Raw genomic sequence first — 53,420 nt, forward strand, 5'->3', positions numbered from 1 at the left:
CGCCGCCGAACTGCTCGCCCTTCGTCGCTTCGGCGATGGTGAGATCGTCACGCTCGCCAAGCTGGTCATCGAAACGGCCTTCCAGCCGATCGTCGAGGCCGCCACCGGTGCCGTATTCGGCTACGAGTCGCTGATGCGCGGTTTCGACCGGCTCGGCTTTCGCTCGCCGCTCGATCTTCTCGACCGGGCGCATGAGGCCGGCCAGCTTCTGGCGCTCGAGCATATGGTCAACAGCCGGGCGATCGCGGCCTTCGCTGCGCTGCCGGATTTCCGCTCGCGCACGCTGTTCGTCAATCTCGATTCCCGGCTGGTGGCCGAGGGTTCCGACCTCGTCGAGCGCCTTGCCGGCCATCTCAGCCGCGCCGGCATTCCGGCGTCGTCGATCTGCTTCGAGATTTCCGAGCGCTTCAACAACGATCAGCTGCCGGATTTCGCCATGCTGGTCCGAAAACTGCGGCTCGCCGGTTTCAAGCTTGCCATCGACGATTTCGGCGTCGGGCACAATGGCCTGAAACTGCTCTGCGATCACCCGGTCGATTATCTCAAGATCGACCGCCACTTCATTTCCGGCATGGAGGCGGACGCGCGAAAGCGCCATCTCGTGCGCAACACCGTCAACGCCGCCCATGTGCTCGGCATCCGCGTCATCGCCGAGGGTGTGGAGAGCGAGGCGGAGTTCATCGCCTGCCGCGAAGCGGGTTGCGATCTCGTGCAGGGCTGGTTCGTCTCGCGCCCCGTCACGGATTTTTCGGCGCTGAGCCCCGTCTATGCGCAGGTGGCGCGGGCGGGCGGCACGCGCCGCTCGTCGCGCACGCTGGATAGCATCCTAATCCGCCGCGAGATCGAGCAGGTCGCGGTGCTCCGGGAAAACGAGAGCCTGGAATCGGTCTTCGAATTCTTCCGCCGCGATCCCAAGCGCACCTTCTTCCCGGTGCTGAACGCAAATGACGAGCCGCGCGGCATCCTGCACGAATATCATGTGAAGGAGCTGAGCTATCACCCGTTCGGCCGCGACCTCCTGAAGAACAAGCTCTACCAGAAGAGCCTGTCGCATTTCGTCACCATGGCGCCGATTGCCGATCTCGATACGCCGGCCGAACAGCTGCTCGACGTCTTCACCGGCATGGGCGGCAATGAATGCGTAATCCTCACCGAGAACCTGCGCTATGCCGGCATCCTCTCGGCCTCGTCGCTCTTGAAGATCATCAACGAGAAGCGGCTCAAGACGGCGGAGGACCAGAACCCGCTGACCGGCCTGCCGGGCAACCGCTCGATCCGCGATTACCTGCAGGACAAGGCGCTCGACGGCGACCAGCTGCGCTGCCTGTGCTATTTCGATTTCGACAATTTCAAGCCGTTCAACGATCACTACGGCTTCCACAAGGGCGATCTCGCACTGTCGCTCTTCGCCTCGCTCATGCGTCGCGAATTCGTCGGTGAGGATGTCTTCGTCGGCCATGTCGGCGGGGATGATTTTTTCGCTGGCGTTTCCGGCCGTCCGGTGGACGCGGTGCAGGATATCCTGGAACGGCTGCTTTCCGATTTCGCCCGCGAGGTGCGTGCGCTCTATTCGCCGGAGGATCGGCTGGCCGGCGAAATCCGCGGCCGCGACCGGGCCGGGCATCAGACGAAATTTCCGCTGATGCGCTGTTCGGCCGTCGTGCTGGTGGTGCCGGAAGGCGAGGTGATCGGCGAGGCGGGGCAGATCAGCAGCCGCATCGCCGCCCTGAAGGCGGATGCCAAGGAGAGCGACGGGGGGCTCGTGCTCTCCTCGGCCTCAGGTGAAATGCAGCGTGCGGCGGCTGCACGTCGTCAATCATAGAGTTTCCGGGTACCGGAAACTCTTGGGGGCGGGCCCTTGCGGACCCGCCCCGTGCCACGTCAGCGGAGAATCTTCACCGTCTTCGCTTCGTGGTTCTTGCCGGACATGTCGAAGGAGATGGCCACCTTCTCGCCAGCCTTCAGTCCGGGATCGTGAAACCCCTTGGGAAGGTGGTAGACGGTGCCATCGGCAAGCGTCAGAGACATCGACGCCTTGTTGTAGTCCTTGACCGTACCGGTCGCCGACTTGGCGGCGAGTGCAAGACCTGGGGTGGCAAGAATGGAAACGATGGCGAGATTGGAAAGAAGAACACGCATCTGTGTCGTCCTGAAAAGCCCCGGGCGGGGGCTGAGAAGCCGTCCGGGAGGCGTCGCGTCGCAGCCTTAAGGGAAGGGCTGCCGGCGCTCCCCGGCTTCGGAAGGAAAGCTAGGCCCGGAAAAATCCGTTTTCAAATTAACAAGATTTAATTTTCGTTGCCGTGAAACAGCCGGAATTTCAGCGCTTCGCGGCCGAATGTTGACGATGTTCAAGCGCCACGTGATGTCGCAGCAAAAGCGCCCAAGCGATTCAAAAGATTCGCACTTTGGGCTAGAATCACCAAAGACGATGCGGTCGCAACACGCGGGGAGGCTTTATCCATGCCGGTTCCATCATCCATGTCCTATATCGGGCTCAGCGAACACGGCGGCCCGGACGTGCTGTCGGTGATGGAGGGCCGCACGCCGCAGCCGCGCACCGGCGAGCTTCTCGTGCGCGTCGAGGCGGCCGGCATCAACCGGCCGGACGTGCTCCAGCGCAAGGGCGATTATCCGCCGCCGCCGGATGCCAGCCCCATCCTCGGCCTGGAGATTGCAGGCGAGGTGGTGGCGATCGGCGAGGACGTCACCGGCTACCATATCGGCGACAAGGTCTGCGCGCTGGCCAATGGCGGCGGCTATGCGCAATATTGCGTCGTGCCGGCCACCCAGGCGCTGCCGTTCCCGAAAGACTATGATGCGGTGAAGGCGGCGGCGCTGCCGGAGACCTTTTTCACCGTCTGGGCGAACCTCTTCATGATGGCCGAGCTGAAGCCCGGCGAGAGCGTGCTCATCCATGGCGGATCGAGCGGTATCGGCACGACGGCGATCCAGCTTGCCGCAGCGCTGGGTTCGCGCGTCTTCACGACGGCCGGCACGGCGGACAAATGCGAGGCCTGCCTTGATCTCGGCGCCAGCCGCGCCATCAACTACCGCAGCGAGGATTTCTGCACCGTCATCGCCGAAGAGACAGGCAAGGCTGGCGTCGATGTCATCCTCGACATGATCGGTGCCGCCTATTTCGAGCGGAACCTGAAGTCGCTCGCCCGCGACGGGCGTCTGTCGATCATCGCCTTCCTCGGCGGCACCTTCGCCGAAAAGGTCAGCCTCGCGCCCATCCTGCAAAAGCGCCTGCGCCTGATGGGCTCGGCCATGCGTCCGCGCACCGCGGCGGAAAAGCAGGAAATCCGCGATGCCCTGCTGGAGAAGGTGTGGCCGCTCCTGGAGGAGGGGCGCATCGCCCCGGTCATTCACGCCGTCCTGCCTTACAAGGAGGCCGCCGCCGGCCATCGCATGATGGAGCATGGCGACCACATCGGAAAGATCGTGCTGACCTTCGATTAAGATCTATTCGGCACAGGTGATGCGGTCGCGGCCGAGATGTTTTGCCTGGTAGAGCGCCCGGTCGGCGCGCTCGAAGAGGTCCTCCGCCGCCGTGCCGCAGAATTCCGCGATGCCGGCCGACATGGTGTAGGCGCAGCAGATATCGACGCGGTTTTCCGCCCGCGCCATGTGGCTGCGCAGCCGCTCGATGGCGTCTGTCGCCTGGCGCAGGCCGGTGCCCGGCATCAGCACCAGAAATTCTTCCCCGCCGATGCGCGCGAAAAAGTCGCCGCCGCGCAGCTCCTGCCGGCCGGCGGCGGCGAAGTGTTTCAGCACCCGGTCGCCATTGGCATGGCCGTAGCGGTCGTTGATGCTCTTGAAGTTGTCGAGGTCGATCAGCACCAGCGAGAGCGGCGTGCCGTCGCGTAACGCCGCCTGCATGTCCGCCTCCAGCCGCTCCATGGCCGCGCGGCGGTTGAAGAGGCTGGTCAACGGGTCCGTATCCGCGGCGAGCCGGGCGGCGTCGTGGGCAAGCTGCAATACACGCTCGTTGGATTTGAGCATGGTGATGTCGGTGAAGACGTGCCACAGCCAGCCGCCCGGCAGCAGCGTTTCATTGGCGAGGAACCACCTGTCATCGCTGATGTCGATCTCGAAGGTGCGCTGCGGGCTGCTGCGCCGCTTCTTGCTGGCCATGTCGAGAAAGTCCTCGACCGGCGTGCTGATCTTCGGGCCGACGCACTTGCCGTGACAGTTGCGCATGATGTCGGCAAAGGTGCTGGCACCTGGCTGCACGTCGAAGAGCTGGCGGAAGGCTCCCGAGCCGTAGGCAAGCTCATCGTCGGGCGAAAACAGCGCGAAGGCAACGCCGGACGCATCGAGGCCGGAGAGGATGAGGTCTGTCGTGGCGCGGTCACGGAGAAGGGCGAGAGGCAGGATCGTGTCGATCCTCGCCATGCCGCTTTCCTCCAGCCAGCCATGTCCATCGCTCAGCCGCAACCGCTCGTCCTTTCCGGGGCAGAATCATCGGCCAGACCGACGATAGGTGCCCTTTGTGGCAGAAGGCGGCAGTGTCGCAATCGCGACCACCTGATGGCGTTAACAAATCCTCAATCGCCGTGCCCGGTCGCTTTGTGCGGAAGGCCGATGGCAAGTAGGATAGCGAGGGCCGCCGGCAGCGCGAGCAGCGCATAGAGCCAGCGCGCCGCCGTTACCGCACCCTCGATGCCGCCCGGCTGCAACAGGCCGGTGGAGTTGACGATGATGCCGGCGAGCGCCGCCCCGAAGGCAGCACCCAGCGCCTGCATGGTGGTGATGGCGGCCGACGCTTTGTCCGTTTCGCCTGCGGGGGCAAGCCACATGACATGGGTCACGAGATGCGCCCAGCCCATGCCGATGCCGAACCCCATCAGGTAGGTGAAAACAGTCGAGAGCACGAGCAGGAGCAGGCCGCTGTCGGGATTGTGCCGGGCGAGCGTGAAGACGAGCAGCGCGGTCGCGACCGTCTCGATTGCCCCGCCGACGAGGATGACGCGGTTGGCCAGCCTTCCCTTGAGGCTTGCGGTCATGAAGGCCGCCGTCGTCCAGCCGAGCGCCAGCAGCGCCACGAGATAGCCCGAGACCAGCGGCGTCACGCCATGCAGCACCTGCAGGAAATAGGGGATGTAGACATCCGAGCAGATTGTCACCAGCAACAGCAGCATGATGAGATAGACGCGGGCGAGCGGCGAGCCGAGGCGGATCGTGCCGGCCGGCAGGAGCCGCGCCTCGGCATGGCGCTCGATGGTGATGGCGGCGATGACGCCGATGACGGCGGCAGCCGACAGAACACCGCGCAGCGCCGGCGCCTCCACCGAGCTTGCAAAGGAGAGCAGCACGACGGCCGTCACCAAAAGCACGATCTGCACGAAGGGCGTCTTGGTCGTCACCCGTTCGCCTTCGCCCGAGGGCAACAGCCGGGGCGCGACGAAGGCCATGATGGCGGAGAGCGGAACGAGCAGCGCGAAGGCCTCGCGCCAGGCGCTGCCGGCGGCGAAGATGCCGCCGATGGTCGGCCCGAGGAAGGTCGCGATGCCCCAGACGGCGGCATAGAGCGTGGACGCCGTGCTCCACAGCGCCTCGGAATAGACATGGCGGATGAAGGCATAGCCGAGCGCCACGAGGAAGCCGGCGCCGAGCCCCTGGACCGCCCGGCCGGCCAGCACGATCTCCATCGTGGGGGCGATGGCGCAGACCAGGCTGCCGATGCCGAACAGCACCGCGCCGAAGACGTAGCAGCGGTTGAGCGTCACGCTTTCCGGCCGCACGGCCACGAAGGTCGAGCCCAGCACGGAGGCCGCGACATAGATCGTGGTTGCCCAGGCAAACAGCTCGAGGCCGCCGATATCGCGCACGATCGAGGGCATCAGTGTGGCGGTGATATAGGTCTCCACCGCATGCAGCATGATCCCGCCGCCGAGCATCAGCGTGCCGAACAGGGTGCCGCGATGAAACAGGCTGGACAGCCGCGGCGCGACTTCCTTCGGGGTGACAACACTATCGGACATGGGAACGGACCTTGGCATGCAACATTGCGGACTGAGACGTCGCACGGCCCTACCGGGAGTTCAAGCCGTGACTTTTGGTTGAAAAGGCGAGAAACGAGCGCGAGTGAGAGCGAGCGACCGCTGTGCCCGATATGCGGCAGCGGGATCGTGTGGCGCATGACCGTTGCCACAAGCCCTCTTCCGTTCGCCCAGTACGAAGCATCAGCCCGAATATGATGCCGCACCAAGCATCCGGTAATGGATATCTGACACCCAAAGCCGACGCTCGGAATATGGCTTGGCGCCATGGCATTGGTTGCTTGAACACGGCGCTCTCCTCCTCTCCGTCATCCTCGGGCTTGACCCGAGGATCCACACATCCGCACCGTCTCGTCTGTGGTTTGGATCCTCGGGTCAAGGCCGAGGATGACGGAGGAGAGGTGGGAGGCTGGAAAATGACGGAAGATGGGAGGTGAGGGGCAGCGAGAGGCGAAGGCGACATAGGAGGCGAGGGTGTAGGCCTGCACCGGCAAGCCGCCGACCTCGAACCTCTGGCCAGCCCGGCCTTACGGGTTCCACTCGCCGGCAACCTGCCGCGTCGCCACGTTGAAGCGGTTCCAGACGTTGATCGCGGCGATCTCCACGACGAGGGCGGCAAGCGTCTTCTCGTCATAGTGGCGGGCGGCCTCGTTCCAGATCGTGTCCGGAACCGGCTCCTCGCGGTCGGCGATGCGCGTCAGCGCCTCGGTCAGCGCCAGCGCCGCGCGCTCGGCATCCGTATAGAACGGCGCCTCGCGCCAGGCGGCGACGGAGAGGATGCGCCGGTCGCTCTCGCCGGCCTTCTTCATCATGCGCGGATGCAGATCGACGCAGAAGCCGCAGCCATTGATCTGGCTGGCGCGCAGATGCACGAGATGGGCGGTCTTTTCCGGCAGGTCCGTCTTCTGGGCCGCACCCTGCAGCGCCTGCATGGCCTTCATGACTTCGGGGAGGACGGCGACGATATTGGTCATACGGGATTGCATTTTGGTGCTCCTTGCACTGTTTTCGCTTCGACGGCTGCGAGCCCTGTCACACCGGTGCGGCTTCGTTCGTCATGGCCATGACGCCGCGAACCGAGGGAGTGTGACCGATGAGCGAAAAAAAGTTTTGGACCGAGCGTTTCGAGGCCGAGCGCGGCCGTCTGCGCAGCGTGGCCTTCCGCATGCTGGGCTCGCATGCCGAGGCGGAAGACGCCGTGCAGGAGGCCTGGCTCAGGCTGGAGCGGGCCGGCGACGGTATCGAAAACCCGGCAGGATGGTTGACCACCGTCGTCGGCCGCATCTGCCTCGACATGCTGCGCGCCCGCACGAAGCGCCGCGAAGATCCGATCGATGGCGACGAGGGGGAGGTGCAGCACGCCGATCCCTCAGCCGGCGCCGATGAACAGGCCGCCCTTGCCGACTCCGTTGGCCTGGCGCTGCTCGTCGTGCTGGAGCGCCTCGCACCCGTCGAACGCCTCGCCTTCGTGCTGCATGACATGTTCGACGTGCCCTTCGAGGAGATCGGCCGCATCGTCGATCGCTCCCCGGTCGCCGCCCGCCAGCTGGCGAGCCGCGCCCGCCGCCGCGTGCAGGGCCTGCCGGAAACGCCGTCCGCCGATTACGACCGCCGCAAGAATGTCGTCGCCGCCTTCCTCGCCGCCTCGCGCGACGGCGATTTCTCCGGCCTGCTCGCCGTGCTCGATCCCGACGTCGTCTTCCATGCGGATGCCGATGCCGTCAGGCTCGGTTCGCTCGCGGAAATGCACGGCGCCCAGGCGGTGGCGACCAATTTCAAGGGCAAGGCGACTGCGGCAAGGCTCGCACTCATCGACGGCCAGCTCGGCCTCGCCGTTATTCTCGGTGGCCAGCTCAAGGTGGTCGTGCTCATGGAGGTCGAGGGCGATCAGATCATCGCGATCGACTCCATCGCCGATCCCGCGCGTATTGCGGCCTGCGAGGTGGAGTATCTGTAAGGTAGGCGACTAGACAGCGTTTGAGACGTCTTCTCTCTATCCTCATCCACTGACGTCATCCTCGGGCTTGACCCGAGGATCCACCGCCCCGCCCGGAGCGTGGATGGTCGGGTCAAGCCCGACCATGACGGAGGGGAGGCGACGGGGGAGAGAACGGCCGGTGGACGGCTGTGGGCGCTAAATCCCGATCCGCCCGATCGCCGGGATCTTGATCGCCGGCCGCATCACGTCGATGCCGGCGACGAGGCCCATGATGTGCAGCTCCAGCCCGCTGCGCATGCCGGCGGAGACGCCTATGAGGCCGTAGAGCGTGGCATGCACGTCCCTGCCATCCGCATCCACGGCAAAGAGCTTGCCCTCCGGCAGGTAGTCGCGCCCCACGGCATCCGGCGGCAGCACGACGCCGAGTTCCGGCACGCTGCGCAGCACATGGGCGACGAAGGTGTTGGAGTTCGGTCCCGGCCAGAGGCGGTAGGCGCCGGGCTTCGAATAGGGATAGGCGGCAATCGCCTTCTCGATCTTCGGGATCAGCCGCGCCGCCTCTTCGCCGCTGACGGAGGCGACGAGGCGCGGCGTGTTGGAATACCAGAAGGCATCGGGCGCATAGGCGTTCTTGCGCACCGGCGTGCCCCAGCCGACCTTGTCGTACCGATTGTAGCTTGCGGCATTCGCCGCCTTTGTGACGATCCAAGCATGGCTCGCCACCGCGCCCTTCATGCCGCCCGTCGCGGCGGAGAAGATATGGATCGTCGCCTCCGGCGTCTTCTTCGCCTCCGGCAGGATACCGGCGGAGGTCCAGTTCGCCTCGCGCCAGTTGGCCGGACGATCCTTGATGTACCAGTAGCCGGCAGCACCCAGGGCGGGCATCAGGTAGATCACGAGAAAGAGGACAAGAACGTTCCTCAGCAATTTCATGCAGGCGCTCCGAAACCGAGTGGGCAGCTTGATCGATTTCGGATAATACCGCAGCGGAAATCGGAAATTTGAGGGCACGATCATGGCAAATCCGGTACTTGTCGAAGTCACCCGCGGCAATCTCGTCGAAAGCCGCCATCGCGGCATGGTCGTGGTGGTCGATGGCGATGGCGCGGTGGTGTTTTCGCAGGGCGATATCGACGGCGGCGTCTTCCCCCGCTCGGCCTGCAAGGCCATGCAGGCATTGCCGTTGATCGAAAGCGGTGCCGCCGATGCGCACGCCTTCGGCAACCAGGAACTGGCGCTCGCCTGCTCCTCGCACAGCGGCGAAGCGGCCCACGCGCGGTTTGCCGGCTCCATGCTCGCCGCCGCCGGCGTCGATGAAAGCGTGCTGGAATGCGGCGCGCACTGGTCCTTCGAGCAGCCCGTCCTGATCGGCCAGGCCCGCCTGCTCGACCGCCCGACGGCGCTGCACAACAATTGCTCCGGCAAACATGCCGGCTTCGTCTGCGCCGCCTGCCACACCGGCAAGGATTTGAAGGGCTATGTGCGCTACGAGCACCCCGTGCAGGCCGAAATCCGCGGCATCATGGAAAGTCTGACGGGCGCGGCGCTTGCCGTCGACAATTGCGGCGTCGACGGCTGCTCGATCCCGACCTATGCCGTGCCGATGAAGGGCCTCGCCCACGGTTTCGCCAAGATGGCGACCGGCGTCGGCCTCGCCCCCGAGCGCGCAAAGGCCTCGCGCCGCCTGATGGAGGCCTGCATGGCCGAACCCTTCTTCGTCGCCGGCACGGGACGCGCCTGCACCCGCCTGATGGAAACCGCCCCCGGCCGCATCTTTGCCAAGACCGGCGCCGAAGGCGTCTTCTGCGCCGCCATTCCGGAAAAGGGCCTCGCCATTGCGCTGAAATGCGAGGACGGCACGACCCGCGCCGCCGAAAGCATGGTCGCCGCCACGCTTGCCCGTTTCTTCACGGAAGAGCCCGACATCCACGCCGCCCTGATGGCCCAGGCCAACCGCTCCATGAAGAACTGGAACGGCATCCATGTCGGCGACATCAGGGTGACCGAGGCGTTCGCCGCCTGATCAGGCCTCGACGACTTCCAAACCTAGCTCCCGGTAAGGCGCCAGCACCTCCGGCGCCAGGCTATCAGGCACGATGAGGCCGGTGGCGGAGGCTGTCGGCATGATCGTCCAGGGGGAGGCGCGGCCGAGTTTTTCGGCGGTCAGCAGCACCCAGGTCGCGGCGGCGTTTTCGGCGATGATGCGTTTGGTGGCGGCTTCCTCCATGTCGCCGGTCGTCAGGCCGTGCGTGGGATGGGCGGCCGTCACACCCATGAAATAGAGGTCGGCCCTCAGGCCGCGGATCGCCTCCAGCGCGAGCGCCCCCGTCGTCACCATCGAATGTTTGTAGAGCCGTCCGCCGAATCAGGCCTCGACGACTTCCAAACCTAGCTCCCGGTAAGGCGCCAGCACCTCCGGCGCCAGGCTATCAGGCACGATGAGGCCGGTGGCGGAGGCTGTCGGCATGATCGTCCAGGGGGAGGCGCGGCCGAGTTTTTCGGCGGTCAGCAGCACCCAGGTCGCGGCGGCGTTTTCGGCGATGATGCGTTTGGTGGCGGCTTCCTCCATGTCGCCGGTCGTCAGGCCGTGCGTGGGATGGGCGGCCGTCACACCCATGAAATAGAGGTCGGCCCTCAGGCCGCGGATCGCCTCCAGCGCGAGCGCCCCCGTCGTCACCATCGAATGTTTGTAGAGCCGTCCGCCGATCAGCACGACCTCGGCGGTCGGGTGGCGTTCGAGTTCGCAGGCGATGGTGGGGCTGTGGGTCACCACCGTGAAGGCGAAGCTGCGCGGCAGCGCGCGGGCAAGCGCCGCCGTCGTCGTGCCGCCGTCGAGGAAGATCACCTGTCCGGGCGCGATCATCGCCGCCGCGCGCGCGCCGAGCGCGGCCTTCTCGTCGGTTGCCAGCGTCTGGCGTGCGGCGAAATCCGGCAAGGCGGGGGCAAGCGGCAAGGCCCCGCCATGCACGCGCTTCAACAGCCCTTCCGCCGCCATTTCCCGAAGATCCCGGCGGATCGTGTCCTCTGACAGATCCAGCTCCGCCGCGAGCGTCTTGGCGACGATTTCCCCGTCGCGGATCAGGCGCTGGGCGATGAGCGCCTTTCTCTGGCTGGTCAGCATATCCGAACTCCGTCTTGACTCTGCACGAAACTGGACGAATATTCGTGGAATATCCAGAATAATCCGGATATTTCGTGCAAATTGTAAGGAGTAAGACATGTTGATCCTGATTGCGGGCCCCTATCGTTCGGGCACCGGGGACGACCCGCAGAAGATGGCGGAGAACCTGAAGCGGCTGGAGGCGCCGTCCTATGCGCTGTTCAAGGCCGGTCATGTGCCCATGATCGGTGAGTGGGTGGCGCTGCCCGTCTGGCATGCGGCCGGTGGCCAGGAGATCGGGGATGCCCTGCACGAGGAGATCTTTTATCCGACGGCGCATCGCCTGCTCGAACTCTGCGAGGGCGTGCTGCGCCTGCCCGGCGACAGCAAGGGCGCCGACAACGACGTGCGCATCGCCCGCGAACGCGGCATTCCGGTCTGGCATCGGCTGGAGGATGTGCCGGGCTGCGCGGCGGCGGCGTAATTTTTTCGAAAACCTTGTCGGGAAGGGGCTTCGTGTTACGTCCTTGTGGCATGATGGGGGAAAACGCCCCGCATCGCCAACAATCAAGGAGGATTTCCATGCGCATGATTTTCGTCAACCTGCCCGTCAAGGACCTGCCGGCGACCCGCCGCTTCTTCGCGGCGCTGGGCTTTACCTTCAACGAGCAGTTCTCCGACGATACCGCCGCCTGCATGGTGGTGGACGAGAACATCTTCGTCATGCACCTGACCGAGGAGAAATTCGCCCAGTTCGTCAACGGCAAGGTCGGCGATCCCGAACAGCAGACGCAGGCGCTGACCTGCTTCTCCGCGGTCAGCCGCCAGGAAGTCGACGACTTCAAGGCCAAGGCGCTGGCCGCCGGCGGGCGCGAATGGAAGCCGAACATCGAATTCGGCCCGATGTACGGCTGCTCCTTCCAGGACATCAACGGCAATGTCTGGGAGTTCATGCATATGGATCAGTCGGGCGGCCAGGGCTGATCAATATCCCTTTAAAATGAGGCCTGCGCCTGATGGCGCAGGCCTTTTTGTTTAGTCGTCGTGGCTATGCGCTTCCGCGACGAAGCTGACTGTCGCGGTATAGCCGATCTGGTCCGCCTTCGGGTCGTTTTTCAGCGGCATGCTGTGATCGACCGCCAGCACGTTCAGTCCGTCATTGCGGATCGCTACCACGACCTCGCCGTCGGCATCCGTTGGGTCGCTCTTGAGAGAGGCCTGGTTGACGTAATCGAGCGTCACCACCGCGCCGGCAAGCGGTTTGCCGTCATGCAGTACGCGTAGCCGGATCGGATCGCCGGCCTTGCGGCCGATCGGGTTGTCGAGCGGCACGATCTGCAGGTCCTGCTTCGGGAAGGCGGGCAGGGCGCCGTGGGCGTGGAGGAGCGACAGGCTGTTCTTGATGTAGTGGCCGGCGGCTTTGGCGTCCGCCACCTCGTCCTTCGCCGCGTTCACCCATTTGCCATCTGTCTTCTCCGTCCAGTAACCGTTGTCGAAGGTGAGAAGAATGGCGGCGGGCTCGCCCTCCGGCTTCAGGATCGCGTGCTTCTCGCGTTTGTCGATCTCCACCGGCGTTGCGGCTCCCTCTTCGGAGATCGCCAGCGCCTGCGTGATGCGTGCGGGATCATAGGGGTCGTCACCCGCGCCATGGCCATAGACGACGCCGAGATTGCCCCAGCGCTCCGCCACCCAGGCGCCATGCGCCCCGGCGGTGAGGGGCAGCGAGAGAACGAGCGCGAGCGCGCCCGAAACAGCGAGAATCTGCTTCAGCATTCTGGTCTCCAGATAGGTAATGTTATTACGTTACTTAGGTGGTGTAGCGTTCAGTGCTCCGGCCTGTCAAGCGGGCAACGCGAAAGATCAATCAAGCAACCTGCGCAGCTTCGCCGGCGCCTTGAGGCGCCAGGATTCGGCTAGGCGGTGCCGAAGCTCCGCGTCGTCAATGACGGCGGCGCGCACCAGAAGGGCCGGCCAGCCCTTGTAATGGTCGGTTTCGTAATAGAGCTCGGGCGCCATCTCGATGAGGCGTTCCTTGTCGTCGAGCGGCACCATCAGCACCAGCGTTTCGGCATCCTTGATGCGCACAAGAGCTTTCCGGCCACCTTTAGCGCCGGGGTGCCGTAGGACGTGCCGGTTTCGACACCGGGCAGGTCCTCGGCGAGGCGCTGGAGCCGCGCCAGAAGCGGATCGGCGGACATGCGAAATCCTCCCCGCCCAGACTATACCATGGCGGGGAGGACGACGAGGGGGAGGATCAGGGGCGGCAGGCCGCTTCGCCCGGCTGACTTTGCGCGCGGAAGAGGCCGAAGGGCAGGTCGCCCAGCGCGCGGGAATCCATCGTCTCGATTTCGGGATGCGCCAGCGGGTCACGCATCCAGATGGGCGTCTCCGCAGGCTCGGCCTCGGCCTTCAAGGCTGCTGCGATTATGGAGAAAATCTTGAACATTGTCTTCTCCTTTCGGTTCGTTATCATTGTTGATGATTGATAATCGCGCCGAAAGAGCGCTTCATCAATCGAGCACTTCGTGACGGGGATATAGAAAAACTATATGCGAAATCTCAGCCTCGTGCATCTGAACGGCCTTCGCGCGCTGGAGGCAGTGGGGCGGCTCGGCTCCTTGCAGGCGGCGGCGGAGGAGCTTGGCGTCACCGTCGGCGCCGTCAGCCAGCAGGTCATCCGCGCTGAAGAGCAGTTGGGGCGGGCGATCTTCGACCGCACCAGTCGCGGCCTGCAACGGACGACCTTCGGCGCGCCCTTTCTCGCGCGCCTCTCGGCAGGCTTCGGGCAGATTTCCGAGGCGGTGGCCACCACCCAGCGCCGCGACGATGCGATCCTGACGATCTCGGTCGCGCCGATCTTCGCCTCGCGCTGGCTCATCCACCGCATCGATCGTTTCGCCGCCGCCCATCCCGAGATCAGCCTGCGCATCGAGGCGACGACGACACTGGTCGATCTCGCGCGCTCGGATGTCGATCTCGGCATTCGCGTCGGGCCGGGCACATGGCCGGATGTGCGCGCGGAGTTTCTGATCCCGCAGGTGATGTTTCCGGTCTGCGCGCCGGCGCTGGCGGAAAAAATCAGGACGCCCGCGGATCTCGCCACGCAGCCGGCCGTCGTTGATGGCAATGACGAATTCACCTGGGAGCGCTGGCTGAAGGCGGCGGGGCTCGATAGTCCTGCCCCCAAGGCGCGGCATGTCTTTTCCGATGCCTCGCTCTGCCTCGATGCGGCGCTGGCCGGGCAGGGGGTGCTGCTTGCCTGGCCGGTGCTCGCCTCCTGGGCGCTGAAGGAGGGGCGGCTCGTCGCGCCGTTCCCGATCCGGGTCGAGACCGGCAACGGCTATTATTTCGTGACGGCCCCCGGCGTGCCGGAGCCTCGAAAGGTCTCGATCTTCAAGCGATGGCTGCGGGCCGCCATCGCCGAGGACGAGGACGGCTTTGCCGGTGCCGTCATTCCAGCTCTTTCGCCCGCGTCTCCATCATCGCCCTGAAGGCCGGGCGCGCCTGGCAGCGCTCCAGCCAGGCCTTGACGTTCGGCGCAGCGTCGAAGAGCTGCGGCTGGCTCATCGCATAGCGGAAGACCTCCGCGACATTGAGATCGGCCACGGTGAAGCGGTCGCCGACGACATGGCCGGTGGCGGCGAGATGCTGGTCGAGCCGCTGGAAACATTTTTTCAGCGCCTTGGCCGCGCCGCGAATGGTCAGGCGCCCCGCTTCGCTTTCTGCCGCATTGGTGTCGAGCGCCAGAATGATCTTCACGGCATGCGGCTCCACCTCGGTTGCCGCCCACATCGTCCATTGCAGCATTTCGGCCTCCTCCGTCACCGTCTGGCCGGAAAGCGGACCGCCATGCTTGCGGGCGAGATAAAGGTTGATCGCCAGCGACTCGGTCATCACGAAGCCGCCATCATCGATGCAGGGGATGAGGCCGGTCGGGTTGACCGCGAGGAATTCCGGCGATTGCGTGTTGAGGGGGGCATCGGCCGCATGGGGATCGTTCACCCGGCGGGCCTGCACGACCGGCACGGAAACGAAGGGCAGGCCGAGTTCGCCCGCCAGCCAGTAGTTGCGCGAGGCGCGGGAGCGGTAGACGCCGTAAATGCTGAGCATGGATCCTCCTGATGCAAGCCATTTGGCGATGGGCTTGCAATAGAACAAAGTGGCCCCGCGTTTCCTGCCCAGACAGGCATGAAACGCAGAGGATTTGCCGGCACCATAGGCGGCGGGTCATGCCTGCGGTAGGCTAATAGTCTGATCGATCGATGAATTGTCGTGATAGCGCCAATCTTATGACTGCAAAGAGATTGGAAGCGTCGAAGCGGGGGATCTGCACATGAATGATACCGCTCAACCGCGCCAGCTCCGCAGCCGCCCGAACCGCATCACGCCTTTCGGACGATTGGAGGCGTCGATTTCCCGAGGGGCGTTCCTCGGCAACCGCGGCGACCTGCATGCTGCCGATGGTGCCATCCGCAAGTCCTATGCGGTGAAATTCTGGATTTGCTGCACGCTTGAGGAGACCAACGGCCAGCGGGTGACGTTTGACAAGCGGGGACACTATACGCCGCTCTTCTTCTGGGACGAGGCCGTTGCTATGGCCGCCGGTCACCGTCCCTGCGGGCAGTGCCGAAAGCCAGCATTTCACGCCTTCAAACACGCCTTCAACAGGGCCAAAGGCCTTCCTGACGGCCATTTCGTGTCGGTCAAGGAGATCGACACCGAGCTGCATGCGTGCAGGCTCGACGAGAATAAGCGCCAGCGCCGGTACAGGGCATCGGCAATCGCGTTGCCTTCCGGGACGTTCGTCGCCTTCGACAGCGCGCCGGAAACCGCGGTTTTAATTTGGGATGGCCTGGCCTATTCATGGAGCCATTCCGGATATGCGGAGCCGGTCGGCATCGATAGCTCCACCCAGGTTGACGTGCTGACGCCGCGGATACTGGTGGAGGTCCTAAGAGCGGGCTATCTCCCCTCGGTCCGTCTTCCCGGCAATGCCACATGAAAATCCGAGTAGCCGATGGTAGGCGTTCAGGCCGCCGCCTTTGCCGCATTGACCTCTCGCCGACATGGGGCTATGGGCGAAAGGGTCCGCGTGATCGTGGATGGGGACGAAGAATGAGACGAGGGATGACACATTGGGGCCTTTGCCTGCGCATGCTGTGCGCGGTCGCCCTGCTGTTCGTCGGTCTCGCCCATCGCCCGGCCATGGCCGCGATCCCCGCCGGCGTCTCGCTTGCGGAGTATGTCCTGCCCGACGGCACCTTCGCCGATCTCTGCCTGAACAATGTCGTCGACGGAAAGACCAAGCAGGCGATGCCGGGAAAATGCGAGGCCTGCCGCATCGGCGGCGCCATGCTGATGCCCGAGCCGGCGACGTTTGCCGCCACCGTTCTCACCTTCCGCCAGGTCGCCGCCCTTCCGCTTGTCGAGGAGGCGCTGCACTCACGGCGTGAGCGGCCCGGTGCGCCGCCGCGCGCACCCCCCTTCCTGTCCGTCTGATTTTAGCAGTCCGCGCGGCGAAAAAGCCGCCGTGCGCCCGAAATCCAGCCTGACAGGACCGTCTCATGTCCGTAACCTCAGACGCGCCGGCCGTTGCCGCCGCCGAACCCTCCGCACTTGCGCAGCGCCTCTATCGCGCCATCTGGCGCTGGCACTTCTTCGCCGGCCTCATCGCCGTGCCCTTCATGATCAGCCTTGCCATCACCGGCGGCCTCTATCTGTTCAATGACGAGATCGATGCCAGCCTGTTCCGCTACCGCAACTATGTCGCGGTGGGCGATGCGGTGCTGCCGCCGTCGAAGATCGTCGAAAAGGCGATCGAGGCGGTGCCCGGCGGCACGCTCTCCTCCTACCGTACACCGGCCGGTGCCGACCGTTCCGCCCGCGTGACGCTCTCGACCGATGCTGGCCGCGAGCTGGTCTTCGTCGACCCCTATAACGGCGCCGTGCTCGATACGGTCGGCGCCAAGGAGGAGTTCAACGAGGTCGTGCAGGACCTGCACAGCCTCGATTATTTCGGTACCTCCTGGGAGCGGATCATCGAGGTGGTCGCGGGCTTCGCCATCGTGTTGACGCTGACGGGCATCTATCTCTGGTGGCCGCGCAACCAGACGGGTGGCGTTCTGAGCGTGCGCGGCACGCCGAAGAAGCGCGTCTTCTGGCGCGACCTGCATGCCGTCACCGGCATTTTCGCCAGCGTCGTCATCCTGTTCCTCGCCTTCAGCGGCCTGCTCTGGTCGGGTTTCTGGGGCGCCAAGCTCAATGCCAGTCTCACGGCAAACGGTATGGGCTACCCCGTCCAGCTCTGGGACAACGTGCCCCATTCCATGCTGGTCACCACGGATGTGCAGCCTCAGGCCTCCTGGCTGATGGAGAATGCGCCCGTGCCGGAATCGAGCCTGCCTGCCGGTGGCCAGACGGCGCTGCCGCCGATCGGCCTCGACAATGCGGTGACGATCGCCGATGCGGCCGGCATGCTGCCCGGCTATGAAATGTCGCCGCCCGCAAGCGAGACCGGCGTCTACACCGCCGCGATCTACCCGGCCGATCTTCAATATGAGCGGACCATCCATCTCGACCAATATACCGGCGAGCGCCTCGTCGATATCGCCTTTGCCGACTACCCGGCGACGGGCAAAGCCATCGAATGGAGCGTCAACCTGCACAAGGGGCAGGAATGGGGCCTGTTCAACCAGCTCCTGATGCTTTCGACCTGCCTCATCGTCATCGCCATGAGCGTGTCGGCCGTCGTCATGTGGTGGAAGCGCCGCCCTGCGGGCCGTATCGGCGTGCCGCCCGCACCGCGCGAAAAGCGCATCTATATCGGCCTGTGGGCGATTGCCGGCGTCTTCGGCGTACTCTTCCCGCTGACCGGCATCACCATTCTCGCCATGATCCTGTTCGACCAGATCGTCATCCGCTCCGTGCCGCCGCTGCGGCGCCTGTTCTCCTGATATAAGACAAGGAAACGACCATGAAACGCATTCTCGTAACCGTCGTCGCACTGGCCCTCTCGGCCGGCGCCGTGCTGGCCCACGACTTCACCGTCGGCACGCTCGAAGTGCATCACCCGGCCTCGAAGGCGACGCTCCCCGGCCAGCCCGTCGGCGGCGGCTTCATGACCATCGCCAACAAGGGTACTGCGGCCGACCGCCTCGTCTCCATCACCGCGCCCGACGTTTCCGACGACGTGCAGATCCACGAAATGGCAATCGAGAATGACGTCATGAAGATGCGCCAGCTGCCGGATGGCGTGGAAATCCCGGCCGGCGGCAAGGTCGAACTCAAGTCCGGCGGCCTGCATGTCATGTTCATGAAGATCAAGCATCCCTTCAAGGAAGGCGAGAGCTTCAAGGCGACGCTGAACTTCGAAAAGGCCGGCGCCCTGGACGTCACCTTCAAAATCGAATCCGCCAAGCCCGGCAATGCTACGGGTGGCGAAGGCGGCGCGAACCATGAGGGGCATGGCGGCTAAGGAAAAAGCGGATGAGGGGGCAATGCGGATATGCCCCCTCATCCACCTGGCGTCTCTCCATTCGGGCAAAAGGGAGAGGCGCTTTGCGGGGACGGATTCAGCCCGTCCGGTTCCGTTCGATCGTCAGATGCGCGTAACCGGACGATTCGGCGGCAAGGTCGTCGGTGGTGCGTTCGTTCCAGCGGTAGCCGACGATGGCGCCATCAGGCGTGTCGTCGAAGATATTGCCGGAAATCAGCGCCGAGCCGGCTTCCTCGACCACGCTGACGGCGCAGCCGACCGGGCTTTTGCGTACCAGATTGCCGGATACGACGAGCCCGCGCATATAGGGCCCCCAGCCGAGCATCAGGCCCCATTTCGGGGCGTTTTCCACCGTGTTGCCGGAGACGACGGTGTCGGCCTCCACGGCGATGCCGAAGCCGAAGCCCGCGCCGTCATGGATATAGGGCCCGTCGAGCCTGAGATTGCGCACGACGTTGCCGGTGACGGTGGCAAGCCGGCCACCCTCGTTGAAATTGACGATCAGGATGCCGTTCGCCGCGCCGTCGATGAGATTGCCGTTGACGATGGCGCCCTCGAAGCCGAATTCCGAGTAGATCGCCGTCTCGCCGCTGTCGAGGCAGGTATTGCCCGCGATCTGGATGTTGGAACCGGCATTCGACCGGATGGCCGAGAAGGCGCAGGCAGAGACGTGGTTGTTGGTCACCATGACGTCGTCGGCGCGAAAAATGTTGATGCCGTTGCCATATTCGCCGGTGCCGCCGCGCGTGGCGGAGATGCGGGCGATGCGGTTGCCCGAGACGATGGTGCCATCGCGGCCCTTCTGCCAGCGGTGGACGAGGATGCCGCCATTGCCGCAATCGAAGACCTGGTTGCCGGTGACGGAGAGGTCATGGCTCTCGACGGCATAGAGGGCATGGTCGGCCGCTCCAGACAGCCGATTGCGCTCGATGCGCCCGCCGGAGCGCTCGAGGCTGACGGCGGTTTTCGAGGAGCCCTGGATCTCGCAATTCTCTATGACGACATTGGCGACGTTACTCAGATGGACGAGGCCTTCCACGGTATCGCCGAGCCAGCGGTTCGCCCCGTCGATGACGAGATTGGCAAGCTCGATGCGGGAGACGCCATCGGCCGCGAAGAGATGACCGCCGCCGCCATAGACGATGCGGGTGGCGCCCGGCACGCCGGTCAGCCGCGTATTGTCGGGCAGGGTGATGTTGGAGATCGCATAGTCGCCGGGAGGCAGGAAGACCGGCGTGTTCTTGGCGGCGGCGTCCTTCAGCAGCTTTTCGAAGGTCTTGCTCTTGCGGTCGTCGGCGCCGGGGCGAATTCCGTGCGCCGAGGCATCGATGCTGCCGCGCAGGTCGACATCGACAATCGGCAGGCGCGTGCCGCCGGCTGCGGCCGCCGGGGCGACAAATCCGGCGGCGCCAAGACCGAGACCTGAAAGAAATAACCGTCTGCTAACCATGGAAGCTCCTTGCCGGAAAGCAGAGCAGGAACCGTGCCAGTTGCTTTCGTGCCGAAACGGAACAGTTTGGGTGATGCTCGCCGGAGTTGTTAAAAACGTCCCGAGAATGGCCGGATTGGCGGCATTTCGCCGGTTTCCTTTAGGTTTGGATAACGACTCTAGGTGTAGCGTCAGCTGTTCCGGGAAGAGCGGCGGCAGGCTGTGGGCTTCCTTGCGTTTGGGCTTTGCAGGGAACCATGTCGAGTAATCTGTCCCATCTTGGCAATGATGACGCGGATGCGACCGCGCGTCTGATGTCCGCCAGCCAGCGCCTCATCACGGAGGCGGCACGGCTTTTCCCGCTCGCCGCCGCGCAGAACGAGCGCACGCTGTGGCTGGAAGCCATGATCGACGAGGTGCCGGACTACCTCTATTTCAAGGACCGCAACAGCCGCTTCGTCGTGGCCAACCGCGCCATCGTCAAGGACAACAGGCGCGAAGGGCTGGAAAGCCTGGAAGGCCTGTCGGATTTCGACATCCACCCAGAGCATGTCGCGCGCGGCTTCTTCGAGACCGAGCAGGAGATCATCCGCACCGGCCGGCCGATGCTCGACATGGAAGAGCTGATCCGCGATTCGAGCGGTACGCTGAAATGGCTGCTCACCTCGAAGCTGCCGGTGCGCGATGCCAAAGGGGAGGTGATCGGCATTGTCGGCATCGCCCGCGACATCACCGAGCGCAAGCGCTCAGAAAGCCTGCATGTCGGCCAGGCGCATCTTCTGAAGATGATCGCAATCGGCGCGCCGCTGGTCGATGTCTTCTCCTCGCTCATCCTGTTGATCGAGGCGCACGTCTCCGATGTCACCGGCTCGATCCTGATGCTGGCGCAGGATGGCAAGCACATCACCCACGGCGCGGCGCCAAACCTCGACCCGGCTTATTGCAAACTGATCGACGGGCTCGAGATCGGCCCGGTGGTCGGTTCCTGCGGCACGGCCATGTGGCGCGGCGAACCGGTCAATGTCTCCGATATCGAGACCGATCCGCTTTGGGAGAATTTCAAGGCGTTCGTCGCGCCCTACGGCTTCCGCGCCTGCTGGTCCGCACCCATCCGCTCGTATCAGGGCAAGGTGCTCGGCACTTTCGCGCTCTATTCCCGCACGCCGGGCGAGCCGACGGCCGAATGCATGAAGCTGGTCGGCATGGCGACGCACATTGCCGGCATCGCCATAGAACGCAAGGAGGCCGAAGACAGCATCCAGTTCATGGCCCATCACGACACGCTGACGGGCCTGCCGAACCGCAGCATGCTCGACGAGCGCGTGGCCTCAGCCATCGAGGCGGCGGACGATCGCGGCGGCACGATGACGCTCGCCTTCATCGACCTCGACAATTTCAAGCTGGTCAATGACAGCCTCGGCCACCATGCCGGCGACGAACTCCTGAAGATCGTCGCCACCCGCATGCTGCGCTGCGTGCGCGCAAGCGACAGCATCATTCGACTCGGTGGCGACGAATTCGTCATCCTCATCAACGGCGCCATGCGCCGTGGCGAAAGCGTCGACGACCGGCTGCGCGCCGTGCGCGAGGCGATTGCCGAGCCCGTCGTCATCGAAGGTCGCTCCTTCCAGGTCACTTGCTCGATGGGCGTTGCCGCCTATCCAGAGCACGGCCGCAACGTTACCGAGCTGCTCGCCCGCGCGGACGTCGCCATGTATCGTGCCAAGGAAATCGGCCGCGACGCCATGCAGGTCTTTACCGCCGAGCTTGCCAACCGGGCGCATGAAAAGCTGGAGCGGCAGGAAGAGCTGCGCCGCGCGCTGGCGCAGGGCGAACTCTTTCTGCAATACCAGCCGCAGATGGACCTTGCGACCGGCCGCATCTTCGCCGTCGAGGCGCTGATCCGCTGGCGCCATCCCGAGCGTGGCCTTATCGGCCCCGGCGATTTCATTCCGCTCGCCGAAGAAACAGGCCTGATCGGCCCGATCGGCGACTGGACGCTGCGCGCCGCCTGCCGGCAGAACAAGGCCTGGCAGGTCTCCGGCCTGCCGCCCATCGTCGTCAGCGTCAATGTCTCGGCCCGTCAGTTCCAGGAAAAGGACTGGGTGGAGCGCGTGGCAGCGGCGCTTGCGGAAAGCGGGCTCGAAGCGCGCTATCTCGAGCTGGAGCTGACCGAAAGCCTGATCATGCAGGATGTGCAGCAGGCGGTGGAGACCATGCACCGGTTGGAAAAACTCGGCGTGCATCTTGCCATCGACGATTTCGGTACGGGCTATTCCAGCCTTGCTTCTCTGAAAAGCTTCCCCGTCGGCCGCCTGAAGATCGACCGCTCCTTCGTGAAGGACCTGCCGGAGGACGGCGACGACGCGGCGATTGCCCGCGCCGTCATTTCGCTCGCCCACACGCTGCAACTGCGCGTCATTGCCGAGGGCGTGGAAACCCGCGAGCAGATGGAATTCCTGCGCGAGGCGGGCTGCGATGAGATCCAGGGCTATTATCTCAGCCGTCCCATCGATGCGCGCGGCCTCCAGGCGATTCTCTGCATTCCCAGCCTTTGACGTTCAGAGCCGTTTCAGCAGGCGGCTCTTGACATTGTTACGTTGATATCAACAGTAGGAGGCATGTCCGATGACGTGCTGATTCCCTACGAGACGACGCTTTTCGTGCGTGACCATTGCCTGTGCCTGCATGCGCAGCGCGCGGCCCGCGCGCTCGCTCGCCGCTTCGACGACGCCCTGCGCCCGCTCGCGCTGACCAATGGCCAGTTCTCCCTGCTGATGGCGCTGAACCGCCCCGAGCCGCCGCCGATGGGGCCGGTCGCCGCCGTGCTCGCCATGGACCGCACGACGCTCACCGCCGCGCTGAAACCGCTCGAACGGCGCGGCCTCGTGCGCATCGAGGCCGATCCGCGCGACCGCCGCGGCCGCCTGCTGCGCCTGACAGAGGAGGGCCGCCGCCTTCTGACCCAGGCGTTCCCGATCTGGAAGGAAACCCACGAAAAGATCGACCGCCAGCTCTCGTCCGTCGATATGGCCGTGCTCAGGGCCGGCATGATGGCGATTGCCTAGACTGCGTGGTAGACGTTTTGGGAGGTTGAAACATGGCGATCAAGCGGATGGACAATGTCGGCATCGTCGTCGAGGACCTCGACGCGACGGTCGATTTCTTTCGCGACCTCGGCCTGGAGCTCGAAGGCCGGGCCATGATCGAGGGGGAGTGGGCCGGGCGGGTCACGGGACTGGGCGACCAGCATGTCGAGATCGCCATGATGCGCACGCCCGACGGCCACAGCCGGCTCGAGCTCTCCCGTTTTCTGCGGCCGGCCGTCATCGCCGATCACCGCAATGCCCCGGTCAATGCGCTCGGTTATCTGCGCGTCATGTTCGCCGTTGACGATCTCGACCAGACGCTGGAGCGGCTTCGCCCGCGCGGCGCCGCCCTTGTCGGAGAGGTCGTCGATTATGAAGGTGTCTATCGGCTCTGCTATATCCGCGGCCCGGAAGGGCTTCTCATCGGGCTCGCGCAGGAACTGCGCTGAAGCGGCAATTCAAACGCCGCCGCCCTCTGGCAGAGCGCCGCAAAGCCGCTATCTTCCTCATCATGAAGCCCGATCAGCTCCTCAAGCCGGCGCCTGCCGGCCTTTATTGCCCTGCCGGCGATTTCTATATCGATCCCGTCCGCCCCGTGGCGCGGGCGTTGATCACCCATGGCCATTCCGACCATGCCCGCGCCGGCCATGGCGCGGTGCTGGCGACGCGCGAAACGCTCGATATCATGGCGATCCGCTATGGCGAGGATTTTTGCGGCACCATGCAGGCGGCGGGATTTGGCGAGCGCATCGATCTTTCCGGCGTCACCGTCTCGTTCCACCCCGCCGGCCATGTGCTGGGCTCCGCCCAGATCGCCGTCGAGAAGGACGGCCTGCGCATCGTCGCCTCGGGTGATTACAAGCGCGGCGCCGATCCGACCTGCGCGGCCTACGAACCGGTGCCCTGCGATGTCTTCATCACCGAGGCGACCTTCGGCCTGCCGGTCTTCCACCATCCGGATCCCAAGGCCGAGATGGGCAAGCTGCTCACGTCGCTCCGGCAATTTCCCGAGCGCAGCCACCTGGTCGGCGCCTATTCGCTCGGCAAGTCGCAGCGCGTGCTGCGGCTGCTGCGCGATTGCGGCTATGACGCGCCGGTCTATATCCACGGCTCGCTTGCCCGGCTCTGCGACTACTATGTCAGCCGCGGCATCGATCTCGGCGACCTGCGCCCCGCCACCACGGAAAAGAGCAGCCCCGCCGACTTCAAGGGCGCCGTCGTCGTCGGCCCGCCCTCGGCCTTCGCCGACCGCTGGGCACGCCGTTTCAACGAACCGCTGATCGCCTTCGCCTCCGGCTGGATGATGGTGCGCCAGCGCGCCAAGCAGGGCGGCGTCGAGCTGCCGCTTGTTATCTCCGACCACTGCGACTGGCCGGAGCTGACCGAAACCATCCGCGAACTCGCGCCAAGCGAAGTCTGGGTGACCCACGGCCGCGAGGAAGCCATCGTGCGCTGGTGCGAACTGTCAGGCGTGCCGGCCAAGCCGCTGCATCTGGTGGGCTATGAGGATGAGGGGGATTGATGGTGGGCGGTCGAATTCAGGCGCTCAGGCGCGGCTCACCCCCCTCTGTCCTGCCGGGCATCTCCCCCACAAGGGGGGAGATTAGATCGTGGAAATCTCCCGCCAAACGCAAAGGGTGTCGATGGAGAGATGCCCGTGCCTCCATCCAATCTCCTTCCTTGTGGGGGAGATGCCCGGCAGGGCAGAGGGGGGTAAGCCGCACCTACCACCCTGTCGCGAAGGACATCCCATGAGAGCCTTCGCCACCCTGCTCGATCGCCTCGTCCTCACCCCCTCGCGCAATGGCAAGCTGAAACTGCTCGCCGACTATTTTCGCGATACGCCCGATCCCGACCGCGGCTACGGACTTGCCGCTATTGCCGGTACCTTGGACCTGAAGAGCGTCAAGCCCGCGTTGTTGCGCGAGCTGGTGCTGGAGCGCATGGACGAGGTGCTGTTCCGCTATTCCTACGACTATGTCGGTGATCTCGCGGAGACCATCGCGCTGGTCTGGGATCAGGAGCGCAAGGAGCGCGTGCCGGATGAGGCGCAGCCGCGGCTTGGCGCCGTCGTTGCCCGCATGAATGCGCTCGGCCGAACTGAGGTGCGCGGCGCGGTGCGCGATCTGCTCGACCGGCTCGATCCCTCCGCCCGTTTCGCCTTCCTGAAGCTCGCGACAGGCGGCTTGCGCATCGGCGTTTCGGCCCGGCTCGCCAAGCAGGCGCTTGCCGAATTCTCCGGCATGGACGTGACGGAGATCGAGACCCTGTGGCACGGCCTGCAACCGCCCTATGAATCGCTCTTCGCCTGGCTGGAAGGCACCGCCGATCGCCCGGTTCTGGCGACACCCGCCATCTTCCACTCCGTCATGCTCGCCAATCCGGTGGGCGAGGGCGATCTCGATACCCTCGACCCCGCCGATTTCGCCGCCGAATGGAAATGGGACGGCATTCGCGTGCAGATGTCGTCCTCAGGCACGACGCGAAAACTCTATTCCCGCTCCGGCGACGATATTTCCGCCGCCTTTCCGGATGTGCTCGACGCCATGAATTTCGAGGGCGTGGTGGATGGCGAGCTGCTGGTCGGCGGCACGGCGCGCACCAACAGCCCGACACGCACCTTCTCCGATCTCCAGCAGCGGCTGAACCGCAAGACGGTCAATGCAAAGATGCTGGAGGAATTCCCGGCCTTCGTGCGCGCCTATGACGTGCTTTTCGAAGGCGAGGTGGATGTGCGCCCCGCCGCCTTCACCGAGCGCCGCGAACGCCTTGCCGGCCTCATCGAACAGGCCCCGCACGATCGCTTCGACCTGTCACCGCTCGTGCCCTTCGAAAGCTGGGAGGAACTCGAAACGATCCGCCGCGACCCGCCCGATCCGGTCATCGAGGGCGTGATGATCAAGCGCCTCGACAGCGCCTATCAGGCCGGTCGCATGAAGGGGCCGTGGTTCAAGTGGAAGCGCGATCCGTTCAATGTCGATGCCGTAATGATGTATGCCCAGCGCGGCCACGGCAAACGGTCGAGCTACTACTCCGATTTCACCTTCGGTGTGTGGACCGAGGGGCCTGACGGTGACGTGCTGGTGCCCGTCGGCAAGGCCTATTTCGGCTTCACCGATGCCGAACTCGAAGTGCTCGACCGCTTCGTGCGCAACAACACGACCGACCGTTTCGGCCCCGTCCGTGCGGTGCGCGCCGAGCCCGCCTACGGCTTCGTACTGGAAGTCGCCTTCGAGGGCATCAACCGCTCCACCCGCCACAAATCCGGCGTCGCCATGCGCTTCCCCCGCATCGCGCGCCTGCGGCAGGACAAACTGCCCGCCGATGCCGACCGGCTGGAAACGCTGATGGCGATGGTGGAGGCGAAGGAGGGGTAATGCGGTTCTTGCTTGTCGGTCGCCTATAGGCTACCGTCGATCCATGATCATCAAGGAAGCCCCTGCATTCACGAAATGGCTTGGCGCTCTTGCAGATGCAAACGCACATGCAAGGATCATCCGCCGGGTGGAGCGTTTAAGGCAGGGCAATCCCGGCCAGGTGAATGACGTCGGACGCGGCGTTTCCGAGATGAAAATCGATTACGGGCCGGGCTATCGCGTCTATTTCGTTCAGCGCGGCCCGGTCTTGATCCTGTTGCTTTGCGGCGGCGATAAATCGACCCAACGCCGCGATATCAAGCGGGCAATCGAGATCGCCGCACAATGGAGTGAATGACCATGGTCAAAAAGAAAATCGCTGATCTTCCGACCTTTGATGCGGCCGCGCATCTCGATACGCGGGAGCGGCAGGCCGCCTATATTGCAGCCGTGCTTGAAGACGGCGACATCGCGGAAATCCGCGATGCGATCGGAACCGTTGCACGCGCACGCGGCATGGCCGATATCGCGGCCGCCGCAAATCTCAACCCGAAAAGCATCTACCGTGCACTCGGCAGCAGCGGAAACCCCGAATTCGCCACCGTCTTCAAGGTCCTCTCAGCCATGGGATACACCTTGACGATCAAGCAGCAGGATGCCGCATAGACGGGTCAAAGCCCCAGCGGCGAAAGATCCGGCCCGAGCGGCACGATACGGTTCGGGTTGAGCGACTTGATCGAATAATAGCCGTGCTTGATGTGGTCGATATTGACCGTCTCGCGCACGCCCGGAAGATCCAGCACCCGCTTTGTGTAGGCCGAGAGCGCCGTGTAATCGGCAAGGCGCTGGCGGTTGCAATTGAACAGGCCGAAATAGGCGGCGTCGAAGCGGATGAGGGTGACGAAGAGGCGGATGTCGGCTTCGGTGAAACTGTTGCCGGTCAGGAAGGGACGACCGTCGGAAAGGCGGCTTTCCAGTTCGTCGAGCATGGCGAAGACGCCCTGATAGGCTTCCTCGTAGGCGACCTGCGTGGTGGCGAAGCCGGTGCGGTAGACGCCGTTGTTGAGCGCGGGGTAGATGCGCTCGTTGAGGGCATCGATTTCGGCGCGAAGCGCTTCCGGGTAGAGATCGACGCTTTCATCCGCCAGAGCGCCGAAGCCCTTGTTCAGCATGCGCACGATATCGGCGGATTCGTTGTTGACGATGGTCTTCTTTTCCTTGTCCCACAGCACGGGCACGGTGGCGCGGCCGGTGAAGGTCGGCGCGGCCCGCGTGTAGAGTTCGTGCATATAGGTCGCGCCGTTCAGGTCGTCGCGATTGGAGCCGGGAAAGGTGCCGAACTGCCAGCCCTGATCGGACAAAGCGGGCTCGACGACGGAGACGGAGATCGCATCGTCCAGCTTCTTCAGCTTGCGGGTGATCAGCGTGCGCGAGGCCCAGGGGCAGATGAGCGCGACATAGAGGTGGTAGCGACCCCTGGCGGCGGCAAAGCCGCCTTCGCCGGTCGGGCCGGCGCTTCCATCAGGTGTCACCCAGTTGCGGAAGCTCGATACCTGGCGCACGAAGCCGCCCTTGGCGTCCGTCGCCTGCACCGGCTGCCAGTCTTCCGTCCACTTGCCGTTGACGAGCATCGCATCACCTCATGTCGTTGATTGTGGCCCAGACGTACCGCCCGCGCGGGAAAACGGCAATTCGCGCGGCGATTGACACAGCGTTCACAAAGCCGCGCCGGCCGCCCGGCCGGCGTGGGCATGCTGCCACAGTCGCGGAGAAATGCCACGCGCAAGCCTCGGGCCAGCCGCAATTGCCACAATTAGGGCAGGGTTATGGACCTAGTTTGCGCCGCGTTAGCTAGTGATTCAGCCTCCTCGTTCATCCTGCCTTTCCGTCAAACGGATATTGACCCCTTCCATGACCGATACCGCGCTTTCTCGCCGCCGCTTTCTCCAGTTCTCCGGCCTCGCCATGGCGACCGGCCTGGCGGGCTGCACCTCGTCGATGAATACGGACCGTTTCCGCGAGGAGACGCGCCCCTATTTCCGCAATCCCGCGCTTGAAGGCCGGCCCGAGATCATCGCTGACGGGCGCGGCCCCATCAGCATCTACGGCCAGACGCCGCCCTCGGGCCTGCTGCCCGAATCGTCAGCCTATGCTGCCATGTACGGCCCGGTGAACGATGGCGGATTCCAGGTGCCGGCGATCCCCTACCAGCAGATCGACGCGCGTTTCTACCGTCACGAGGTGGATAGCCCATTTGCCGAGCAGCCGGGCACGATCATCGTCGATACCGGCAACCGCTTCCTCTATCTCATCCTGCCAAACGGCCGCGCCATGCGCTACGGCGTGGGCATCGGCCGGCAGGGGTTCGCCTGGTCGGGCCGCGGCGTCATCCAGTGGAAGCAGGCCTGGCCGAAATGGACCCCGCCGGACGAGATGGTCAAGCGCCAGCCGGAACTGACGAAATATTCCGGCGCCAACGGTGGCATGCCCGGCGGCCTCAACAATCCGCTCGGCGCGCGCGCCCTCTATATCTTCCAGAACGGCCAGGACACGCTCTACCGCCTGCACGGCTCGCCGGAATGGAAATCCATTGGCAAGGCCGTGTCGTCGGGTTGCGTGCGCATGCTCAATCAGGACGTCATGGATCTCTACGACCGCGTCAAAGGCAAGGCGCCGATCCTCGTCATCTGATCTCCTGTCGAAAGAGACAAAAGGCCCGGATATCGGGCCTTTTCGGATTTTTGGCGTTTGAAAACACCGTTTATGCAGCTTTTGGGCGAGTGTGGCGCAGTCTGTTCAATCATTAATGAGTGATTTCTAATTTTAATTAATACTTAAATAAAATCCGCCACGCTCAGGGCATCCAAAAGTCCCGAACGGCAAGGCATTCCCATGCAGATATCGACCAAACTCGGTGCGGTGACCCTCTTCCTGACGCTGTTGCTCGCCGGCGCCATTCTTTCGACCTATCTCGTTCTCAACACCATGTCGGCCAAGATGGGCACCATCGTCGTCGACAGGCTGGTCCCCGCCGCAAGCCTCAAGAAGGTCGGCGATCTCTATGCGGTCAACATCGTGGACACCGCGCACAAGGTGCGCAGCGGTGCGCTCTCCTGGGAGGAGGGACACCGGCTGAACACCGAGGCCGTCGCCGAGATCCAGAAGATCTGGGACGCCTATACCGCGACCTACCTCACCGACGAGGAGCGCGGCCTTGCCAGGCAGATGACCGACGAAATGCAGAAGCAGGCCGGCAGCATCAACGATCTGCTGGCCATCATGCAGAAGAAGGATCAGGCGGCGCTCGATGCCTATGTGACGACCCGGCTTTATCCGACCATCGACCCGATCGGCACCTATGTTGCTGCCCTGATCGACCTTCAGATTCGTGTCGGCCAGGAGGAATATGCAACTGCGGAGGCGCACGAGCATGATTACCGGCTGCTTCTCGCCCTGTTCGGTGCTGTCGCCGTTGCGGTTGCCGGCCTGTCCTTCTGGATTATCGTCGCTGGTGTCTCGCGTCCGCTGCGCACCATCACCAAGGTGATGCAGACGCTGGCACAGGGTGTGACGGATTTCGAGGTGCCGTTCCGCAGCCGCAAGGACGAGATCGGCCAGATCTCGAGCGCGGTTGAAGTCTTCCGCCAATCGGAAATCGCCAAGGTCCGCTTGCAGGCGGAGGCGGAAGCATCGCGCCTTCAGGCCGAGAAGGACCGCGTGCGCCTTCAGGAAGAAGCCGAGGCGGCCGCGCAGACGCGCCTGCAGCAGGCAACCTCCGGCCTTGCCGCCGGTCTGCGCCGTCTTGCCGGCGGCGATCTCTGCTTCCAGCTCAACGAGCCCTTCGCGCCCGATTTCGAGCAGCTGCGCAGCGACCTCAATTCCGCCGTGGGCGAACTCGGCGAAACGCTGCGCGCCGTCTCGCAGGCCGTCGACGAGATGGATACAGGCACCCGCGAGATCAGCACGGGCGCCGATTCGCTCTCCAAGCGCACGGAACAACAGGCCGCTTCGCTGGAGGAGACCGCTGCGGCGCTTGACGAGATCACCGCCAACGTCACCAATTCGACGCGCCGCGCCGAGGAGGCGCGCGCCGTTGCCGCCGAGGCGAATGGCAATGCGGCCCGCTCGGGCAACGTCGTCGCCAATGCCGTCAACGCCATGCAGCGCATCGAGCAGTCGTCGAGCCAGATCTCGTCGATCATCGGCGTCATCGACGAGATCGCCTTCCAGACCAACCTTCTGGCACTCAATGCCGGCGTCGAGGCGGCGCGCGCCGGTGAGGCGGGCAAGGGCTTCGCTGTGGTTGCGCAGGAGGTGCGCGAGCTTGCCCAGCGTTCCGCGCAGGCCGCCCGCGAGATCAAGGACCTTATCCGCAATTCCGAAGCCGAGGTGAAGAACGGCGTCAAGCTGGTCAGCGAGACCGGCGAGGCGCTGCAGGCGATCGGTGGAAATGTCGCGACGATCAACCAGCACATGGAGGCGATCGCCGTCTCCGCCCGCGAACAGTCCGTCGGCCTTTCGGAAATCAACACCGCCGTCAACCAGATGGACCAGACGACGCAGCAGAACGCCGCGATGGTGGAGGAAACCAACGCCGCCTCCGCGACGCTCGTCACCCAGGCCGATCGCTTGCGCACCCTGATCGAGCGTTTCTCGCTCGGCCAGCCGGCGCGCCAGCCGCAGGCCACCCACACGACGCCGCAGCGCACGGTCCAGTCCCGCCCGCGCATTTCCGGCAACGCGGTCCTGAAGGCGGAGAGTTGGGAAGAGTTCTGAGCCCCAGAATCCCGCAACAAAAAAAGCCGCCCGGAGCGATCCGGGCGGCTTTTCATTTGGGATAGGCTGATCAGGCGACGGTCGTCTTGACGTCGAGATTGCCGCGCGTGGCGTGGCTGTAGGGGCAGACGACATGAGCCTTCTTGATGAGGTCTTCGAGAACGGCCTTGTCGACGCCGGGCGCGGAGACTTCGAGCGAGGCTTCGATGCCGAAACCGCCGCCGTCTTCACGCGGGCCGATGCCGACCGTTGCGGTGACCTTGGCGTCTTCGCCGATCTTGACCTTCTCCTTGCCGGCGACGAACTTCAGCGCGCCGAGGAAGCAGGCCGAATAGCCGACCGCAAAGAGCTTTTCCGGGTTGGCGCCCGTTGCGCCGTCGCCGCCGAGTTCCTTGGGAACGGTCAGCGTGACATCGACGGTGCCGTCTTCGGTTGCGCCATGGCCGGCGCGGCCACCGGTTGCAGAAGCCTTGGTCCTGTAGAGAATGGGCATGGGTGTCTCCTTCCTTGCTGTCGTTGTTGATGGAGATTTAGTAGCGCAAAATTAAATTGCGCGCAATATGATTTTGCAAATTGCAATTTTGCCCCTTTGTGCGACAATGAAGCATGACCGACAAACGTGACGAAGCTGAGACGGACACCATTCCCGAGGGCATGCTGGCGCTCGACCAGCAGCTCTGTTTTGCCGTCTATTCCGCAGCACACGCGCTCAATCGCACCTACAAGCCGCTGCTCGATCCCTATGGCCTGACCTATCCGCAATATATCGCGCTGATGACGCTCTGGCATGAGGACGGCCGCTCGGTGAAGGCACTCGGCGCGACGCTCGGGCTGGATTCCGGCACGCTGTCGCCGCTCTTGAAGCGGCTGGAGGCATCGGGTTACATCACGCGCGCCCGCGACAAGTCGGACGAGCGGCAGGTCCTCGTTACGCTCACCGAAAAGGGCAGGGCCATGCAGCGCGATGCGGTGGCCATCCGCATGGAGATCGGCAAGGCGACTGGCTGCACGCTGGAGGCCCTTCAGGCGCTGACCGGCGAACTCCAGGCGATGACCGAACGGCTTGAAAACGGCGCACGCGACGACGCGGCCTGAAAAGTACGATTTTACCGTAAAGCTTTCCCCGCGGCACCTGTTCGCGATTCAGCCTTCGCGCTAGAGTGCGCGCGGCGACGAAACCGTCGATGGGGGCACGGTTGACTTTCACATGGTCCTGGGAACGGACGAACGGTGCGGCGAGCCTGTGGTGCATCGCCGTGGGTGTCGTCATGATGACGCTGTGGCTGGCGAAGCCCGCCGGCCTCGCCGCCGCGCATCCCGGTCTGTTCGGCATGAAGTTCAACGCCGCACTCACCTTCGTCGTGCTCGGCATGGCGCTCTGGCTTGCGGCCCGCGGCTGGAAACAGCTGCCGGCGCTGATGATGGTGCCGGTCTTCCTCTACGGCGCGATCGCGCTCTCCCAGCATATCTTCGGCATCGATACAGGTATCGACACCCTGCTCAACACGCCCTTCGTCGATATCGGCACGAGCCGGCCGGGGCGCATCGCGCCCAACACGGCATTCTGTTTCATGCTGATGAGCGTGGCGATCGCCCGCCGTGCGCTCTGTGGCAAGAACGATGTCGTGCAGGTGGCGCTTGGCTTCGCGACCTTCATCATCGCCGCGGCCGCCCTTGTCGGCTATGCGATCTCGCTGGACTTCGCTCATGACTGGATCCGCTTCACGCGTATGTCGTTTCAGAGCGCCAGCTGCTTCGTGGCGCTCGGCATCGCCATCATCTTCGTCGGCACGGAGAAGACCGGCTATAACCGGCTGACCATCGCCGCCATTCTGGGCCTGCTAACCTATCTTATCCTGCTGGCGATGGCCTATTACGAACTGGCGCGCTACGAAAACACCTTCGGCATCACCTTTACCATCAATGGCATCAACGCACGCAGCACGCTCTCCTCACTCGTCCTGATATCGGGTGCGCTCTATGGCGCGCTGGTGGTGCATCTCTATTTTTCCTCCCGCCGCGCCAGCGCCATGGCGGCGGATCTTGCCGAAAGCCGAGGGCGTCTTGCCGCCATCATCGACAATGCGGTGGACGGTATCATCACCATCGACCAGCGCGGCCTCATCCAATCCGTCAACGACGCCTGCACGCGTATCTTCGGTTACGCGCCGGAGGAGATGATCGGCCGCAACGTCAAGATGCTGATGCCGGAGCCCTACCACAGTGCACACGACAGCTATCTCGGAAATTACCAGCGCACCGGTGAAGCGAAGATCATCGGCAGTGGCCGCGAGGTCGAGGGCCGGCGCAAGGATGGCTTCATCTTCCCGCTCGATCTCGCTGTGGCCAAGGTGGAACTGAACGGCGCCATCATCTACAGCGGCATCGTGCGCGACATCACCGAGCGCAAGGTGAACGAGCAGGCGCTGATCGAAGCCAATGCGGAGCTTGAGGAATTCGCCTATCGCACCTCGCATGACCTGCGCTCGCCGATCGCCTCGTCGCTCGGACTGCTCGGCATTTCCCGCGATATGCTGGCGGAGGGAGATATGCCGGCACTCGGCCAGATGCTCCAGCGCATGGAGGGGAATTTCCGCCGCCTCGACCATCTCATCCAGAACATCATCACGGTCACGCGCAACCGGCTTATGGAGGAGGAGGAGAAGCCGATCGCGCTGCGCCCGTTCGTCGCCGAAGCGATCGACGCGCTCTCGCATCTCGACGATTTCAAGCGAATCCGGATCGAAAATCATGTGCCGGCGGAATTGACAATCGTCAGCAAGCCGTCGAAATTCCAGGTCATCGTCGGCAACATGCTGTCCAACGCGGTCAAATATCATGATCCGAAGGAGGCCGAGCCGGCGATCGATGTCCGCGCTTTCCGCTATGGTGGGCGGCTGCGGTTGTCGGTGGAGGACAACGGCCTGGGCGTTCCGCCCGCAAGCCGTCATTTGTTGTTCAAGATGTTCAAACGGCTGCACCCCAACCGATCCTTCGGCAGCGGGCTCGGCCTCTACATATTGAGAAAGAGCGCGGAAGCCCTGGGCGGCACGGCGCTCTATGAAGCAAGAGATAAGGGCAGCCGCTTTATGATCGAGCTGCCCGACGGGGACTAAAATGAAAATCCATTCGATCCTGGTCGTCGACGACGACGAGAACGATCAGTTCATTTGTGAGTACACGATCCGCAAATTCGATCCGTCGATCCGCATCCTGAAGGCGTTCGACGGCACGGAGGCGCTCGACATCCTGCGGAGCGAGGACACGCCCGACGCCATCATCCTCGATATCAATATGCCCGTGATGAACGGTTTCGAGTTCCTCGACCGCTATGCCGAGGAGTTCGAACAGCACGCCCCCGTCGTCGCCATGCTCACCAGTTCGCATCTCGGCAAGGATCGTGAGCGGGCGATGCAATACAGCTTCGTGAAGAGCTATTTCGAAAAGCCGCTGCAAGCCGATCACCTGCGCATCATGGCCGAGCTTCTCGGTCATAAATAGTCTTCATCTTGTCATTGGAAAAATATTCGCTATATTATTTCCATGGAAAGGATCAAGGCCATGCAGCGCAAACCCATACAGCAGGTCAATGCGGAGAGCACCGTGCTCACCAAGGCGGCCGTCAATGCGGCGGACCGGCTGGGGCTGACGGCGCGCATCCTCTCGGCGGTCATCGGCGTGTCGGAGGCGACGGTGTCGCGGCTGAAGCGGCAGGACGTGCTGCTGGAGCGCGGCACGAAGCCGTTCGAGCTCGCCGTGCTGCTCGTGCGCCTGTTCCGCTCGCTGGATGCCATCGTGGGCGGCGACGAGACCGTCGCGCGCAGCTGGATGACGGCGGAAAACAGCGCGCTCGGCGCCCGTCCGGTCGATCGTATCGTCTCCATATCCGGCCTTGTCGATGTCCTTGCCTATCTGGACGCCCGCCGCGCTCTCGTCTGAGGCGCGGCCCTTTGCGGGCAGCGTCTGGCGGTTCGTCGAGGCGCAGCACCGCGTCTCGACGCTGAAACTCGTCGATACCTTGGACGAGCAGGCGCTGCTGGAGGACATTCTCGAAGAGAGCAAGCCGGTGCTGCCGCCCGAATGCGCCGGCCTCGATTATCTGCTCGCGACCCCCTTCCGCTACGGCGCCATCTATCCGCACGGCTCCCGCTTCCGCCGGGCAGGGCGCACGCTCGGCGTCTATTACGCGGCGCTGACGGTGGAGACAGCGCTGGCCGAAATGGCCTTCTACCGCCTCCTGTTCTTCTCGGAATCGCCGGCAACGCCGCTGCCGGCCAATGCGGCCGACTACACCGCCTTTTCCGCCGCCGTCGCGACGGAACGGGCCATCGATCTCACGCTGCCGCCGCTCGACAGGGATGCAGCCGCCTGGACGCACCCGACCGACTACGCCGCCTGCCAGTCGCTGGCCGACGGCGCACGGCAAGGCGGGCTTGCCGCCATCCTCTATCGCTCGGTGCGCGATCCCGCTGCCGGCAACAACCTCGCACTTCTCACGGCAAAAGCCTTCGCCGCGCCAAAACCGGTGGAGCGCCAGACCTGGCGCATCCGGTTGTCAGGGCTCGGCGTGCAGGCTTTGTGTGATCACCCGCCGCGGCGTATCGGCTTTTCCCGCGAGGATTTTTCCGCCGATCCACGCATCGCCTCACGCCGATAGGGCGGCCTCCTCAAAGAAGTCCTCCGGCCCATCCACCTCGATCAGCCGCCGCTTCTCGATCAGCCAGAAGCGATTGGCCACCGCCCGCACGAAGGCGCGGTCGTGCGAGACGAAGAGGCAGCTCGCCTGCTGGGCAGTGAGCTCTCGTTCCAGCGCTTCCTGCCCCTCGATATCGAGATGGTTTGTCGGCTCGTCGAGCAGATAGAAGTTCGGATTGGTCAGCCTGAGCACCAGCATGCCGAGCCGCGCCTTCTGCCCGCCCGAAAGCAGACCGACCGGCCGACCCTGCATCTCTACGGAAAACCCCGCGCCGGCGAGCAGGCTGCGCGCCCGCTGGTCGCCGACATCGAAGCGATGGATGATCGTACCATGCGGCGTCTCCGTGTCGGAAAGATCAGACAGCGCCTGGTCGCCGTAACCCAGCACCAGCGACGGCGTCGGCTTGATACCCTCCCGCGCTGCGCCCTCGATCGCTTCGCGCAGCCGCAGCACGAACCGCGTCTTGCCGGTGCCGTTCAGTCCGAGCAGCACGATGCGGTCACCCTGGCAGATGAACTTCTGGGCGGTGCGGAAGAGCAGCGTTCCATCCGGTGTCTCGACCGGGCAATCCTCCAGCGTCACCAGAACCTTGGCATGGGTGCCGCGATTGGCGAGCCGGATGGCGCCGGCGGAATTCTCCTGATGGGCGGGCTTCGCCGCGTCCTCGATGCGCTCGGCGCGGGCCTTCAGCTGCTTGGTCTTCACCACCAGCAGGTCGCTGCCCGAGTTGATGCCGATATTGTTGAGCTTTGCCGCCTGCTGGCGCAGCTGCGCGGCCGCCTTCATGTCCTTCTCGAAGCGCCGCTCCTCGGCCGCATCCGCCTCGTCCAGTGCCGCGCGGGCGCGGGAATAGGGCAGCGCGAAAAGCTGCGAGCGCTCGGGCCTGAGGAACAGCGTGCGGTTCGTCACCGCGTCGAGGAAGGCGCGGTCGTGGCTGGAGAGGACGACCGGCATGTCGCGCGGCAACGTGCCGAGCCAGCTTTCCAGCCGCGCGATCTTTTCGAGGTCGAGATGGTTGGTCGGCTCGTCGAGCAGCAGCACGTCCGGCTCGCTCACACGCACGCGGGCAATCAACGCGATGCGCTGCCAGCCACCGCTCAATGCACCCAGCGGCCGTTCCCGCAGCACCTCGGGCACTTCGAGTTCTTCGAGCGTCACATCCGCCCGCCAGCTTTCGCTCTCCCGCTGTTCGGGTGACAGCGCGCCGAGCACCGCCTCGCGAAAGGTCAGTTTTTCCAGGCCGGGGGCGAGGTTCTGCTCCATATGCCCGACGGTGAGGCCGCGGGCGCGGGTGATCTCGCCGGTCGTCGGCTCGAAATCGCCGGTGATGCAGCGGAGCAGGGTGGATTTGCCACGCCCGTTGGCGGCGACGAGACCGATGCGGTCGCCGCTCGCGATGGCGAGGTTGAGATTGGCGAAGAGGGGAGCGGAAAGCGTGACGCCGAGCGCACGGATATTGATGAGCGACATGAAAAATCTCTGGTCTTCAAGGCCTCGCGGCGCGGCATCAGCCGTCGATCACGCGAAAAGGCGCAAGGATATTGGATGCGGGGAAACCGCATCGCCGGACAGGCGGACCAGAAGAGACGTGTTCGTTCCGATCAGCCCTGCAAACGCATCTGCAGGGCAAGATTGGGACCATGCGTGCGGTGTGGCAGAAATTCGTATTTCACGCGCAGTCCTCTCTTACGTGTTGCGAACGAAGAATCGATACCATTGGTGGATAGGGTTGGCAACCGGGAGCGGGGAAGGGCGGCTCAGATCTTCTCCGCGAGAAAGTCGATAAAGGCTCGGATGCGGGCCGCCAGATGCTCGTGGCCGACATAGACGGCATGGACCTGTTCCGGCTGCTCCGGATTGTAATCCGCAAGCACTTCTACCAGAACGCCCGCCGCGATATCGCCTTCGACATGGAACTTGCCGATGCGCGCGATGCCGAGACCCTGAAGGCAGAGCAGCCGCGCGACGGAGCCGCTGGCCGCCATCAGGTTACCGGCGGCCGGTGCGGGATAGACCGTGCTTTCGCCGGGATCGCGGAACGGCCATTCGCCCGGCGCGCGGCCGAAGGTGAAGGTGATGCAGTTGTGCACAGCGAGATCCGCCGGCGTGCGCGGCGTGCCGCGCCGGGCGAGATAGTCGGGCGTGGCGACGGTGACGCGGTGGCTGATGAGCAGCTTTCGCGCCTTGAGCGCGGAATCGGCCATCGGCGCGGTGCGGAAGGCGATGTCGGTGCGCTCCTCGACGAGGTCGATCAGGCCGTCGCTCAGCGACAGTTCCAGCTTCACATCCGGATAAAGCGCCAGGAACTCGCCGACGAGTGGGATGATGTAGCACTCGCCGAAGCCGATCGTGGCGTTGATGCGCAGCAGGCCACGCGGTTTCGCCTGCGCGCCGCGTGCGACCAGCCGCTCCATCTCGTCGATTTCCGCCAGCACGCGCCGCGCCCGCGCCAGATAGGTCTCGCCCTCCGGCGTCAGCAGGAGCGAGCGGGTGGTGCGCACCAGCAGGCGGGTGCCCAGGCGATCCTCGATGCGGGTCACCAACTTGCTCACCGCCGAGGGCGTCAGCTTCAGCAGCCGGGCCGCAGCGGAAAAGCTGCCGGTCTCAGCGGCCGCGACGAAGACATCCATTTCCCCGGTGCGATTGTCCATGGCTCATCCTGTGAATTGGTTTCACAGTCCTTTATCCATTGCGCATTCTTATCATTCAAGTGGCCGCGCCGCATATTCCCGCCATCACTCCCGCACGGCGTCCGATAGGCGCCGCCAAAGCTCCTAAGGTGCTCCATGCCACTTGCTCTCTTTGCGCTCACCGTCGCGGCCTACGCGATCGGCACCACGGAATTCGTGATCGTCGGCCTCTTGCCGACCGTCGCCTCCGATCTGCACATCACCCTGCCGCTCGCCGGCCTCATCGTCTCCGTCTACGCACTCGGCGTCACGTTTGGCGCGCCCGTGCTCACCGCCTTGACTGGCAAGCTCGGCCGCAAGCCGCTGCTTTCGGGCCTGATGGCGCTGTTCATCGCCGGCAATGCCATTGCTGCCCTGTCGCCGAGTTATGAAATGCTGCTCGTCGGCCGCGTGCTCTCGGCCTTCGCGCATGGCGTCTTCTTCTCCGTCGGCGCCACCATCGCGGCCGATCTCGTGGCACCCGATCGCCGCGCATCGGCGATTGCCATGATGTTCATGGGCCTGACCGTCGCCATCGTCACCGGCGTGCCGCTCGGCACCTTCATCGGCCAGACCTTCGGCTGGCGCGCCACCTTCTGGGCCGTTGCCGGCCTCGGCCTCGTCGCCTTCGCGGCCATCGCCCTGCTGCTGCCGAACAATCTCAAGCGTGAAAAGCCGGCCGGCCTGATGGACCAGGTGCGCGTGCTCGGCTCCGGCCGCCTCATCATCGTCTTCGCCATGACGGCGCTCGGTTACGGCGGCACCTTCGTGACCTTCACCTTCCTCTCGCCACTGCTCCAGGAGATCACCGGCTTCTCCGCCAATACGGTGAGCCTCGTTCTGGTGCTCTATGGCGCGGCCATCGCGCTCGGCAACCTCTTCGGCGGCAAGGTGGCAAACAAGGATCCGGTCAAGGCGCTCGTCGTGCTCTTCGCCCTGCAGGCGCTGGTGCTCGCCGTGCTCACCTTCACCGCCCCGTCGCCGGTCTTCGCCCTCGTGACGCTCGCCGCCCTCGGTTTCCTCTCCTTCGCCAATGTGCCGGGCCTCCAGCTCTATGTCGTCGACATGGCCAAGCGCCACCGCCCCGCCGGCATCGATGTCGCCTCGGCCCTCAACATCGCCGCCTTCAATCTCGGCATCGCGGCCGGCGCCTGGATCGGCGGACTGGTCGTCGCCTCGCCGCTCGGGCTGGGGGCCACGCCTTGGGTCGGCGCCATCCTCGTCGCCGGTGCGCTCGGCCTGACGCTCGTCAGCGGCGCGCTGGATCGCCGCGAGCGCAGCCAGCCCGATGCCGCAGCCTGCCAGCCGGTCTAACCCTTTTTCAAACCCATCAGGAGAATCTCCCATGAAAACCATCAACGCCAATGGCGCCCATATTCCCCAGCTCGGCTTCGGCACCTTCCGCATGCCGGAAGCCGATGTCCTCTCCATCCTGCCGAAGGCGCTCCAGAGCGGCTTCACCCATGTCGATACCGCCCAGATCTACGAGAACGAGGCGGCCGTCGGCGACGCGATCCAAAGCTCCGGCGTGGTGCGTGAAAAGATCTTCCTGACCACCAAGGTCTGGGTCGCGAACTATGCGAAGGACGCCTTCGCCGCCTCCGTCACAGAAAGCCTGCGCAAGCTGAAGACCGACCATGTCGATCTTCTCCTGCTGCACTGGCCGAACGAGGCGGTGCCGCTCGAGGTGCAGATCGCCGAACTGAATGCCGTGCGTGAAAAGGGTTTTGCGAAACATATCGGCGTCAGCAACTTCAACACGGCGCTGATGGCCGAGGCCGTGCGCCTGAGTACGGCGCCGCTCGCCACCAACCAGGTCGAATACCATCCCTTCCTCGACCAGACGGCGGTGCGGGACGCGGCCAAGCGCCACGGCATGGCGCTGACCGCCTATTTCGCCATGGCCGATGGCAAGGTGCCGGCCGATCCTGATCTCCAGGACATCGCCGCCGCCCATGGCAAATCCGCCGCGCAGGTCGCGCTGCGCTGGCTGATCCAGCAGCCGGATGTGGTGGCGCTGACCAAGACGGTGACGGAAGCGCGGCTTGCCGAAAACCTGGCGATCTTCGACTTCGCGCTGACGGCCGAGGAAATGGCGCGCATCCATGCGCTCGCCCGTCCCGACGGCCGCATCGTCAGCCCGGATGGTCTCGCACCGGTCTGGGACAACGCGGCCTGACAGGCTTCGGCGGGGCGTGTTGCGCCCCGCCCACCACGCCGAAAGGCGAGGCCGGCTTTCCAAAAGGGCGCCGGACATGTATGGGTGTCGCGCCGCCCCGTTTGCGGCAGGGAGCCCCTCATGCAGTCCTCGTCTTCAACGGTCCTTTCACCGGACTGGCCGGCCATTATCGCCGTCGTGCTTGGCGCGACCGCGTTTTCCGTGGCGCAGGGGCTCACCTATCCGCTCGTCTCGCTGACACTGGAGGCGCGCGGCTATTCGTCGTCGATGATCGGCGTCAACGCCATCGCCTATGCCGCCGGCATGGGCGCCTCGACGCTGCTCGTCGGCAGCCTCACCGCGCGCTGGCGGCCCGACCGGTTGATCATTTTCAGCCTCGTCATCTGCTCGCTGTGCCTTGCCACCTTCGCGGCCACGTCGTCTTTCGTCGTCTGGGGCCTCGCCCGCTTCCTGCTCGGTTTCTTTGCCAGCATGATCTTCATGCTCGGCGAAGCCTGGCTGAACGCCGCCTGCCCGGATCGCCTGCGCGGTCGCGTCTCGGGCCTCTACGGCATGGGCATCTGCGGCGGCTTTGCCGCAGGGCCGTTGGCCATTCCGCTGTTCGGCAGCGCCGGCGGGCTCGGTTTCGCGCTGACGGCCGTCTATCTCGCCATCGTCGCCTTCGCCACCGCTATGCTGATGTTCTCGACCAAGACGGTGCCGGCACCGTCCTCGACGGCCGATGTCTTCCGCTTCTTCAAGGCCGCCCCCATCCTGGTCGGCATGGTCTATGTCTTCGGCTTTGCCGATATCGCGGCGATATCCGCCATGCCGGTCTATTTCGTGAAGACGGGCTATAGCGAAGCCTTCGCCGCCATCAGCGTGACGGTGATGGCGCTGCCCACGGCACTTGCCCAGCCCTTTATCGGCATGCTGCTCGACAAGCTGCCGCGCGAGCGGGTGGCGCTCGCCACCGTCGTCGTTGCCGCCGCAAGCTATCTCGTCCTGCCGCTGGTGACGTCGGAAATCGCGATCCTGGCGCTCCTGGCGGTGATGGGAACGGCGATCTTCTCGCTCTATACCTGCGCGCTCACCATGCTCGGCGAACGTTACAGCGGCTCCATGCTGGTCGCCGGCTCCGCCGCTTTCGCGCTCGTCTATGCGGCAGGCAGCGCCACCGGTTCGGGCCTGACCGGCGCGATCATGGAAGCGGGCGGACCACAGGCCGGGCCGCTTTCGGTGGGCCTCGGCCTCACAGCCTTCACCGCGCTGCTGGTCCTGACCCGCAAGCGATAGAGCCGCATGACCGTTCCGCAGGGCAAGGACGACCTGCTCGCCGCCATCGCGCTGGAATTCGGCAAGCTCCTGAAAGCGCTGGACGATGTTCCGCTGGATCGCGCGCAGCTGCGCACGATGGACGGGCACGCCAAGGGCACGCTGATGCGCCCGTGCGATCTCGTGGCCTATCTCGTCGGCTGGAACGAACTCGTGCTGAAATGGCTGGAGCGGGATGCGGCGGGAGAGCCGATCGATTTTCCGGAAACCGGTTTCAAATGGAACGAACTCGGAAAGCTCGCCCAGAAATTCTACTGCGACTACTCGGATATCCCGTATCCCGCGCTTGTCGCGCGGCTCGATGCGGCGAGGGTAGGGATCGTCGTGGCCATCGGCGAGCGTGACGATGCGGCGCTCTACGGCCATCCCTGGTATGGAAAATGGACGATGGGCCGGATGATCCAGTTCAACACGTCGTCACCCTATGCCAATGCGCGCGGCCGGTTGCGCAAATGGCTGAAAGCGCAATCCAAGGCATGAAAAGGCCATCCCGCGCGGACGCGGGATGGCGAAGGCAGGATCAGACGAACTGGCTGAGGCCCGGCACGGAGGCGACGACTTCGTCGACCACGTCGGCGCCTGCATGTTCGCGGGCAACGGCGAGCGTTTCCTTGGCAAGGCCGGAGATTTCGCCCATGCCGAGGCCCTGGCTCATCAGCTGCTGGCCGAGACCCATGATGCCGCCGCCGCCGATGGCGCTCATCAGGCCGCCGAGCAGACCGCCGCCGCCGGTGCCTTCGCCATTGTACTGGGCGACCAGTTCGGAAGCGCCGGGAATGGCTTCGATCATCCTGGCGACCGGGCCGTCGGCCGCTTCGCGCTGCAGGAAGCCGAGCATCATGCCGATGGCCTTTTCAGCAAGGGCCGGATCGATGCCGACGGCATCGGCGACGCGGGTGACGAGATCGTTCATGGAAAATCCTCCGAAGAAATTGACGTTAACGTCAAGGTAAATGAACTCTCCGGCAAATTCAAGCCGGCTTGGCACGTCCGGTGCAGGGGCACGAAGGCCTTGAAATCGTGTTGTTCCCGTGCCGGACTATCCTTATAACTTGCCTGAGACGATTCAATGAAAACCGTTGCGACGCGGCAGTCCGCTTCTGACGGGAAACCGGCAGTCAGGGAGTTTTCAGCGTGACGGATTCCATTCTTCAGGACGGCAAGCTTTATATCGGCACCAGCCGCAAGCCTGACGACACCAACAACAAGCCTGAATATCTCGACCTGAAATTCGGCAACCGCCATGGCCTCGTGACAGGCGCGACCGGCACAGGCAAGACGGTGACGCTGCAAATCCTCGCCGAGGGTTTTTCCAATGCCGGCGTGCCTGTCTTCTGCGCCGACGTGAAGGGCGACCTTTCGGGCATCGGCGCCATGGGCGAGCCGAAGGACTTTCTCCAGAAGCGCGCCGATCAGATCGGGCTGACCCCCTACGACTTCCAGGAATTCCCCGTCATCTTCTGGGATCTCTACGGCGAAAAGGGCCACCGCGTCCGCACCACCATGTCCGAGATGGGGCCGCTGCTGCTCTCGCGCCTGATGAACGCGACGGATGCGCAGGAAGGCGTCATCAACATCGCCTTCAAGATTGCCGACCAGGGCGGCCTGCCGCTGCTCGATCTCAAGGATTTCCAGGCGCTGCTCAACTATATGGGCGAGAACGCCACGACGCTGTCCAACCAGTTCGGCTTCATCTCCAAGGCCTCCGTCGGCTCGATCCAGCGTGAACTGCTGATCCTCGAGCAGCAGGGCGCCGAACATTTCTTCGGCGAACCGGCGCTGAAAATCTCCGACATCATGCGCACCACCAATGACGGCCGCGGCGCGATCTCGGTGCTCGCCGCCGACAAGCTGATGATGAACCCGCGCCTCTACGGCACCTTCCTGCTCTGGATGCTCTCCGAGCTGTTCGAAGTGCTGCCGGAAGTCGGCGATCCGGAGAAGCCGAAGCTGGTCTTCTTCTTCGACGAGGCGCATCTGCTCTTCAACGACGCGCCGAAAGTGCTGCTCGAACGCATCGAACAGGTCGTGCGCCTCATCCGCTCCAAGGGCGTGGGCGTCTATTTCGTCACGCAGAACCCGCTCGACGTGCCGGAAACGGTGCTCGCCCAGCTCGGCAACCGCGTGCAGCATGCGCTGCGCGCCTATACGCCGCGCGAGCAGAAGGCGGTGAAGACGGCGGCCGACACGTTCCGTCCCAACCCGGAATTCGACTGCGCCACCGTCATCACCAATCTCGGCACCGGCGAGGCGCTGGTCTCGACGCTGGAAGGCAAGGGCGCGCCCTCCATGGTGGAGCGCACGCTGATCCGCCCGCCGGCCTCCCGGCTCGGGCCGATCACGGAGGCCGAGCGCAAGGAGATCATGGGTGTCAGCCCGGTCGCCGGCCTCTATGACGAGGATTTCGACCGCGAATCCGCCTACGAAATCCTCATGGCGCGCGCCAAGAAGGCGGCCGATTCCGCCGCCGCGCAGGAACAGGCCGAACAGCCTGCCGAGCAACCCTCCGGCGGCAGCCGCTGGACCTTGCCCGGCTTTGGCGACGACGAGCCAGCGGCACCGTCTGCCCCCAAACAGGCCAAACCCCGCGCCGGCTATCAGCGCGAGACGGTGGCGGAAGCCGCGATGAAATCGGTCGCCCGAACCGTGGCGTCCTCGCTCGGCCGCGCGCTGGTGCGCGGCATCCTCGGCAGCCTGCGGCGCTAAGCGCCGCGGCTTCGCACGTTTTGAACCGAACAGTCGGGGCGGGGGTGTTATTCCCCGCCTTCGTGCTTCAGCTCTTCACCGCCACGATGAACAGCCGCGGGAAGCGCAACAGCCGCCGACCGTCCGCCATCGGCGCATAGGCCTTGGCGATCCGGCTCTGGTAGTCGGCGAGAAAGCCGTGGCCCTGCTCGGCCGGAATCCGGTCGAGATAGGGCCTCAGCCCCGTGCCCTTCACCCATTCGACGATCGCGGCCGCATCCGTCATCGGATGATTGTAGGCCGTATGCCAGACATCGACCCGCGCGGCCTTCGGACCGAGCGCATCCATATAGGCGGCCGGCGCTGGCAGCGGCTTGCGGCGCGGTGTGCCCGTCTCGAAGGCGTTTTTCCAGGGCCCGGCCAGCGCGCTTTCCTCCATCAGGAGATGCGAGGGTTCGAAAAGGTTGTCCGGCATCTGCACGGCAAGCACGCCACCGGCGCGCAGGCCGTCCATCAGGCTGGCCAGCAGCGTGATGTGATCCGGCAGCCACTGGAAGACGGCATTGGCATAGAGCAGTGCGGCGGGCTCCGGCGGGCGCCATCGTGCCAGGTCGCATTCGACGAAATCGACACCCGGCAGGCGCTGGCGGGCGGCTTTCAGCATATCGCTGGCATTGTCGACACCCTTGACGCCACGGCCGGGAAACCGGTTCACCAGCAGTTCCGTCGAATTGCCCGGCCCGCAGCCGAGATCATACACAGTGCCGGCAACGAGATCGGCCGGCACCCGGACGAGCAGGTCGCGGGCCGGGCGGGTGCGCTCGTCCTCGAATTTCAGATATTGGGCGGCGGACCAGGCCATGTCAGAGGCTTTCGAGCGAGGGCAGGATCAGCGAGGGGCCGAGATCGAAATATTCGTCCGGCATGTTGGCGCGGTTGATCCAGACGGTGCGGAAGCCGAATTTCGTGGCGCCTGCGATATCCCAGCGGTTGGAGGACTGGAAGGAGACGACATTGGGATAGAGCCGGTAATGCGTCGTCACGAGATCATAGACGCTGGGTGCGGTCTTGTAGGTCTTCAGCGTATCGACGGAGAAGATATCGTCGATGACGGTGTCGAGCGCGGCATTCTTCACCGCCGAGGCCAGCATGGAAGGCGAGCCGTTCGACAGGATGGCGATATGCGCCCCGCGGCTCTTTAGCGCCTTGAGGACCGCAGGCACCTCCGGGTAGCAGTCGAGCTTCCAATAGGCATCGAGCAGCTTCTGCCGAAGCGCCGGATCGACCCCGCCGACGCGCTTGAACGTATAGTCGAGCGCCTGTTCGGTCAGCTGCCAGAAATCGGCATAGGCGCCCATCAAGGCCCGCGTCCAGGAATATTCCAGCTGCTTGGCGCGCCACATCTCCGAAAAAGCCTGATAGTTCGGCCCCACATCCCCGGCATGCCGCCGCACCGCCGCATGCACATCGAACAGCGTGCCATAGGCATCGAACACATAGGCGGCATGAGACATAGAACGCGATTCCTCCAGTATTTATGGGGGATTGGGTGGTATCGGCGGGGGAATGTCAATTGTGGAGTTGGGGAATGCGGTTCTCGACAGCGTTGGCGGTATACATCAAAGGCGCGCTCGATGGCGTATGCCTCGCGGCCTTTGGGCGCCGCATTTCTACGAGCGCTCGGTAACTGGCAAGTGATGGCGGCGTTCGGCCCAAAGCTGCCCTTAATCTATGCGATGCCCCACGCGAAACCCTTTGGCTAACGCCCTCTGGTGCACGACCAAAAGCATGCCCACAACAATTTCATTTTTGTGGGTTGATATTAAAAATGGCCATCGTCGCTCCGCCGGTGATCCAAGCCCGCTTACCATCCGAGGAAAAGCCAAGCGTCAAGCTGCCCCAACCTGGCATCCGAAATCGTTGAAGAACAGAGCCATCAGTCATCGACACAAGGCCGATATCTTCATGGTCACCGGGCATCGTTATCAAGGCATATTGATCATCGGGGCTGATCGCGGGGAGGTCGCTGTTCGAGAACTGGTTGGCAGTTCCCGTTATAGACCAAACCAACCGACCCGAACTTACGTCTCTCAACTCCGCGATCATGCCTGACCGCGGCGTCGGCGAGGGGCAGGGATTATGAAATTCACATATCCATCCAGTTGCGCTCAGATTTCCCATGATCAGCACCTTAGTGCCGTCCATGGAAAGCGTGTAACTCGCCTTAGCTGTCTTGTTGTGGATAGGCAGAATTCGCGGGCTGTCACCTTGATCCCAGAGCATCCAAGTATCTGGTAGCCAGGCAGTCAAAACACGCGCCCTCCCGCTCTTGTCGACACGAGAAGATACCCCGGTTAAGTTTTTGTAGCTGGGTAGACCTGATATCGCTGCGGTTTCAACGCCTTCCAAAACCTGGCCCACGCTCGCGTCAACGAGAGATATCGTCGGGCGTGGGTCTTCATGTTCGGGCTTGTAGTATGCGCCCTTGGTCCCGAACGCTGCGAATGCCAGGCCGGCGCTGCCGATCCAAAAGATCTCGTCCAGCGGCCCGTTCGGATGCGAGAGAGCCGGTAAACGCGTTTGCCTGCCGTCATTCGTGAACAAATAGGGTTGCAGTGGCCCAAGCGCAAAACCCCCTCTATTGCTATTCTGCTTGACACCTATGACCTCGGACGAGTCAGCAAGCCATTCAAAGGGCATCGTCTTGTTCCTGAAGACGGATGAAAGTACCCGCCCTGGAAAAGTGTGGCTTGCATCGGTCTGCTTGAGGCCACCGATCCATAGTCCCTCAATACTGTGAAAGCTGAATATCTTGCTTCCGTCGGGCGAAAGTGAAACCGGGTAGCCGCTTTGGGGTAGGGGTAGGCAATGGATCGCCGACAGAGTTGCCGGTCCCTCAGGTCGTGGCTCGAGGGACTCAATGGTCTTGCTCCAATCGCCAGTGCAGTTAATCGCCCGTGGAGCGCTCATCGCGACTGGAGCGAAAGCCAAGCTAAGCGCTGCTAACGCGGCCGATCTAAGCATATGCCACTCTCCATTTTAACGAACACCGTATCGTGTTCGGAAACCTGAAAGCTCCTAAATCGCACTGGTTGCATTCCGCCCGATCAGAGCCTTGTAATCACGCTGATCCCCAGATCCGTCGCCTTGTCCATCGCCATCAGCGCCGGCACGGCCTCTTCCAGGCTGATATGCCGCCCGATCAGCTTTTGCGGTGTGAGTTTCCCGCTTTCGATCATCGCCAGCATCGCGTCGTAGCGCCAGGCCTGCATGCCGTGGCTGCCGTAGATTTCCAGTTCGTGGCCGATGACCTGCGCCATGGGGATCTGCGGCGTCGCATGGTCGGCGAGCATCAGGCCGACCTGCACGTGCCGGCCGCGGCGGCGCAGGTTCTTGATGGAGTTGAAGCAGGTTACGGGTGAACCGAGCGCATCGACGGAGGCGTGCGCGCCGCCGCCGGTGAGGTCCCGCACGGCCTCGGCGACGTCGGCGACCTCGCGGGCGTTGATGGTGGCGACCGCGCCCATCTTGCGGGCGAAGTCCAGTTTTTCGGCGGAAATATCGATGGCGATGGGATTGGCGCCGAGCGCTGCCGCGATCATGATGGCGGAGAGACCCACACCGCCGCAGCCATGCACCGCCACCCATTCGCCGCCCGTCACGCGCGCCTGATCGACCACTGCGCGGAAAGAGGTGGCGAAGCGGCAGCCGAGGCTGGCGGCGGTGGCATAGTCCACGGCTTCGGGCAGGTGCACGAGATTGTGCTCGGCGTAATCGATCGCGACATATTCGGCAAACGAGCCCCAATGGGTGAAGCCCGGCTGGAATTGTTCCTCACAGACCTGCTGGTTACCCGAGCGGCACTCGCCGCAATCGCCGCAGCCCGACACGAAGGGCACCGTCACGCGCTGGCCCTCGCGGAAGCGGCGCACGCCTTTACCAACGGCCACCACCTTGCCGGCCAGTTCATGGCCCGGCACATGCGGCAGCTTGATATCGGCGTCGTGGCCCATCCAGCCGTGCCAGTCGCTGCGGCAAAGCCCTGTCGCCTCCACCTTGATAACCACGCCGTCTTCGGCCGGCGTCGGGTCGGGCAGGGTGCGGATTTCCGGGGTGGTCTCGAAGGCCTCATAATACATCGCGCGCATGGCTGTTCTCCCTTTGCCTTCTCTATCGCACGCACCCCGACCGGCCTCAATCGCGCCACCCATGATAAGACCTGATACACCCATTCAACATCTTGAATGGACAAGCGGCGTGCGCTGTCGGAAGGCAATTGCAGCTTGACCGGCCCTGCCGGCCGGGCGTTTGATGGGCGAAAAGGAGGAAAACAATGCCAGTCGATACATCACCACGCTCGACGACCTGGACCTTCGTGGACGGCGAATGGATTTCGGGCAACCCGCCGCTGATCGGTCCCACCTCGCATGCCATGTGGCTCGGATCGACCGTGTTCGACGGCGGCCGCTGGTTCGACGGCATCGCGCCCGACCTCGATCTGCACTGCCAGCGCGTCAACCGCTCGGCGCAGGCGCTAGGCATGAAGGCGACCGTGGCGGCCGAGGAGATCGAGGCGCTCGCCTGGGAAGGCGTCAAGAAATTCGACGGTAAGACGGCGATCTATATCAAGCCGATGTACTGGGCCGAACACGGCTCGCCGGTCAGCGTCGTGGCGCCCGATCCGGACTCAACCCGCTTTGCGCTCTGCCTCTTCGAGGCCTCGATGGGCGATCCGAAGGCCGCCTCGTCGCTCACCCTCTCGCCCTTCCGCCGCCCGACCGTGGAATGCATGCCGACGGATGCCAAGGCCGGCTGCCTCTATCCCAACAATGCCCGCATGCTGGTGGAAGCCCGCAGCCGCGGCTTCGACAATGCGCTGGTGCGCGACATGCTCGGCAATGTCGCCGAAACCGCGTCGTCCAACATTTTCATGGTGCGCGACGGTGTCGTCTTCACGCCTGCCGCCAACCGCACCTTCCTCGCCGGCATCACGCGCACCCGCGTCATCGGCCTGCTCCGGGAGGCGGGCTTCGAAGTGGTCGAGACGACCTTGAACGTTGCCGATTTCGAGGCTGCAGACGAGATTTTCACCTCGGGCAACTATTCCAAGGTGGTTCCGGTGACGCGTCTCGACGGCCGCGATCTCCAGCCCGGCCCCATCACCGCCAAGGCCCGCGACCTCTATTTCGACTGGGCGCATTCCAACGGGGATGCGTGAGCGGCGGGGTGACGGATTGCGAATGACGGAGCCGGCCGAAAGGCCGGCTTTTTGCATGGTGGTGAATGTCCTCGCTCGGTGCAGGCCTTCATCTCCGGGTACGCCCTCTCCATCGTCATCCTCGGGCTTGACCCGAGGATCCACCCATCCGCACCGCCTCGCTTGTGGCATGGATCCTCGGGTCAAGCCCGAGGATGACGGAGCAGAGGGCAAGGGCAGGTGAAAAGCAGCAAATGTCGGGTGCCCGGAAGGACCTCGGGCAAAGACGGTTGCTCTGTGAAGGCTGTCAAGGGAAGCTCTTATTCCTGCCCCGCCGCATCCTCGGTCTTGTTGTCGCCGGTCGCGGCCTTCTTTTCCGCTGCCGCCGCGCGTTCGCTTTCGCGCACCACATGCAGGAACTCGGCGGCGATCGGCGGGGAGATCTCCACCGTCTTCTTCTGCTTGTCGTAGATACAGATATAGGTGATCTGGCTCTTGGCCTCCGGCGAAAGCCCTTCCACGGCAGCGATGCCGAAGGACTGGGTGCCCGTCGGCTCGACGAAGACAGTCGGCGTTCCCAGTGCCTCGGGCAGGCTCGCAAGGCAGCTCTTCTCCACGTCGGCGCGGAATTCTTCCCAGGCATGGGAGGAGGAGGCGTGCGCCAGCGGGGCGGCAAGCGAGAGGGCGAGGACGGCAAGGGGGATGGCGCGCATGAAAAGCTCCGGGTTGGCGGGGAGGGACAAAATGTTTCAAATCGCAATTCGTTCCGCTTCGTCCTTGATCTCTCATGCAAAACGGCAAGGATTTTGTCCAACCGCCGGAAAAATTGGAATGCTGGCGGTTGCCTCTTCCGGTTGCCGCTCCTATGTTCCGGTCACGGATTTCCTTCCAAAAATTCCGTCGCCGGAGCAGGTCCAGCAAAAGCGCAACGCTGTTGCATCCGGGACCTGCGCCTAAACAATGAGGAGACACCAGATGGCTTTCGAACTTCCGCCGCTTCCCTATGATTACGATGCACTCGCGCCCTTCATGTCGCGCGAAACGCTCGAATATCACCACGACAAGCACCACAAGGCCTATGTCGACAACGGCAACAAGCTGGCGGAAGAAGCCGGTCTTGCCGACCTCTCGCTCGAAGAGATCGTCAAGAAGTCCTACGGCACCAACCAGGGCCTCTTCAACAATGCCGGCCAGCACTACAACCACCTCCATTTCTGGAAGTGGCTGAAGAAGGACGGCGGCGGCAAGAGCCTGCCGGGCGCCCTCCAGAAGGCCATCGACAGCGACCTCGGCGGCTACGACAAGTTCAAGGCCGATTTCATCGCCGCCGGCACCACGCAGTTCGGCTCGGGCTGGGCCTGGCTCTCCGTCAAGGACGGCAAGCTCGCCATCTCGAAGACCCCGAACGGCGAAAACCCGCTGGTTCATGGTGCGGAACCGATCCTCGGCGTCGACGTCTGGGAACACTCCTATTACATCGACTACCGCAACGCCCGCCCGAAGTACCTCGAAGCCTTCGTCGACAGCCTGATCAACTGGGACTACGTCCTGGAGCGCTACGAAGCCGCCACGAAGTAATTTTCGCGCGCAGTGGCATTTCGCAAACCCCGGTCGGAAACGGCCGGGGTTTTTGTTTGCCGACATTTCTCCCCATTGATGGCATAAATGCCAACATGGATGCGGTGCTTCTCGAGCGTTCGAAGACGGTCCTGCCGGATGGCTCGATTGTCGAGATCGTGCTGTGGCAGGTTCCCGAGCCCATTGCGGGAAGCGTGAATCGCTACAAATACCGCCTGTTTTACGGGCGGGATGGCCGGCGTATCGTCGGCTTCGACAATGAGCGGCAAGGGCGATCATTGCCATCTCGACGGGCGCGAGTTCCCCTATGCGTTCACGACCGTCGCGGTGCTGCTCGATGATTTTCGAGCCGAAATTGCAAAAAGGAGGCCCTGAATGAAACGCGCACGCATCCAGATCCGCAATGACGCCGAAGACGCACTGGCCGAGAGCCTGGCCCGTGCAGCCGAGGCCGCGTGCACGGGAAAACCCTCCGATCCGGTCGCGACCTTCACCTTCAGTTCGCCTGCACAACTCTTCTCGGTGATCAGCCCGAAACGCTGGGAGTTGATCGAGCACCTGCAAAAAATCGGCCCAAGCAGCATTCGGGCGCTTGCCCGTTCGCTCGGCCGGGACGTGAAGCGGGTGCACGAGGATATCGTCGCTCTGGCGGATTGGGGCATTGTCGATCGAACGGAGGAGGGGAAGGTCGAAGTGCCCTTCGATGTCATCCACGCCGATTTCGATTTGCGGGCGGTCGCCTAACGCTGGTTCTACGCCCACCCGGCAATCCACAATTGCCTTAGCCCATCCCCTTCGCCGCGAAAATGCGCCTCCGTCCTCTCGCAGGCCTCCACCCGGTCGGCGCGGAAGTTGCGGATGGCCTGGCGCAATTCGCACCAGGCGACGATGTTCGCCGTCTCCGAATAATAGATGAGCGCGATCGGGCGGATGGTGCGTTCGGTGGCGCGGGCATATTCGTCGCGGTAGTCGATCAGCAGTTTCTCCTCGTCGCGGATGGCGCGGCGCACCGTGGCGAGGTCGATGCCTTCGGGCTGGCGGGGCACGCTGCCCCAGGCATGCAGCGCGCGGGCCGAGAGCGTCTGGCGCAGCGGCGGCGGCACGGCACCGGCGATTTTTTCCGCGACGCGGCCGGCGGCGGCTTTCAGTTCGGTGTCGCCGGTGCGGTCGAGAAGCGCCAGCGCGAGGACGATCGCCTCCGTTTCCTCGATGGAAAACATCAGCGGCGGCAGGTCGAAGCCGGGGCGCAGGATATAGCCGATGCCGCGCTCGCCCTCGACGGGCACGCGCATCGCCTGCAGGGCCGCGATGTCGCGATAGATCGAGCGCACCGTCACCTCCAGCCGCGCGGCGATCTCGGCGGCCGTTATCGGGTTGCGGGCGAGCCGCAGAATCTGGATGATCTCGAACAGTCGCGAGGCCTTGCGCATCGGTTTCCCCATCACAACTGACACATCCCTGTCAGTTGGCCTCCTTTATAGCACGCCCTCAAGCGCTTGAAACAAAAGGCAGCATAGGGCCGCCGCGCAGAGATCGGCAATGGACAACTGACATGACCTACAGCGAAAACCTCTGGCTCTTCTTCCTGCTCGTGTCGGGCATCATCATCGTGCCGGGCATGGACATGGTCTTCGTCATGGCAAGTTCGCTGTCGGGCGGGCGCAAGGCCGGGCTTTCGGCAACCTTCGGCATCATGGCCGGCGGGCTGGTGCACACGCTCTATGCAGCACTCGGCGTTGGCGTGCTCCTGCATTTCGCGCCGCAGCTCTTCAATGTCCTGCTGGTCGCCGGCGCACTCTATGTCGCCTGGATCGGCTGGCAGTTGTTTCGAAGCTCCATTGTCATCGATGCCGTCGACGGCATCGACCGGCGCGGTCTCGTCACCCGCTTCCGTCAGGGCGCGCTGACGAGCC

At 64.1% G+C, this 53,420-nt stretch carries 56 protein-coding genes and 3 pseudogenes (2 of these 59 running past the window's edge); 36 read left to right on the plus strand and 23 right to left on the minus strand.

Translation table 11 applies throughout. The annotated features are described in order from the left end of the window. Positions 1-1,822: the 3' portion of an EAL domain-containing protein gene (locus AC27VQ_RS19840; protein WP_488717645.1), read on the plus strand. Its footprint begins 5 nt before the window's first position; 1,822 of the gene's 1,827 nt are visible here — the last part of the coding sequence; the start codon falls outside the window, past its left edge; it ends in the stop codon at positions 1,820-1,822. 59 nt (positions 1,823-1,881) lie between these two features. Here AC27VQ_RS19840 and AC27VQ_RS19845 read toward each other — a convergent pair whose 3' ends face one another. Beyond that, positions 1,882-2,139: a DUF1344 domain-containing protein gene (locus tag AC27VQ_RS19845; RefSeq protein WP_313529072.1), complete on the minus strand. Its 258-nt coding sequence runs from the start codon at positions 2,137-2,139 to the stop codon at positions 1,882-1,884. Between the two features lie 321 nt (positions 2,140-2,460). Between AC27VQ_RS19845 and AC27VQ_RS19850 the strand changes: the two genes are divergently transcribed. Continuing rightward, positions 2,461-3,462, plus strand: coding sequence for an NAD(P)H-quinone oxidoreductase (locus AC27VQ_RS19850; protein WP_313529075.1), 1,002 nt, complete (start codon positions 2,461-2,463; stop codon positions 3,460-3,462). A gap of 3 nt (positions 3,463-3,465) precedes the next feature. Here AC27VQ_RS19850 and AC27VQ_RS19855 read toward each other — a convergent pair whose 3' ends face one another. The 3 genes from AC27VQ_RS19855 to AC27VQ_RS19865 form a co-directional block, all read right to left on the minus strand. Continuing rightward, entirely contained in the window at positions 3,466-4,398 is a 933-nt protein-coding gene (locus tag AC27VQ_RS19855; RefSeq protein WP_488717646.1) for a sensor domain-containing diguanylate cyclase, read from the minus strand. A gap of 152 nt (positions 4,399-4,550) precedes the next feature. Then, positions 4,551-5,987 (minus strand): MFS transporter, encoded by a 1,437-nt coding sequence (locus tag AC27VQ_RS19860; protein ID WP_488717647.1) that lies wholly within the window; start codon positions 5,985-5,987, stop codon positions 4,551-4,553. 545 nt (positions 5,988-6,532) lie between these two features. Beyond that, positions 6,533-6,991 carry a carboxymuconolactone decarboxylase family protein gene (locus tag AC27VQ_RS19865; RefSeq protein ID WP_313529084.1) on the minus strand — a complete coding sequence of 153 codons (459 nt, stop codon included), beginning with the start codon at positions 6,989-6,991 and terminating at the stop codon, positions 6,533-6,535. Between the two features lie 107 nt (positions 6,992-7,098). Between AC27VQ_RS19865 and AC27VQ_RS19870 the strand changes: the two genes are divergently transcribed. After that, on the plus strand, positions 7,099-7,962 hold the full coding sequence (locus AC27VQ_RS19870) for a sigma-70 family RNA polymerase sigma factor (RefSeq protein WP_488717648.1): 864 nt from the start codon (positions 7,099-7,101) through the stop codon (positions 7,960-7,962). A 177-nt stretch (positions 7,963-8,139) separates the two neighbouring features. On the opposite strand, the gene AC27VQ_RS19875 is transcribed toward AC27VQ_RS19870, so the two are convergent. Continuing rightward, entirely contained in the window at positions 8,140-8,877 is a 738-nt protein-coding gene (locus AC27VQ_RS19875) for a DUF3750 domain-containing protein (RefSeq protein ID WP_488717649.1), read from the minus strand. Between the two features lie 82 nt (positions 8,878-8,959). Here AC27VQ_RS19875 and AC27VQ_RS19880 point away from each other — a divergent pair, with 82 nt between their 5' ends. After that, complete coding sequence (locus AC27VQ_RS19880) at positions 8,960-9,967, plus strand: asparaginase (protein ID WP_488717650.1); 1,008 nt, start codon at positions 8,960-8,962, stop codon at positions 9,965-9,967. On the opposite strand, the pseudogene AC27VQ_RS19885 reads toward AC27VQ_RS19880, so the two are convergent. Continuing rightward, a pseudogene (locus AC27VQ_RS19885) lies at positions 9,968-10,294 on the minus strand (DeoR/GlpR family DNA-binding transcription regulator); the annotation flags it as partial. It lies immediately after the preceding gene. Positions 10,295-10,309: 15 nt separating this feature from the next. After that, positions 10,310-11,065: a DeoR/GlpR family DNA-binding transcription regulator gene (locus tag AC27VQ_RS19890; protein ID WP_488717651.1), complete on the minus strand. Its 756-nt coding sequence runs from the start codon at positions 11,063-11,065 to the stop codon at positions 10,310-10,312. 97 nt (positions 11,066-11,162) lie between these two features. Between AC27VQ_RS19890 and AC27VQ_RS19895 the strand changes: the two genes are divergently transcribed. Both AC27VQ_RS19895 and AC27VQ_RS19900 read left to right on the plus strand, forming a co-directional pair. Next, the gene (locus tag AC27VQ_RS19895; RefSeq protein WP_313529096.1) at positions 11,163-11,528 is read left to right on the plus strand and encodes a DUF4406 domain-containing protein; all 366 of its coding nucleotides are present in this window, start codon (positions 11,163-11,165) and stop codon (positions 11,526-11,528) included. 98 nt (positions 11,529-11,626) lie between these two features. Further along, complete coding sequence (locus tag AC27VQ_RS19900; RefSeq protein WP_421591546.1) at positions 11,627-12,028, plus strand: VOC family protein; 402 nt, start codon at positions 11,627-11,629, stop codon at positions 12,026-12,028. Positions 12,029-12,079: 51 nt separating this feature from the next. Here the strand turns inward: AC27VQ_RS19900 and AC27VQ_RS19905 are convergent, their stop codons facing one another. The 3 genes and pseudogenes from AC27VQ_RS19905 to AC27VQ_RS19915 all read right to left on the minus strand — a co-directional run bounded on the left by AC27VQ_RS19905 (position 12,080) and on the right by AC27VQ_RS19915 (position 13,490). Continuing rightward, positions 12,080-12,817 (minus strand): DUF4198 domain-containing protein, encoded by a 738-nt coding sequence (locus tag AC27VQ_RS19905; RefSeq protein WP_488717652.1) that lies wholly within the window; start codon positions 12,815-12,817, stop codon positions 12,080-12,082. 87 nt (positions 12,818-12,904) lie between these two features. Further along, positions 12,905-13,242, minus strand: a pseudogene (locus tag AC27VQ_RS19910) (MmcQ/YjbR family DNA-binding protein). A gap of 56 nt (positions 13,243-13,298) precedes the next feature. After that, on the minus strand, positions 13,299-13,490 hold the full coding sequence (locus tag AC27VQ_RS19915) for a hypothetical protein (protein ID WP_488717653.1): 192 nt from the start codon (positions 13,488-13,490) through the stop codon (positions 13,299-13,301). 103 nt (positions 13,491-13,593) lie between these two features. Here AC27VQ_RS19915 and AC27VQ_RS19920 point away from each other — a divergent pair, with 103 nt between their 5' ends. Then, positions 13,594-14,535 carry a LysR substrate-binding domain-containing protein gene (locus tag AC27VQ_RS19920; protein ID WP_488717654.1) on the plus strand — a complete coding sequence of 314 codons (942 nt, stop codon included), beginning with the start codon at positions 13,594-13,596 and terminating at the stop codon, positions 14,533-14,535. Here AC27VQ_RS19920 and AC27VQ_RS19925 read toward each other — a convergent pair. Beyond that, on the minus strand, positions 14,495-15,154 hold the full coding sequence (locus AC27VQ_RS19925) for a glutathione S-transferase family protein (protein ID WP_488717655.1): 660 nt from the start codon (positions 15,152-15,154) through the stop codon (positions 14,495-14,497). The genes AC27VQ_RS19920 and AC27VQ_RS19925 overlap by 41 nt on opposite strands. Positions 15,155-15,377: 223 nt before the next feature. Here AC27VQ_RS19925 and AC27VQ_RS19930 point away from each other — a divergent pair, with 223 nt between their 5' ends. The 4 genes from AC27VQ_RS19930 (at position 15,378) to AC27VQ_RS19945 (ending at position 18,518) form a co-directional block, all read left to right on the plus strand. Continuing rightward, positions 15,378-16,046, plus strand: coding sequence for a hypothetical protein (locus AC27VQ_RS19930; protein WP_488717656.1), 669 nt, complete (start codon positions 15,378-15,380; stop codon positions 16,044-16,046). Between the two features lie 125 nt (positions 16,047-16,171). Further along, complete coding sequence (locus AC27VQ_RS19935; RefSeq protein ID WP_488717657.1) at positions 16,172-16,543, plus strand: hypothetical protein; 372 nt, start codon at positions 16,172-16,174, stop codon at positions 16,541-16,543. A gap of 65 nt (positions 16,544-16,608) precedes the next feature. Next, positions 16,609-17,997, plus strand: coding sequence for a PepSY-associated TM helix domain-containing protein (locus AC27VQ_RS19940; RefSeq protein ID WP_488717658.1), 1,389 nt, complete (start codon positions 16,609-16,611; stop codon positions 17,995-17,997). A 20-nt stretch (positions 17,998-18,017) separates the two neighbouring features. Then, on the plus strand, positions 18,018-18,518 hold the full coding sequence (locus AC27VQ_RS19945; RefSeq protein WP_488717659.1) for a copper chaperone PCu(A)C: 501 nt from the start codon (positions 18,018-18,020) through the stop codon (positions 18,516-18,518). Positions 18,519-18,615: 97 nt separating this feature from the next. Here AC27VQ_RS19945 and AC27VQ_RS19950 read toward each other — a convergent pair whose 3' ends face one another. Beyond that, the gene (locus AC27VQ_RS19950; RefSeq protein ID WP_488717660.1) at positions 18,616-19,989 is read right to left on the minus strand and encodes a TIGR03808 family TAT-translocated repetitive protein; all 1,374 of its coding nucleotides are present in this window, start codon (positions 19,987-19,989) and stop codon (positions 18,616-18,618) included. Positions 19,990-20,225: 236 nt separating this feature from the next. Here AC27VQ_RS19950 and AC27VQ_RS19955 point away from each other — a divergent pair, with 236 nt between their 5' ends. The 7 genes from AC27VQ_RS19955 (at position 20,226) to AC27VQ_RS19985 (ending at position 27,079) form a co-directional block, all read left to right on the plus strand. Continuing rightward, the gene (locus AC27VQ_RS19955) at positions 20,226-22,526 is read left to right on the plus strand and encodes a sensor domain-containing protein (RefSeq protein WP_488717661.1); all 2,301 of its coding nucleotides are present in this window, start codon (positions 20,226-20,228) and stop codon (positions 22,524-22,526) included. Between the two features lie 63 nt (positions 22,527-22,589). Beyond that, the gene (locus AC27VQ_RS19960) at positions 22,590-23,036 is read left to right on the plus strand and encodes a MarR family winged helix-turn-helix transcriptional regulator (RefSeq protein WP_488717662.1); all 447 of its coding nucleotides are present in this window, start codon (positions 22,590-22,592) and stop codon (positions 23,034-23,036) included. Positions 23,037-23,068: 32 nt separating this feature from the next. Beyond that, a complete protein-coding gene (locus tag AC27VQ_RS19965) occupies positions 23,069-23,506 on the plus strand; it encodes a VOC family protein (protein ID WP_488717663.1) in 438 nt (145 codons plus the stop codon). Positions 23,507-23,568: 62 nt separating this feature from the next. After that, complete coding sequence (locus AC27VQ_RS19970; protein ID WP_488717664.1) at positions 23,569-24,579, plus strand: ligase-associated DNA damage response exonuclease; 1,011 nt, start codon at positions 23,569-23,571, stop codon at positions 24,577-24,579. Positions 24,580-24,808: 229 nt separating this feature from the next. Then, positions 24,809-26,434 (plus strand): cisplatin damage response ATP-dependent DNA ligase, encoded by a 1,626-nt coding sequence (locus tag AC27VQ_RS19975; RefSeq protein ID WP_488717665.1) that lies wholly within the window; start codon positions 24,809-24,811, stop codon positions 26,432-26,434. Positions 26,435-26,477: 43 nt separating this feature from the next. Then, entirely contained in the window at positions 26,478-26,771 is a 294-nt protein-coding gene (locus tag AC27VQ_RS19980) for a type II toxin-antitoxin system RelE/ParE family toxin (RefSeq protein ID WP_488717666.1), read from the plus strand. 2 nt (positions 26,772-26,773) lie between these two features. Beyond that, positions 26,774-27,079 (plus strand): addiction module antidote protein, encoded by a 306-nt coding sequence (locus AC27VQ_RS19985; RefSeq protein WP_421591563.1) that lies wholly within the window; start codon positions 26,774-26,776, stop codon positions 27,077-27,079. 5 nt (positions 27,080-27,084) lie between these two features. On the opposite strand, the gene AC27VQ_RS19990 is transcribed toward AC27VQ_RS19985, so the two are convergent. Beyond that, positions 27,085-28,044: a glutathione S-transferase family protein gene (locus AC27VQ_RS19990; protein ID WP_488717667.1), complete on the minus strand. Its 960-nt coding sequence runs from the start codon at positions 28,042-28,044 to the stop codon at positions 27,085-27,087. A gap of 280 nt (positions 28,045-28,324) precedes the next feature. Here AC27VQ_RS19990 and AC27VQ_RS19995 point away from each other — a divergent pair, with 280 nt between their 5' ends. Beyond that, a complete protein-coding gene (locus AC27VQ_RS19995; protein ID WP_421591565.1) occupies positions 28,325-29,104 on the plus strand; it encodes a L,D-transpeptidase in 780 nt (259 codons plus the stop codon). Positions 29,105-29,305: 201 nt separating this feature from the next. Continuing rightward, positions 29,306-31,189, plus strand: a complete 1,884-nt coding sequence (locus tag AC27VQ_RS20000) for a HAMP domain-containing methyl-accepting chemotaxis protein (RefSeq protein ID WP_488717668.1) — start codon at positions 29,306-29,308, stop codon at positions 31,187-31,189. A 70-nt stretch (positions 31,190-31,259) separates the two neighbouring features. Here the strand turns inward: AC27VQ_RS20000 and AC27VQ_RS20005 are convergent, their stop codons facing one another. Beyond that, positions 31,260-31,682, minus strand: coding sequence for an organic hydroperoxide resistance protein (locus AC27VQ_RS20005; RefSeq protein ID WP_117368979.1), 423 nt, complete (start codon positions 31,680-31,682; stop codon positions 31,260-31,262). A 113-nt stretch (positions 31,683-31,795) separates the two neighbouring features. Between AC27VQ_RS20005 and AC27VQ_RS20010 the strand changes: the two genes are divergently transcribed. The 5 genes from AC27VQ_RS20010 (at position 31,796) to AC27VQ_RS20030 (ending at position 35,846) form a co-directional block, all read left to right on the plus strand. Next, the gene (locus AC27VQ_RS20010; protein ID WP_421591567.1) at positions 31,796-32,284 is read left to right on the plus strand and encodes a MarR family winged helix-turn-helix transcriptional regulator; all 489 of its coding nucleotides are present in this window, start codon (positions 31,796-31,798) and stop codon (positions 32,282-32,284) included. Positions 32,285-32,385: 101 nt separating this feature from the next. Beyond that, positions 32,386-34,305: a sensor histidine kinase gene (locus tag AC27VQ_RS20015; protein WP_488717669.1), complete on the plus strand. Its 1,920-nt coding sequence runs from the start codon at positions 32,386-32,388 to the stop codon at positions 34,303-34,305. A gap of 1 nt (position 34,306) precedes the next feature. Continuing rightward, a complete protein-coding gene (locus AC27VQ_RS20020) occupies positions 34,307-34,690 on the plus strand; it encodes a response regulator (RefSeq protein WP_313531798.1) in 384 nt (127 codons plus the stop codon). A 60-nt stretch (positions 34,691-34,750) separates the two neighbouring features. After that, positions 34,751-35,128, plus strand: a complete 378-nt coding sequence (locus AC27VQ_RS20025) for an antitoxin Xre/MbcA/ParS toxin-binding domain-containing protein (RefSeq protein ID WP_313531797.1) — start codon at positions 34,751-34,753, stop codon at positions 35,126-35,128. Further along, positions 35,088-35,846, plus strand: coding sequence for an RES family NAD+ phosphorylase (locus AC27VQ_RS20030; protein WP_488717670.1), 759 nt, complete (start codon positions 35,088-35,090; stop codon positions 35,844-35,846). Before AC27VQ_RS20025 ends, AC27VQ_RS20030 begins: the two co-directional genes overlap by 41 nt. On the opposite strand, the gene AC27VQ_RS20035 is transcribed toward AC27VQ_RS20030, so the two are convergent. Together AC27VQ_RS20035 and AC27VQ_RS20040 are read right to left on the minus strand one after the other, a co-directional pair. Next, positions 35,835-37,355, minus strand: coding sequence for an ABC-F family ATP-binding cassette domain-containing protein (locus AC27VQ_RS20035; protein ID WP_488717671.1), 1,521 nt, complete (start codon positions 37,353-37,355; stop codon positions 35,835-35,837). The two genes, AC27VQ_RS20030 and AC27VQ_RS20035, sit on opposite strands and share 12 nt — an antisense overlap. A gap of 287 nt (positions 37,356-37,642) precedes the next feature. Then, positions 37,643-38,536, minus strand: coding sequence for a LysR family transcriptional regulator (locus tag AC27VQ_RS20040; protein WP_488717672.1), 894 nt, complete (start codon positions 38,534-38,536; stop codon positions 37,643-37,645). Positions 38,537-38,671: 135 nt separating this feature from the next. Here AC27VQ_RS20040 and AC27VQ_RS20045 point away from each other — a divergent pair, with 135 nt between their 5' ends. From AC27VQ_RS20045 to AC27VQ_RS20060, 4 genes are all read left to right on the plus strand, one after another. Continuing rightward, positions 38,672-39,868 (plus strand): MFS transporter, encoded by a 1,197-nt coding sequence (locus AC27VQ_RS20045; RefSeq protein WP_488717673.1) that lies wholly within the window; start codon positions 38,672-38,674, stop codon positions 39,866-39,868. A gap of 31 nt (positions 39,869-39,899) precedes the next feature. Further along, positions 39,900-40,733 carry an aldo/keto reductase gene (locus tag AC27VQ_RS20050; RefSeq protein WP_488717674.1) on the plus strand — a complete coding sequence of 278 codons (834 nt, stop codon included), beginning with the start codon at positions 39,900-39,902 and terminating at the stop codon, positions 40,731-40,733. Between the two features lie 120 nt (positions 40,734-40,853). Next, positions 40,854-42,008 carry an MFS transporter gene (locus AC27VQ_RS20055; protein ID WP_488717675.1) on the plus strand — a complete coding sequence of 385 codons (1,155 nt, stop codon included), beginning with the start codon at positions 40,854-40,856 and terminating at the stop codon, positions 42,006-42,008. Between the two features lie 6 nt (positions 42,009-42,014). Further along, positions 42,015-42,527 (plus strand): ClbS/DfsB family four-helix bundle protein, encoded by a 513-nt coding sequence (locus tag AC27VQ_RS20060; RefSeq protein ID WP_488717676.1) that lies wholly within the window; start codon positions 42,015-42,017, stop codon positions 42,525-42,527. A gap of 40 nt (positions 42,528-42,567) precedes the next feature. Here the strand turns inward: AC27VQ_RS20060 and AC27VQ_RS20065 are convergent, their stop codons facing one another. Then, positions 42,568-42,960 carry a hypothetical protein gene (locus tag AC27VQ_RS20065; RefSeq protein WP_313531101.1) on the minus strand — a complete coding sequence of 131 codons (393 nt, stop codon included), beginning with the start codon at positions 42,958-42,960 and terminating at the stop codon, positions 42,568-42,570. Between the two features lie 233 nt (positions 42,961-43,193). Here AC27VQ_RS20065 and AC27VQ_RS20070 point away from each other — a divergent pair, with 233 nt between their 5' ends. Beyond that, positions 43,194-44,753: a helicase HerA-like C-terminal domain-containing protein gene (locus AC27VQ_RS20070; RefSeq protein ID WP_488717759.1), complete on the plus strand. Its 1,560-nt coding sequence runs from the start codon at positions 43,194-43,196 to the stop codon at positions 44,751-44,753. Between the two features lie 67 nt (positions 44,754-44,820). Here AC27VQ_RS20070 and tam read toward each other — a convergent pair whose 3' ends face one another. The 4 genes from tam to AC27VQ_RS20090 form a co-directional block, all read right to left on the minus strand. Then, positions 44,821-45,594, minus strand: a complete 774-nt coding sequence (gene tam, locus AC27VQ_RS20075; RefSeq protein WP_488717677.1) for a trans-aconitate 2-methyltransferase — start codon at positions 45,592-45,594, stop codon at positions 44,821-44,823. Between the two features lies 1 nt (position 45,595). Then, a complete protein-coding gene (locus AC27VQ_RS20080; RefSeq protein WP_488717678.1) occupies positions 45,596-46,246 on the minus strand; it encodes a haloacid dehalogenase type II in 651 nt (216 codons plus the stop codon). Between the two features lie 289 nt (positions 46,247-46,535). Continuing rightward, on the minus strand, positions 46,536-47,756 hold the full coding sequence (locus AC27VQ_RS20085; protein WP_488717679.1) for a hypothetical protein: 1,221 nt from the start codon (positions 47,754-47,756) through the stop codon (positions 46,536-46,538). A gap of 83 nt (positions 47,757-47,839) precedes the next feature. Then, positions 47,840-48,880 carry a zinc-dependent alcohol dehydrogenase family protein gene (locus AC27VQ_RS20090; protein ID WP_488717680.1) on the minus strand — a complete coding sequence of 347 codons (1,041 nt, stop codon included), beginning with the start codon at positions 48,878-48,880 and terminating at the stop codon, positions 47,840-47,842. A 185-nt stretch (positions 48,881-49,065) separates the two neighbouring features. Between AC27VQ_RS20090 and AC27VQ_RS20095 the strand changes: the two genes are divergently transcribed. Beyond that, positions 49,066-49,950, plus strand: coding sequence for a branched-chain amino acid aminotransferase (locus AC27VQ_RS20095; RefSeq protein WP_488717681.1), 885 nt, complete (start codon positions 49,066-49,068; stop codon positions 49,948-49,950). Between the two features lie 299 nt (positions 49,951-50,249). Here the strand turns inward: AC27VQ_RS20095 and AC27VQ_RS20100 are convergent, their stop codons facing one another. Next, on the minus strand, positions 50,250-50,642 hold the full coding sequence (locus AC27VQ_RS20100) for a hypothetical protein (RefSeq protein ID WP_488717682.1): 393 nt from the start codon (positions 50,640-50,642) through the stop codon (positions 50,250-50,252). A gap of 31 nt (positions 50,643-50,673) precedes the next feature. Here AC27VQ_RS20100 and AC27VQ_RS20105 point away from each other — a divergent pair, with 31 nt between their 5' ends. From AC27VQ_RS20105 to AC27VQ_RS20120, 4 genes and pseudogenes are all read left to right on the plus strand, one after another. Then, positions 50,674-50,886, plus strand: a complete 213-nt coding sequence (locus AC27VQ_RS20105) for a hypothetical protein (RefSeq protein ID WP_488717683.1) — start codon at positions 50,674-50,676, stop codon at positions 50,884-50,886. 18 nt (positions 50,887-50,904) lie between these two features. Continuing rightward, positions 50,905-51,507 (plus strand): superoxide dismutase, encoded by a 603-nt coding sequence (locus tag AC27VQ_RS20110; protein WP_488717684.1) that lies wholly within the window; start codon positions 50,905-50,907, stop codon positions 51,505-51,507. Between the two features lie 95 nt (positions 51,508-51,602). Continuing rightward, a pseudogene (locus tag AC27VQ_RS20115) lies at positions 51,603-51,731 on the plus strand (toxin-antitoxin system TumE family protein); the annotation flags it as partial. Between the two features lie 151 nt (positions 51,732-51,882). Next, complete coding sequence (locus tag AC27VQ_RS20120) at positions 51,883-52,251, plus strand: HVO_A0114 family putative DNA-binding protein (RefSeq protein ID WP_488717685.1); 369 nt, start codon at positions 51,883-51,885, stop codon at positions 52,249-52,251. 8 nt (positions 52,252-52,259) lie between these two features. On the opposite strand, the gene AC27VQ_RS20125 is transcribed toward AC27VQ_RS20120, so the two are convergent. Further along, positions 52,260-52,937, minus strand: a complete 678-nt coding sequence (locus tag AC27VQ_RS20125) for a helix-turn-helix transcriptional regulator (RefSeq protein WP_488717686.1) — start codon at positions 52,935-52,937, stop codon at positions 52,260-52,262. Positions 52,938-53,059: 122 nt separating this feature from the next. Here AC27VQ_RS20125 and AC27VQ_RS20130 point away from each other — a divergent pair, with 122 nt between their 5' ends. Beyond that, positions 53,060-53,420: the 5' portion of a LysE family translocator gene (locus tag AC27VQ_RS20130; protein WP_488717687.1), read on the plus strand. Its footprint extends 275 nt past the window's final position; the window shows 361 of its 636 coding nt (coding positions 1-361); the start codon lies at positions 53,060-53,062; the stop codon falls past the right edge of the window.

The organism is Shinella sp. 20P9.1.1 (genome assembly GCF_057798995.1).

Excerpts from the sequence above, each read along its gene's own strand:
- tam (WP_488717677.1), bottom strand. The coding sequence starts at position 45,594 with ATGGCCTGGTCCGCCGCCCAATATCTGAAATTCGAGGACGAGCGCACC.
- AC27VQ_RS19850 (WP_313529075.1), top strand. The coding sequence starts at position 2,461 with ATGCCGGTTCCATCATCCATGTCCTATATCGGGCTCAGCGAACACGGC.
- AC27VQ_RS19935 (WP_488717657.1), top strand. The coding sequence starts at position 16,172 with ATGACACATTGGGGCCTTTGCCTGCGCATGCTGTGCGCGGTCGCCCTG.
- AC27VQ_RS20020 (WP_313531798.1), top strand. The coding sequence starts at position 34,307 with ATGAAAATCCATTCGATCCTGGTCGTCGACGACGACGAGAACGATCAG.
- AC27VQ_RS20105 (WP_488717683.1), top strand. The coding sequence starts at position 50,674 with ATGTTTCAAATCGCAATTCGTTCCGCTTCGTCCTTGATCTCTCATGCA.
- AC27VQ_RS19950 (WP_488717660.1), bottom strand. The coding sequence starts at position 19,989 with ATGGTTAGCAGACGGTTATTTCTTTCAGGTCTCGGTCTTGGCGCCGCC.
- AC27VQ_RS20035 (WP_488717671.1), bottom strand. The coding sequence starts at position 37,355 with ATGTCGCTCATCAATATCCGTGCGCTCGGCGTCACGCTTTCCGCTCCC.
- AC27VQ_RS19985 (WP_421591563.1), top strand. The coding sequence starts at position 26,774 with ATGGTCAAAAAGAAAATCGCTGATCTTCCGACCTTTGATGCGGCCGCG.
- AC27VQ_RS19920 (WP_488717654.1), top strand. The coding sequence starts at position 13,594 with ATGCGAAATCTCAGCCTCGTGCATCTGAACGGCCTTCGCGCGCTGGAG.
- AC27VQ_RS19970 (WP_488717664.1), top strand. The coding sequence starts at position 23,569 with ATGAAGCCCGATCAGCTCCTCAAGCCGGCGCCTGCCGGCCTTTATTGC.
- AC27VQ_RS19905 (WP_488717652.1), bottom strand. The coding sequence starts at position 12,817 with ATGCTGAAGCAGATTCTCGCTGTTTCGGGCGCGCTCGCGCTCGTTCTC.
- AC27VQ_RS20000 (WP_488717668.1), top strand. The coding sequence starts at position 29,306 with ATGCAGATATCGACCAAACTCGGTGCGGTGACCCTCTTCCTGACGCTG.
- AC27VQ_RS20025 (WP_313531797.1), top strand. The coding sequence starts at position 34,751 with ATGCAGCGCAAACCCATACAGCAGGTCAATGCGGAGAGCACCGTGCTC.
- AC27VQ_RS20005 (WP_117368979.1), bottom strand. The coding sequence starts at position 31,682 with ATGCCCATTCTCTACAGGACCAAGGCTTCTGCAACCGGTGGCCGCGCC.
- AC27VQ_RS20125 (WP_488717686.1), bottom strand. The coding sequence starts at position 52,937 with ATGCGCAAGGCCTCGCGACTGTTCGAGATCATCCAGATTCTGCGGCTC.
- AC27VQ_RS19925 (WP_488717655.1), bottom strand. The coding sequence starts at position 15,154 with ATGCTCAGCATTTACGGCGTCTACCGCTCCCGCGCCTCGCGCAACTAC.
- AC27VQ_RS20080 (WP_488717678.1), bottom strand. The coding sequence starts at position 46,246 with ATGTCTCATGCCGCCTATGTGTTCGATGCCTATGGCACGCTGTTCGAT.
- AC27VQ_RS20065 (WP_313531101.1), bottom strand. The coding sequence starts at position 42,960 with ATGAACGATCTCGTCACCCGCGTCGCCGATGCCGTCGGCATCGATCCG.
- AC27VQ_RS20055 (WP_488717675.1), top strand. The coding sequence starts at position 40,854 with ATGCAGTCCTCGTCTTCAACGGTCCTTTCACCGGACTGGCCGGCCATT.
- AC27VQ_RS19965 (WP_488717663.1), top strand. The coding sequence starts at position 23,069 with ATGGCGATCAAGCGGATGGACAATGTCGGCATCGTCGTCGAGGACCTC.
- AC27VQ_RS19995 (WP_421591565.1), top strand. The coding sequence starts at position 28,325 with ATGACCGATACCGCGCTTTCTCGCCGCCGCTTTCTCCAGTTCTCCGGC.
- AC27VQ_RS19875 (WP_488717649.1), bottom strand. The coding sequence starts at position 8,877 with ATGAAATTGCTGAGGAACGTTCTTGTCCTCTTTCTCGTGATCTACCTG.
- AC27VQ_RS19930 (WP_488717656.1), top strand. The coding sequence starts at position 15,378 with ATGAATGATACCGCTCAACCGCGCCAGCTCCGCAGCCGCCCGAACCGC.
- AC27VQ_RS20100 (WP_488717682.1), bottom strand. The coding sequence starts at position 50,642 with ATGCGCGCCATCCCCCTTGCCGTCCTCGCCCTCTCGCTTGCCGCCCCG.
- AC27VQ_RS20030 (WP_488717670.1), top strand. The coding sequence starts at position 35,088 with ATGTCCTTGCCTATCTGGACGCCCGCCGCGCTCTCGTCTGAGGCGCGG.
- AC27VQ_RS19855 (WP_488717646.1), bottom strand. The coding sequence starts at position 4,398 with ATGGCGAGGATCGACACGATCCTGCCTCTCGCCCTTCTCCGTGACCGC.
- AC27VQ_RS20040 (WP_488717672.1), bottom strand. The coding sequence starts at position 38,536 with ATGGACAATCGCACCGGGGAAATGGATGTCTTCGTCGCGGCCGCTGAG.
- AC27VQ_RS19900 (WP_421591546.1), top strand. The coding sequence starts at position 11,627 with ATGCGCATGATTTTCGTCAACCTGCCCGTCAAGGACCTGCCGGCGACC.
- AC27VQ_RS19890 (WP_488717651.1), bottom strand. The coding sequence starts at position 11,065 with ATGCTGACCAGCCAGAGAAAGGCGCTCATCGCCCAGCGCCTGATCCGC.
- AC27VQ_RS20045 (WP_488717673.1), top strand. The coding sequence starts at position 38,672 with ATGCCACTTGCTCTCTTTGCGCTCACCGTCGCGGCCTACGCGATCGGC.
- AC27VQ_RS19945 (WP_488717659.1), top strand. The coding sequence starts at position 18,018 with ATGAAACGCATTCTCGTAACCGTCGTCGCACTGGCCCTCTCGGCCGGC.
- AC27VQ_RS20110 (WP_488717684.1), top strand. The coding sequence starts at position 50,905 with ATGGCTTTCGAACTTCCGCCGCTTCCCTATGATTACGATGCACTCGCG.
- AC27VQ_RS20090 (WP_488717680.1), bottom strand. The coding sequence starts at position 48,880 with ATGCGCGCGATGTATTATGAGGCCTTCGAGACCACCCCGGAAATCCGC.
- AC27VQ_RS19955 (WP_488717661.1), top strand. The coding sequence starts at position 20,226 with ATGTCGAGTAATCTGTCCCATCTTGGCAATGATGACGCGGATGCGACC.
- AC27VQ_RS19845 (WP_313529072.1), bottom strand. The coding sequence starts at position 2,139 with ATGCGTGTTCTTCTTTCCAATCTCGCCATCGTTTCCATTCTTGCCACC.
- AC27VQ_RS19980 (WP_488717666.1), top strand. The coding sequence starts at position 26,478 with ATGATCATCAAGGAAGCCCCTGCATTCACGAAATGGCTTGGCGCTCTT.
- AC27VQ_RS19960 (WP_488717662.1), top strand. The coding sequence starts at position 22,590 with ATGTCCGATGACGTGCTGATTCCCTACGAGACGACGCTTTTCGTGCGT.
- AC27VQ_RS19865 (WP_313529084.1), bottom strand. The coding sequence starts at position 6,991 with ATGCAATCCCGTATGACCAATATCGTCGCCGTCCTCCCCGAAGTCATG.
- AC27VQ_RS19870 (WP_488717648.1), top strand. The coding sequence starts at position 7,099 with ATGAGCGAAAAAAAGTTTTGGACCGAGCGTTTCGAGGCCGAGCGCGGC.
- AC27VQ_RS20060 (WP_488717676.1), top strand. The coding sequence starts at position 42,015 with ATGACCGTTCCGCAGGGCAAGGACGACCTGCTCGCCGCCATCGCGCTG.
- AC27VQ_RS19860 (WP_488717647.1), bottom strand. The coding sequence starts at position 5,987 with ATGTCCGATAGTGTTGTCACCCCGAAGGAAGTCGCGCCGCGGCTGTCC.
- AC27VQ_RS19915 (WP_488717653.1), bottom strand. The coding sequence starts at position 13,490 with ATGTTCAAGATTTTCTCCATAATCGCAGCAGCCTTGAAGGCCGAGGCC.
- AC27VQ_RS20120 (WP_488717685.1), top strand. The coding sequence starts at position 51,883 with ATGAAACGCGCACGCATCCAGATCCGCAATGACGCCGAAGACGCACTG.
- AC27VQ_RS20085 (WP_488717679.1), bottom strand. The coding sequence starts at position 47,756 with ATGCTTAGATCGGCCGCGTTAGCAGCGCTTAGCTTGGCTTTCGCTCCA.
- AC27VQ_RS19880 (WP_488717650.1), top strand. The coding sequence starts at position 8,960 with ATGGCAAATCCGGTACTTGTCGAAGTCACCCGCGGCAATCTCGTCGAA.
- AC27VQ_RS20010 (WP_421591567.1), top strand. The coding sequence starts at position 31,796 with ATGACCGACAAACGTGACGAAGCTGAGACGGACACCATTCCCGAGGGC.
- AC27VQ_RS20095 (WP_488717681.1), top strand. The coding sequence starts at position 49,066 with ATGCCAGTCGATACATCACCACGCTCGACGACCTGGACCTTCGTGGAC.
- AC27VQ_RS20050 (WP_488717674.1), top strand. The coding sequence starts at position 39,900 with ATGAAAACCATCAACGCCAATGGCGCCCATATTCCCCAGCTCGGCTTC.
- AC27VQ_RS19975 (WP_488717665.1), top strand. The coding sequence starts at position 24,809 with ATGAGAGCCTTCGCCACCCTGCTCGATCGCCTCGTCCTCACCCCCTCG.
- AC27VQ_RS19990 (WP_488717667.1), bottom strand. The coding sequence starts at position 28,044 with ATGCTCGTCAACGGCAAGTGGACGGAAGACTGGCAGCCGGTGCAGGCG.
- AC27VQ_RS19940 (WP_488717658.1), top strand. The coding sequence starts at position 16,609 with ATGTCCGTAACCTCAGACGCGCCGGCCGTTGCCGCCGCCGAACCCTCC.
- AC27VQ_RS19895 (WP_313529096.1), top strand. The coding sequence starts at position 11,163 with ATGTTGATCCTGATTGCGGGCCCCTATCGTTCGGGCACCGGGGACGAC.